General features: G+C 41.6%; 61 protein-coding genes and 1 pseudogene (1 of these 62 running past the window's edge). 50 read left to right on the top strand and 12 right to left on the bottom strand.

Features of this window, described 5'->3' with window-relative positions; translation table 11 throughout:
* Nucleotides 1-201, bottom strand: a 201-nt coding sequence (locus tag ciss_RS05665) for an SSO2105 N-terminal domain-containing protein (protein ID WP_501161885.1), incomplete at its 3' end; no start/stop codon positions are given.
* Between the two features lie 192 nt (nt 202-393).
* On the opposite strand from ciss_RS05665, the pseudogene ciss_RS05670 reads away from it, so the two are divergent.
* Nucleotides 394-1265: pseudogene (locus ciss_RS05670) on the top strand (IS110 family RNA-guided transposase); the annotation flags it as partial.
* A gap of 193 nt (nt 1266-1458) precedes the next feature.
* Here ciss_RS05670 and ciss_RS05675 read toward each other — a convergent pair.
* From ciss_RS05675 to cooS, 3 genes are all read right to left on the bottom strand, one after another.
* Complete coding sequence (locus ciss_RS05675; protein WP_075865323.1) at nt 1459-1659, bottom strand: DUF951 domain-containing protein; 201 nt, start codon at nt 1657-1659, stop codon at nt 1459-1461.
* Nucleotides 1652-2506 carry a mechanosensitive ion channel family protein gene (locus ciss_RS05680; protein WP_075865324.1) on the bottom strand — a complete coding sequence of 285 codons (855 nt, stop codon included), beginning with the start codon at nt 2504-2506 and terminating at the stop codon, nt 1652-1654. Before ciss_RS05680 ends, ciss_RS05675 begins: the two co-directional genes overlap by 8 nt.
* 153 nt (nt 2507-2659) lie before the next feature.
* Nucleotides 2660-4549, bottom strand: a complete 1890-nt coding sequence (cooS, locus tag ciss_RS05685) for an anaerobic carbon-monoxide dehydrogenase catalytic subunit (protein ID WP_075865325.1) — start codon at nt 4547-4549, stop codon at nt 2660-2662.
* Between the two features lie 170 nt (nt 4550-4719).
* Here cooS and rpsF point away from each other — a divergent pair, with 170 nt between their 5' ends.
* The 13 genes from rpsF to ciss_RS05750 all read left to right on the top strand — a co-directional run bounded on the left by rpsF (nt 4720) and on the right by ciss_RS05750 (nt 14907).
* Nucleotides 4720-5010 (top strand): 30S ribosomal protein S6, encoded by a 291-nt coding sequence (gene rpsF, locus ciss_RS05690; protein WP_201787772.1) that lies wholly within the window; start codon nt 4720-4722, stop codon nt 5008-5010.
* Nucleotides 5011-5028: 18 nt separating this feature from the next.
* Complete coding sequence (locus ciss_RS05695; protein ID WP_075865326.1) at nt 5029-5460, top strand: single-stranded DNA-binding protein; 432 nt, start codon at nt 5029-5031, stop codon at nt 5458-5460.
* Between the two features lie 18 nt (nt 5461-5478).
* The gene (gene rpsR, locus ciss_RS05700; RefSeq protein WP_011342985.1) at nt 5479-5709 is read left to right on the top strand and encodes a 30S ribosomal protein S18; all 231 of its coding nucleotides are present in this window, start codon (nt 5479-5481) and stop codon (nt 5707-5709) included.
* 124 nt (nt 5710-5833) lie between these two features.
* Nucleotides 5834-6823 (top strand): YybS family protein, encoded by a 990-nt coding sequence (locus ciss_RS05705; RefSeq protein ID WP_075865327.1) that lies wholly within the window; start codon nt 5834-5836, stop codon nt 6821-6823.
* Nucleotides 6795-7250, top strand: coding sequence for a 50S ribosomal protein L9 (gene rplI, locus ciss_RS05710; RefSeq protein WP_075865328.1), 456 nt, complete (start codon nt 6795-6797; stop codon nt 7248-7250). Before ciss_RS05705 ends, rplI begins: the two co-directional genes overlap by 29 nt.
* Nucleotides 7251-7252: 2 nt before the next feature.
* Nucleotides 7253-9151, top strand: a complete 1899-nt coding sequence (gene lonC, locus ciss_RS05715) for a Lon family ATP-dependent protease (protein WP_075865329.1) — start codon at nt 7253-7255, stop codon at nt 9149-9151.
* A gap of 12 nt (nt 9152-9163) precedes the next feature.
* The gene (gene dnaB / locus ciss_RS05720; RefSeq protein WP_075865330.1) at nt 9164-10495 is read left to right on the top strand and encodes a replicative DNA helicase; all 1332 of its coding nucleotides are present in this window, start codon (nt 9164-9166) and stop codon (nt 10493-10495) included.
* 167 nt (nt 10496-10662) lie between these two features.
* Nucleotides 10663-11325: a hypothetical protein gene (locus ciss_RS05725; RefSeq protein WP_075865331.1), complete on the top strand. Its 663-nt coding sequence runs from the start codon at nt 10663-10665 to the stop codon at nt 11323-11325.
* A 21-nt stretch (nt 11326-11346) separates the two neighbouring features.
* On the top strand, nt 11347-12435 hold the full coding sequence (locus tag ciss_RS05730; protein WP_075865332.1) for a ferredoxin oxidoreductase: 1089 nt from the start codon (nt 11347-11349) through the stop codon (nt 12433-12435).
* Nucleotides 12436-12448: 13 nt separating this feature from the next.
* Complete coding sequence (locus tag ciss_RS05735) at nt 12449-13192, top strand: thiamine pyrophosphate-dependent enzyme (protein ID WP_088775862.1); 744 nt, start codon at nt 12449-12451, stop codon at nt 13190-13192.
* Nucleotides 13193-13194: 2 nt separating this feature from the next.
* Nucleotides 13195-13758, top strand: a complete 564-nt coding sequence (locus tag ciss_RS05740) for a 2-oxoacid:ferredoxin oxidoreductase subunit gamma family protein (RefSeq protein ID WP_075865333.1) — start codon at nt 13195-13197, stop codon at nt 13756-13758.
* Between the two features lie 15 nt (nt 13759-13773).
* The gene (locus tag ciss_RS05745) at nt 13774-14010 is read left to right on the top strand and encodes a 4Fe-4S binding protein (RefSeq protein ID WP_011342994.1); all 237 of its coding nucleotides are present in this window, start codon (nt 13774-13776) and stop codon (nt 14008-14010) included.
* Between the two features lie 87 nt (nt 14011-14097).
* Nucleotides 14098-14907, top strand: a complete 810-nt coding sequence (locus tag ciss_RS05750) for a transposase (RefSeq protein WP_075865334.1) — start codon at nt 14098-14100, stop codon at nt 14905-14907.
* Nucleotides 14908-14954: 47 nt separating this feature from the next.
* Here ciss_RS05750 and ciss_RS05755 read toward each other — a convergent pair whose 3' ends face one another.
* The gene (locus ciss_RS05755) at nt 14955-16469 is read right to left on the bottom strand and encodes a S8 family peptidase (RefSeq protein ID WP_075865335.1); all 1515 of its coding nucleotides are present in this window, start codon (nt 16467-16469) and stop codon (nt 14955-14957) included.
* Between the two features lie 106 nt (nt 16470-16575).
* Here ciss_RS05755 and ciss_RS13825 point away from each other — a divergent pair, with 106 nt between their 5' ends.
* Genes ciss_RS13825 through rsmI form a run of 8 tightly spaced genes read left to right on the top strand, consistent with a single transcriptional unit; the run spans nt 16576 to nt 22285 of the window.
* Nucleotides 16576-16749 (top strand): sigma factor G inhibitor Gin, encoded by a 174-nt coding sequence (locus tag ciss_RS13825; protein WP_077177471.1) that lies wholly within the window; start codon nt 16576-16578, stop codon nt 16747-16749.
* Between the two features lie 35 nt (nt 16750-16784).
* Nucleotides 16785-18113: an aminotransferase class I/II-fold pyridoxal phosphate-dependent enzyme gene (locus tag ciss_RS05765; protein ID WP_075865336.1), complete on the top strand. Its 1329-nt coding sequence runs from the start codon at nt 16785-16787 to the stop codon at nt 18111-18113.
* On the top strand, nt 18113-18724 hold the full coding sequence (gene tmk, locus ciss_RS05770; protein WP_075865337.1) for a dTMP kinase: 612 nt from the start codon (nt 18113-18115) through the stop codon (nt 18722-18724). Before ciss_RS05765 ends, tmk begins: the two co-directional genes overlap by 1 nt.
* Nucleotides 18717-19520 carry a DNA polymerase III delta subunit-related protein gene (locus tag ciss_RS05775; RefSeq protein ID WP_075865338.1) on the top strand — a complete coding sequence of 268 codons (804 nt, stop codon included), beginning with the start codon at nt 18717-18719 and terminating at the stop codon, nt 19518-19520. Before tmk ends, ciss_RS05775 begins: the two co-directional genes overlap by 8 nt.
* 55 nt (nt 19521-19575) lie before the next feature.
* Nucleotides 19576-20424 carry a PSP1 domain-containing protein gene (locus ciss_RS05780; protein WP_075865339.1) on the top strand — a complete coding sequence of 283 codons (849 nt, stop codon included), beginning with the start codon at nt 19576-19578 and terminating at the stop codon, nt 20422-20424.
* Nucleotides 20399-20755, top strand: coding sequence for an initiation-control protein YabA (locus tag ciss_RS05785; protein ID WP_075865340.1), 357 nt, complete (start codon nt 20399-20401; stop codon nt 20753-20755). Before ciss_RS05780 ends, ciss_RS05785 begins: the two co-directional genes overlap by 26 nt.
* Nucleotides 20724-21473, top strand: a complete 750-nt coding sequence (locus ciss_RS05790; RefSeq protein WP_075865341.1) for a tRNA1(Val) (adenine(37)-N6)-methyltransferase — start codon at nt 20724-20726, stop codon at nt 21471-21473. Before ciss_RS05785 ends, ciss_RS05790 begins: the two co-directional genes overlap by 32 nt.
* Nucleotides 21473-22285, top strand: coding sequence for a 16S rRNA (cytidine(1402)-2'-O)-methyltransferase (rsmI, locus tag ciss_RS05795; RefSeq protein WP_075865342.1), 813 nt, complete (start codon nt 21473-21475; stop codon nt 22283-22285). The genes ciss_RS05790 and rsmI overlap by 1 nt, the downstream gene beginning before the upstream one ends.
* Before the next feature lie 34 nt (nt 22286-22319).
* Here the strand turns inward: rsmI and ciss_RS05800 are convergent, their stop codons facing one another.
* Genes ciss_RS05800 through ciss_RS05815 form a run of 4 tightly spaced genes read right to left on the bottom strand, consistent with a single transcriptional unit; the run spans nt 22320 to nt 26091 of the window.
* Complete coding sequence (locus ciss_RS05800) at nt 22320-22712, bottom strand: hypothetical protein (protein ID WP_075865343.1); 393 nt, start codon at nt 22710-22712, stop codon at nt 22320-22322.
* Between the two features lie 14 nt (nt 22713-22726).
* Nucleotides 22727-24259 (bottom strand): cytochrome c3 family protein, encoded by a 1533-nt coding sequence (locus tag ciss_RS05805; protein WP_075865344.1) that lies wholly within the window; start codon nt 24257-24259, stop codon nt 22727-22729.
* Nucleotides 24259-24771 carry a hypothetical protein gene (locus ciss_RS05810; RefSeq protein ID WP_075865345.1) on the bottom strand — a complete coding sequence of 171 codons (513 nt, stop codon included), beginning with the start codon at nt 24769-24771 and terminating at the stop codon, nt 24259-24261. Before ciss_RS05810 ends, ciss_RS05805 begins: the two co-directional genes overlap by 1 nt.
* 12 nt (nt 24772-24783) lie before the next feature.
* Nucleotides 24784-26091 (bottom strand): HlyD family efflux transporter periplasmic adaptor subunit, encoded by a 1308-nt coding sequence (locus ciss_RS05815; protein WP_075865346.1) that lies wholly within the window; start codon nt 26089-26091, stop codon nt 24784-24786.
* A 137-nt stretch (nt 26092-26228) separates the two neighbouring features.
* On the opposite strand from ciss_RS05815, the gene ciss_RS05820 reads away from it, so the two are divergent.
* From ciss_RS05820 to ciss_RS05855, 8 genes are all read left to right on the top strand, one after another.
* Nucleotides 26229-26939: a FlgD immunoglobulin-like domain containing protein gene (locus tag ciss_RS05820; protein ID WP_077177473.1), complete on the top strand. Its 711-nt coding sequence runs from the start codon at nt 26229-26231 to the stop codon at nt 26937-26939.
* 18 nt (nt 26940-26957) lie between these two features.
* Nucleotides 26958-28040, top strand: coding sequence for a FlgD immunoglobulin-like domain containing protein (locus tag ciss_RS05825; protein WP_075865348.1), 1083 nt, complete (start codon nt 26958-26960; stop codon nt 28038-28040).
* A 218-nt stretch (nt 28041-28258) separates the two neighbouring features.
* On the top strand, nt 28259-29269 hold the full coding sequence (locus tag ciss_RS05830; RefSeq protein ID WP_075865349.1) for a hypothetical protein: 1011 nt from the start codon (nt 28259-28261) through the stop codon (nt 29267-29269).
* Between the two features lie 126 nt (nt 29270-29395).
* Entirely contained in the window at nt 29396-30271 is an 876-nt protein-coding gene (locus ciss_RS05835) for a BON domain-containing protein (protein ID WP_075865350.1), read from the top strand.
* Nucleotides 30272-30387: 116 nt separating this feature from the next.
* Complete coding sequence (locus tag ciss_RS05840; RefSeq protein ID WP_075865351.1) at nt 30388-31500, top strand: S1C family serine protease; 1113 nt, start codon at nt 30388-30390, stop codon at nt 31498-31500.
* Nucleotides 31501-31560: 60 nt separating this feature from the next.
* Nucleotides 31561-32040, top strand: coding sequence for a 23S rRNA (pseudouridine(1915)-N(3))-methyltransferase RlmH (gene rlmH, locus ciss_RS05845; protein WP_075865352.1), 480 nt, complete (start codon nt 31561-31563; stop codon nt 32038-32040).
* A 120-nt stretch (nt 32041-32160) separates the two neighbouring features.
* Complete coding sequence (dsdA, locus tag ciss_RS05850; RefSeq protein ID WP_075865450.1) at nt 32161-33435, top strand: D-serine ammonia-lyase; 1275 nt, start codon at nt 32161-32163, stop codon at nt 33433-33435.
* Nucleotides 33436-33535: 100 nt separating this feature from the next.
* Nucleotides 33536-34897: a sodium-dependent transporter gene (locus tag ciss_RS05855; protein ID WP_075865353.1), complete on the top strand. Its 1362-nt coding sequence runs from the start codon at nt 33536-33538 to the stop codon at nt 34895-34897.
* A 120-nt stretch (nt 34898-35017) separates the two neighbouring features.
* On the opposite strand, the gene ciss_RS05860 is transcribed toward ciss_RS05855, so the two are convergent.
* Nucleotides 35018-38155, bottom strand: coding sequence for a hypothetical protein (locus tag ciss_RS05860; protein WP_075865354.1), 3138 nt, complete (start codon nt 38153-38155; stop codon nt 35018-35020).
* Between the two features lie 214 nt (nt 38156-38369).
* On the opposite strand from ciss_RS05860, the gene ciss_RS05865 reads away from it, so the two are divergent.
* From ciss_RS05865 to ciss_RS05875, 3 genes are read left to right on the top strand one after another with little or no spacing between them, the layout of a single operon-like run.
* Nucleotides 38370-40631 carry a DEAD/DEAH box helicase gene (locus ciss_RS05865; RefSeq protein WP_075865355.1) on the top strand — a complete coding sequence of 754 codons (2262 nt, stop codon included), beginning with the start codon at nt 38370-38372 and terminating at the stop codon, nt 40629-40631.
* A 2-nt stretch (nt 40632-40633) separates the two neighbouring features.
* On the top strand, nt 40634-41011 hold the full coding sequence (locus ciss_RS05870; RefSeq protein ID WP_235837262.1) for an HIT family protein: 378 nt from the start codon (nt 40634-40636) through the stop codon (nt 41009-41011).
* A 13-nt stretch (nt 41012-41024) separates the two neighbouring features.
* Nucleotides 41025-41306 (top strand): DUF4236 domain-containing protein, encoded by a 282-nt coding sequence (locus tag ciss_RS05875; protein WP_075865357.1) that lies wholly within the window; start codon nt 41025-41027, stop codon nt 41304-41306.
* 53 nt (nt 41307-41359) lie between these two features.
* Here ciss_RS05875 and ciss_RS05880 read toward each other — a convergent pair whose 3' ends face one another.
* Complete coding sequence (locus tag ciss_RS05880; RefSeq protein WP_075865358.1) at nt 41360-42604, bottom strand: VWA domain-containing protein; 1245 nt, start codon at nt 42602-42604, stop codon at nt 41360-41362.
* A 134-nt stretch (nt 42605-42738) separates the two neighbouring features.
* Here ciss_RS05880 and ciss_RS05885 point away from each other — a divergent pair, with 134 nt between their 5' ends.
* The 17 genes from ciss_RS05885 to ciss_RS05965 all read left to right on the top strand — a co-directional run bounded on the left by ciss_RS05885 (nt 42739) and on the right by ciss_RS05965 (nt 56321).
* Entirely contained in the window at nt 42739-43215 is a 477-nt protein-coding gene (locus tag ciss_RS05885) for a helix-turn-helix domain-containing protein (RefSeq protein ID WP_075865359.1), read from the top strand.
* Nucleotides 43216-43281: 66 nt separating this feature from the next.
* Nucleotides 43282-43632: a nucleotidyltransferase domain-containing protein gene (locus ciss_RS05890; RefSeq protein WP_075865360.1), complete on the top strand. Its 351-nt coding sequence runs from the start codon at nt 43282-43284 to the stop codon at nt 43630-43632.
* Nucleotides 43625-44035, top strand: coding sequence for a HEPN domain-containing protein (locus tag ciss_RS05895; RefSeq protein ID WP_075865361.1), 411 nt, complete (start codon nt 43625-43627; stop codon nt 44033-44035). Before ciss_RS05890 ends, ciss_RS05895 begins: the two co-directional genes overlap by 8 nt.
* A gap of 114 nt (nt 44036-44149) precedes the next feature.
* On the top strand, nt 44150-44602 hold the full coding sequence (gene mntA / locus ciss_RS05900; protein WP_075865362.1) for a type VII toxin-antitoxin system MntA family adenylyltransferase antitoxin: 453 nt from the start codon (nt 44150-44152) through the stop codon (nt 44600-44602).
* The gene (gene hepT / locus ciss_RS05905; protein ID WP_075865363.1) at nt 44595-45026 is read left to right on the top strand and encodes a type VII toxin-antitoxin system HepT family RNase toxin; all 432 of its coding nucleotides are present in this window, start codon (nt 44595-44597) and stop codon (nt 45024-45026) included. Before mntA ends, hepT begins: the two co-directional genes overlap by 8 nt.
* A gap of 11 nt (nt 45027-45037) precedes the next feature.
* A complete protein-coding gene (locus tag ciss_RS05910) occupies nt 45038-45721 on the top strand; it encodes a DUF1638 domain-containing protein (RefSeq protein WP_075865364.1) in 684 nt (227 codons plus the stop codon).
* A gap of 62 nt (nt 45722-45783) precedes the next feature.
* Entirely contained in the window at nt 45784-46563 is a 780-nt protein-coding gene (locus ciss_RS05915) for a GntR family transcriptional regulator (RefSeq protein WP_075865365.1), read from the top strand.
* A 20-nt stretch (nt 46564-46583) separates the two neighbouring features.
* On the top strand, nt 46584-47216 hold the full coding sequence (locus ciss_RS05920; protein ID WP_075865366.1) for a cobalamin B12-binding domain-containing protein: 633 nt from the start codon (nt 46584-46586) through the stop codon (nt 47214-47216).
* A gap of 152 nt (nt 47217-47368) precedes the next feature.
* Nucleotides 47369-48547: a uroporphyrinogen decarboxylase family protein gene (locus tag ciss_RS05925; protein ID WP_075865367.1), complete on the top strand. Its 1179-nt coding sequence runs from the start codon at nt 47369-47371 to the stop codon at nt 48545-48547.
* 18 nt (nt 48548-48565) lie between these two features.
* Nucleotides 48566-48748 (top strand): hypothetical protein, encoded by a 183-nt coding sequence (locus tag ciss_RS05930; RefSeq protein ID WP_075865368.1) that lies wholly within the window; start codon nt 48566-48568, stop codon nt 48746-48748.
* A 26-nt stretch (nt 48749-48774) separates the two neighbouring features.
* Nucleotides 48775-49407, top strand: a complete 633-nt coding sequence (locus ciss_RS05935; protein ID WP_075865369.1) for a cobalamin B12-binding domain-containing protein — start codon at nt 48775-48777, stop codon at nt 49405-49407.
* A 62-nt stretch (nt 49408-49469) separates the two neighbouring features.
* Nucleotides 49470-50258, top strand: a complete 789-nt coding sequence (locus ciss_RS05940) for a dihydropteroate synthase (RefSeq protein ID WP_075865370.1) — start codon at nt 49470-49472, stop codon at nt 50256-50258.
* Nucleotides 50259-50393: 135 nt separating this feature from the next.
* Entirely contained in the window at nt 50394-52166 is a 1773-nt protein-coding gene (locus ciss_RS05945) for an ASKHA domain-containing protein (RefSeq protein ID WP_075865371.1), read from the top strand.
* Nucleotides 52167-52176: 10 nt separating this feature from the next.
* Nucleotides 52177-53064, top strand: coding sequence for a uroporphyrinogen decarboxylase family protein (locus ciss_RS05950; protein WP_075865372.1), 888 nt, complete (start codon nt 52177-52179; stop codon nt 53062-53064).
* A gap of 68 nt (nt 53065-53132) precedes the next feature.
* A complete protein-coding gene (locus ciss_RS05955; RefSeq protein WP_201787773.1) occupies nt 53133-54359 on the top strand; it encodes a multidrug effflux MFS transporter in 1227 nt (408 codons plus the stop codon).
* A 286-nt stretch (nt 54360-54645) separates the two neighbouring features.
* A complete protein-coding gene (locus ciss_RS05960; RefSeq protein ID WP_075865374.1) occupies nt 54646-55008 on the top strand; it encodes a P-II family nitrogen regulator in 363 nt (120 codons plus the stop codon).
* The gene (locus ciss_RS05965) at nt 55005-56321 is read left to right on the top strand and encodes an ammonium transporter (protein ID WP_075865375.1); all 1317 of its coding nucleotides are present in this window, start codon (nt 55005-55007) and stop codon (nt 56319-56321) included. Before ciss_RS05960 ends, ciss_RS05965 begins: the two co-directional genes overlap by 4 nt.
* Before the next feature lie 108 nt (nt 56322-56429).
* On the opposite strand, the gene ciss_RS05970 is transcribed toward ciss_RS05965, so the two are convergent.
* Nucleotides 56430-57671, bottom strand: partial view of an alanine/glycine:cation symporter family protein gene (locus ciss_RS05970; protein WP_075865376.1) — the 3' portion only. Its footprint extends 213 nt past the window's final position; only the last 1242 of its 1455 coding nucleotides appear in the window; the start codon falls outside the window, past its right edge; it ends in the stop codon at nt 56430-56432.

Here is a 57671-nt window from a genome sequence, read left to right on the forward strand (position 1 = left end):
TATAGCATCGTCTACATATCTGGAATTCAATTTAAAGAAACTTTGCAGTTCTTTCTTAAGTTCTTTTCGGGTTTTTCCTTCAAGCAGGCGGTTATAGGCATATCTTTTGCAGGAGTTCCATTTTTGCATCAGGTTGTCTAAACATTCTTTTTCTTCTTTCTTTGGAAATAACCTTGCCTGTATTGTTATGATTTGCTTCATTACCATCGCTGCCTTTCAATTTTGAGCAGTTAGATTTATTTATTGCAAAACAGTTGTTATTGCACTATTTTGCATTGTTTAGCTCAACTGCTTAAACCTCCTCGTATAATTTGACTTGGAAGTTATCATAGAACCCGAGTTGAAAATTAAGTTGAGGGTTCTTGATAACTTGGCGTGCCTTTGCAAAGATTAAAACGGGTGCGCTTCGGCCATCTTACCCCTTGTAGCCGGGAAACTATAGTGACTGAGCCTTTGCGCCAGCTCACCCGCCTGCGCCTACACCTCGTGGAAATGGTGACCGCCGAACAGAACCGAGCCTTAAATCTCCTCTTCCTTAAGTTTTCTAATTATCACCAGGACAAGCTTTTTAGTCAAACTTTTGGTAAGGCCTCCCTGGCAGTATTACAGGAATTTACACCAGATGAACTTATAGAAATGCCATTGGAAGAGCTGGCAGAGTTCATCCAGTCCCATGGTAACAACAAATTAGTCTCACCTGAGAATATGGCTAAGGCCCTCAAACAGGCTGCCCGCCGCGCCTACCGCCTTAATCCTAAAATGCTCGCAGCTTGTGAGGTTGCTCTTTCTCTTACTCTCCAGGATATTGACCACCTCAAAAGGCAGCTTAAACAACTGGATAAAGTCATTTGCCGGGAGTTAGAAGCCATACCTCAAACTCTGACCAGCGTAAAAGGCCTCGGTCCCATCTCGGCTGCTGGTATTATAGCCGAAATTGGCGATATCAAACGCGTTTCAAAGATCAAGCCGCTCTGGCTCAATACGCCGGCCTTACCTGGATCCGCTACCAATCAGGTGATTTTTACGCCGAAGAACGCCGCCTGACAAAGAGTGGCAACAGGTACCTCCGCTACTACCTGGTCCAGGCAGCCAACTCGTTGCGGGTGCACAACGAGGAGTATAAGGCCTACTACCAAAGTAAGTATCACGAAGCTACCAAGCATCAACATAAGCGAGCGCTGGTTCTAACTGCCCGCAAATTAGTAAGGCTGGTCTTTGCCCTGCTGAGCAAAGGCCAAATCTACAAAGGTACGGTGATGAAATAGTTCTTGAATAAAACCTTTTCTTTCCTCTGTTATTTTCCAACTATTACCATATAGTTGGAGAGGGTTGTTATTGCCTTTTTTAGCCCCTACTTTCTAATTTCCATTTCTTGGTCCTTGACTTTTTACCGTGAGTCTTAATGTATTATTTTATTTTTTATGGTTTTTTATATTTCCAACCTCTAACTTCTAACATCTAATTTCCAGTAGTTTTGCGTACCGCCCGGATTTTTCTAATTATTTTTTCCCGGGGAACTAAAATAATATGGGCACAGCCGGTGCATTTTAAGCGAAAATCAATACCTATTTTTAATACTTCCCACTCGTAACTTCCGCAGGGGTGGGGCTTTTTTAGTTTAATTATATCGCCTATCTGAATTTCGCGCGGATCAACCATTATCCATCTCCCTTTCCTCCCGGGTAATGTAGACCCGTCGGGGATATGGAATTTCTATTCCTTCGGCGTCAAAAGCTTCTTTAATGGCTTTTCTAAGCTCCCACTCGATATTCCACTGTTCCATGGGTTTTACCTTGGCAATTACCCGAAAAACCATTTCCGAGGGTCCGAAATTAACAATTCCCAGAACTTTGGGGCCTTCATAGATAAGTTCCCCGTATTTTTCTTTTATTTGCTGGCAGACCTTTTCTAAAACCTGATGTACCTTTTCCACATCCTCTTCGTATGCTACCCCTACGTCCACTAAAGCCCGCTGCGGCCCCCGGGTTTTGTTGGTGACCATTGTTATACTGCCGTTAGGGATGATATGAAGCTCTCCGGTAAAATCCCGGAGTTTGGTAACTCTAAGTCCTAATTCTTCGACAATGCCGGAGGTTTGCCCGATGGTAACGTAATCCCCCACCGCAAACTGGTCTTCCATTAAAATAAAAAAGCCGCTTATTACATCTTTAACCAAACTCTGGGCGCCAAAGCTGACGGCTAAACCTAAAATACCGGCTCCGGTTAAAAGGGTTTTGGCAAAACCGGTATTTTCAAAGACCTGGGCAATAATTGTCAGAAAAGCGGTAATGTAAATAAAGTAACTCCAGAGACTTTTTAAAATAGTTCTTAAAGTTTCTACCCGGCTTTCTTTTAACTTTAACTTTTTGCCGTAGGGAACAATAAAACGGTTGATAAAGGAGTGACCAAGTTTAAGTAGTACTACTGAACTTACCAGAATAATTAAAAGAATTAAGGATTTATCGAGAATTTTATCCCAGTTTAAGTTTAAAACACCAAAATTCATAAATATCCCCCCGGCAATTAATCTAATACAATATTATATTTAATTTCTTCCAAAAAAACAAATGGTACCGGAAGGGACGGTTCTTACAGTGACCATTTTCCCTTAGTTAAGACAAAAAACTGCCAGCGAATAGCTCGCTGGCAGAACCGTCCCTTAAATACCAAGTTTGGCGCGGCGGTCGTTGATGTGGGCAAGGATATCGTCGGCAACTTTAACCGGGTCGCTCCCCACGGCTATCCTTCCGCCGGTGATGTTGGGGAGGTCCCGGGTTAAAAGTTTTACCAGGTTAGGGGCACCCATTACCGGTGGGTCCGGAGCTACATGGGTAAACAAGCCGTAAGCTAAAGCAAAGAGAGCGTCAATGGTAGCTTTTTGCTCCATGTACATGGGGGCGGTAACCGCTACCGGCAAATCGGCGGTATCGACGTTTAAAGTATTGGCCAGGGCTGTTACCACCAGGGAAATTCTACCGGTGTCGGTGCAGGTACCAAAAGACAGTACCGGTGGAATGTTTAAACTCCGGCATACTTCGGAAAGCCCGGGTCCGGCTAAGCTTATCGCATCCAAATTACAGAGTCCGGCAACTTCAAGGGCATGGTTGCCGCAGCCCCCGGATAAGATCAGGATATCCCGCTTAATTAACTCTTTTGCCAGGTTTACGGTGACGTAATCCTGGGGCCCGTTTTTTAAGGTGGTGCAGTTGACAAGCCCGACAGCACCTTTAATCTTTCCGGCTTTAATCACTTCAATTAAAGGATGTATGCTACCGCCCAAAGTTTTTAAAATAGCTTCCGGGGTGAAACCGGTGATGGCTTTTTGGATGTTGGCAGGAATTTTGGGGGTAATTTTTCCGTGACGCTTATTTTTAAAGTTGTCAACGGCGATATCAATGATTTTTTGCGCGATTTCCCGAACTTCACTGGGTTTATAGTCAAGGAAATGGTGAATACCCGGGAACCGAACCAGCCGGGATACCGAGATTAATGTTGCTCCATATTTTTCCGCTAAAGGCCCTAAATGGGGCGGTGAGCAATTCATATCCATCGCTAAGACATCAACGGCGCCCGTGGCTAACATCGGTTCAATAGTTAGCCAGTTGCCGGTCAGCCCCCGGAAAACTTCATCCTTTTGGAAGCGCTGAATCACCTCCTGCCCGCTTTCAATGCTGCCGTAAATTCTAAGGCCTTTGGCTCCGGCGGTTCTGGCTTTATCCTGATTTACCGCATCTTTAGCCGCTAAGATTAAAGCCACCCCGACAAATGGCTCGTGACCGTTAAAGACGATGTTGACGTAATCCGCATCAAAGATGCCCAGGTCCACATCCATTTCATGGGGCATACCGGTACCAAATAAAATATCCTGCACTAACTCAAGACCTATCTGGGCACCGTAAATACAGGAAAGTCCGAGCCTAAGTCCTTTAGTTGCGAGGGATACATAATCCCCGTCGACGTTGGTAAGGCAGCTGGCAGCGGCATCTTTTAGCTCGTGCAGGGGACCGGCCGGATAAATCCCAAGCTTACGCCAGACTTCTTTTCGTTTTAAAGGAGCGTAGACCTCAATCATTTTCCCCGGTTCGTCATAATCCCGGTATAACTCCCAGATTAAAAAGTCGGAAAGACGTACTGCCACATCTTCCGGTTTGCCTTCGGTGTTTAGCTCTAAATCTCTGGCCATCTGGTAAAGTTTATCTTTATCGGTAATGGTAAAGGGGGTGTTACCGAGAGCGGTCATTTTTAAAGTTTTATAAGCTTCATAGGCATGGTAAGTATAGGTTGAAGTACCCATTACGTTTCTTAAAAGCAGGTAGCGCATTGCCATGCCATCGGCGTTAATTCCGCAGACCCCTAAAGTTGCTCCAACTTTTTCGTTTATCCGGCAGGGACCGTTACTGCAGAGCTGACAGGAAACCCCCAGTTCACAGTAATTGCAGCGGATCTTTTCCTGGGGGTCAAAACGGTCAAAACAGTTGGAAAGCTGGTCTGCGGCTAATCGCTGATATAGCTCGTTAACCGATGGGTGAATGGACGTTTTTGTAGCCATTAACTTACCTCCTTTGAAAAATTTCTTTTCATAGATTGGTATTTTAAATAAAAAAATATACATAAGGTTGCCAAAAAGCTTTAGGAGTGTTATAATTTTTGCGGCAAACTATACTACCCTGCTCTATCCAGCGAGGTAGGGCCATAGTCCAGAGGGAGGAGGTGTAAGTAATGCTGCGCCAGTACGAAGTAATGTACATTTTGCATCCGGAGCTTGATGCGGAAAAAACCGAAAGCATTATTGAGAGATTTAAAGGGATGATTGAACAGGACGGCGGCGAAGTGACCAATATCGACCGCTGGGGGAAACGGCGTTTTGCCTATGAAATTAAAAAGCTCCGGGAAGGCTATTATGTGGTGATGAACTTTAAGGCTAAGGCAGAAACCGTGCAAGAGCTTGACCGGGTTTTAAGAATTTCCGATGATGTTGTGCGGCATATCGTAATCCGGGAAGACAAGTAACCTTTTGGGGTGAATTTTATGTTTAATAAAGTTATTTTAATAGGGAGGCTGACCCGGGATCCGGAGCTTAGACATACACCCCAGGGAACGCCGGTAGCATCGATCACCGTTGCGGTAGACCGCCCTTTCACTACCAGAGAAGGGCAACGGGAAACCGACTTTATCGATGTGGTAGTTTGGCAGAAGCTTGCCGAAACTGTTGCCCGCGTCTTAACCAAAGGGCGGCTTATTATGGTGGAGGGAAGACTGCAAATTAGAAACTATACCGATAAAGAAGGCCAGAAACGGCGGGTTTATGAAGTAGTGGGGGAAAACGTGAGGTTTTTAGATAAACCTAAAACTGCTGGACTGGCTTCAGGCAGCTTACCTGACGAGTTTCCTGCGGTGGACTTTGACCCGTCGGATTTTGGTACGGAAATCGAGATTAGCGATGAAGATATCCCATTTTAACGTAAGGGAGGTTGGACCGTGAAAAAAGAAAAAGGTAGCCGCCGCAAAAAGCGGGTATGTGCTTTTTGCGTGGATAAAATAGTAGATGTAGATTACAAAGACGTCAACCGTCTGAAAAAATATATTACCGAACGGGGTAAAATTCTTCCCCGACGGATTTCCGGTAATTGCGCCCGGCACCAGCGGCGTCTTACTACCGCCATCAAGCGGGCTCGAATTATGGCTTTACTGCCGTTTACCGTAGAATAAGCGCTAAAAAAGGAGCTTTTTATGGCTCCTTTTTTTAGTTTATTGCAAGTTCCAGTGATTTACTCTATAATAATTGGCAACTTACGATTATAATTAAAGTTAAACAAGAGAATGAGGTGGTTTTTTGAACAACACCAGGCAGTTAGTGGAAAGTGCTTTTTTAGCGGCGATTACAGCGGTTTTGGTCATATTAAGTGTGTATTTTCCACCGTTAGCAATAGTTGTAGACTTTGTTACCCCCATACCCATTGCCGTGTTAGTAGTAAGGCATTCGACCAAAGCTGGTATTTTGGCAATCGGAGTGGCGGCAATTCTTCCCCTTTTAACTATGGCTGACCCTATATCGGTTTTTACGGTTTTATTTAAAACGGGGCCTCTTGGGCTTGTTTATGGTTATTTTATCAAAAGAAACTTAAAACCAACCTTAACGGTTGCTGCTGGGATGGTAGCGGGAACTTTAGGAACGGTAATTACGTGGGGGATTACCTTTTTCCTTACTAAAATTAATCCTTTTGCCATCGGACGGAATATGGAAGAAGCGGGAAAACAGGTATTGGAGTTTTACTATAAAACGGGACTTATTAAGCCCGGTACCGAACAGGCGAAAATGCTGGCCGATACTTTTGCCCAGATGCCTAAAATAGCCGAGCTATTATTCCCCGGCGCGATCCTAATTTCTTCGCTAATTTTTGCTTATCTTACCTTTATTCTAACGAAAAAGCTTTTGAGCCGCTTAGGATATAGTTATCCCGACTTGCCTCCTTTTCGGTTTTGGCGGATGCCCTTATGGCTTTTATTGGTAATGGCAGTGGGAGTATTAATGTTTTCGGGCTTTCCAAAATATCCGGTAATAAGTAGAATTGGCTTTAATCTCATGTATATAACCGGCTTTTTGTTTTTTATAAGTGGGCTTAGCATTACCGTTTTTGCCTTTAAAAACCAGATTTTACCGCCCCTTTGGCGAACATTTTTAATAGTATTTGGGATATTATATCCCCCGATGGCCATGTGGTTTATCCTGGTTTTAGGCATATCCGATACACTGTTTGATTTTCGTAAAAAGTGGGAATCCGGGAGGGTTAATGATGAAAGTAATACTACTGACAGAAGTTAAAAAGCTTGGAAAAAAGGGAGATGTAGTGGAGGTTGCCGAAGGTTACGGACGTAACTACCTGATTGCTAAAGGTCTTGCGGTAGAGGCTACCGAAGGTAGATTAAAGGAATTACAACAACAAAAAGAAGCGGCAAACCGGAGGAAAGAAAAAGAATTACAGGAGGCAAGAAGCTTGGCGGAAAAGCTTAAAAATATTGAATTGGTCTTATACGGAAAATGCGGGGAAAATGGTAAGCTTTTTGGAGCGATAACCAGTAAAGATATTGCCGAAGCTTTAGAAAAAAATTACCAAATTAAAATTGATAAAAGAAAATTGGATTTAAAAGAAAACATTAAAGCCCTTGGAGTGTATACGGTAGAAGTAAAGCTTCATCCGGAGGTTACAGCAAAACTCAAGGTAGCGGTTAAAGAAGAAGGAAGGGGTTAAAGGTGAAATTTTTTATCTTACCCAAAGAGCGGCGCGAATTAGAAAAAAAAGTCGAACTAATCGGAAATGTATTAACCAATTTATACGGTCCGGATAAACTTATTTTAAAAGCTGCCAAGGTGGAAGCCTTAAATCTCATTCAATCGGAGAAGTTAGAAGAGAAGGTATTGGGCTATCAGAAAATCGTCTTAGAGGATCCCTCCCTGACCCGGGTACCGGCGGCAGGTGAACTTGCCGAAATTTTAGCTACCATTGAAGACCATATCGCGGATATTTTAGCCCGCCGGACGGTAGAGGAAGACCTGGAGCGCAAAGTAGAGAGGAAGATGCAGGAACGGCATGAGGAGTATTTAGAGGAAATCCGGCGGCAGGTTTTAAAAGAATCCGGTAACGTTGAAAACGCTCAAACGCTAAAAAAACTTGCCCGCCTGGAAAAATTAGAAGAAACCAAAATCGCTGCCACGGCTATGTCTTTTCTCCGTCCCCGGAGTTTTTCCGAAATCGTCGGGCAGGAGCGGGCTATTCGGGCACTTTTAGCAAAACTTTCATCACCTTTTCCTCAGCACATAATTTTGTATGGTCCGCCGGGGGTGGGGAAAACCACCGCTGCCCGTTTGTGTTTGGAAGAGGCCAAAAAGCGTAAAGGTTCCCCTTTTGCTCCGGATGCTCCCTTTGTGGAAGTGGATGGAACTACATTGCGCTGGGACCCCCGGGAAGTTACCAATCCCCTTTTGGGTTCGGTGCATGACCCCATTTATCAGGGAGCCCGGCGAGATTTAGCGGAAACAGGAGTTCCGGAGCCAAAACTCGGCCTTGTTACCGAAGCCCACGGCGGGATATTGTTTATCGATGAAATTGGTGAGTTGGATCCTTTACTCCAGAATAAGCTTTTGAAAGTTTTGGAAGATAAAAGGGTATATTTTGATTCGGCCTATTACGACCCCGATGACCCCAATGTTCCCAAGTACATTAAAAAAATCTTTGAGGAAGGGGCGCCGGCGGACTTTATTTTAATCGGGGCCACCACCCGTTCGCCGGAAGAAATAAATCCGGCCTTAAGGTCACGCTGTGCGGAAATCTTTTTTGAGCCGCTGGGGCCGGCGGAAATAAAGGAAATAGTTTTAAAAGCGGCGCAAAAGTTAAATGTCAAACTTGCTCCGGATGTACCGGAACTAATTGCCGGCTATACGGTGGAAGGACGGAAGGCCGTTAATATTTTAGCCGATGGATATGCTATAGCCCGGTTTAAAAATCCCGAAGGGGATGGTTTAACCATTACCGCCGATGATATATTAGAAGTGGTCAATGTCAGCCGGATTTCTCCCAATAACCTGGTTAAGGGTAGCGATACTTATGAAATTGGCAAAGTGTTTGGCTTGGGGGTTTATCAATATTTGGGGTCGGTATTAGAAATTGAGGGAATAGCCTTTGATGCCAAAACTCCCGGTCAGGGGACGGTACGTTTTAACGATACTGCCGGCTCCATGGCTAAAGATTCGGTGTTTAACGCTTTGTCATCTATCCGAAAAATTACCGGCATCGATCCCCATAACTATGACCTGCATGTAAACGTCGTAGGCGGAGGCAATATTGATGGTCCTTCCGCCGGGGCAGCGCTGTTTTTGGTGATGTACTCGGCAATTACCAGGACCCCTTTGCGCCAGGACATTGCTATTACCGGTGAGATTTCCGTGCACGGACGGATTAAGGCCGTAGGCGGAATTCCGGAGAAAATTTACGGTGCGAAACAGGCGGGAATTTCTACGGTACTGATTCCCTTTGATAATTTAAAAGATGTACCCAGGGGTCTTTTGGGGATAAAAGTTGTGCCGGTAAAGACGGTGGAAGAAGTAGTGGAAATTGCCACCCAAAAACCCCTTTTAACCACCCGGGCGGTATAGGAGGATTTCTTTATGAACGAGCTTTTAATGCTACCGCCACATAATATTGATGCCGAGCAAGCGGTTTTGGGGACTATTTTAACTAACGGGGAAAATCTCTATAAAGTAATTGAAATCTTAAAACCCGAGGATTTTTACCGGGAATCCCATAAACTCCTTTACCAGGTAATGCTCGAATTAAATGAAAAGGGCGAACCGATTACCCTTTTAACGGTAACCGAGGCCTTAAAGCAAAAAGGTGACCTGGAGCGGGCTGGCGGCGTTTCGTATATTGCCTCCCTTTTGGCCATGGCGGTGCCGGAAGCTACTTTGGAAAGCCATGCCGAGATAATTGAAGAAAAAGCAGTTTTACGGCATTTAATCGACCTTTCGGAGAAAATAAAAAGGCTTAGTTATACTGAAAGAGATGCGGAAAGCATTTTAGAAGAAGCGGAACGACTGGTGTTAGAGGTAGGAATGAAACGGAATCAGCAGTCGTATACCGCGGTTCGAGAAATTGTTTACGACGCCATTGAACGAATTGAGTTTTTGTACCAGAACCGGGGCAATATTACCGGGATTCCAACTCATTTTTACGATTTAGACCGAATGTTAAATGGCTTGCAGAAAAGCGACCTGATTATTGTGGCCGCCCGGCCGGCGATGGGAAAAACCAGTTTTTGTCTTAATGTTGCCCAGAATGCTGCGATAAAAAGCGGAGTGCCGGTGGCGGTTTTCAGCCTGGAAATGTCCAAAGAGCAGCTGGTGACCAGGATGCTGACCTCCGAAGCTATGGTAGACCAGCACCGGGTAAGAGCCGGGGAGCTTTCCGATGAAGATTGGCTGCGGCTAACCGAAGTGGCGGGAATATTAGCTAAAGCCCCGATTTACATTGACGATACTCCCGGTTTAACGATCCGCGAGCTTCGGGCCAGAGCCAGGAGGCTTAAGCAGGAAAAAAACATTGGGTTAATAATAATTGACTACCTGCAACTTTTAAATGGTAGCCGCCGGGCTGAAAGCCGGCAGCAGGAAATTTCCGAAATATCCCGGGCCTTAAAAGGGCTGGCGAAAGAGTTAGACTTACCGGTGGTGGCGTTATCCCAGCTTTCCCGGGCGGTGGAGGCGCGGCAGGATAAAAGGCCTATTATGTCGGATTTAAGGGAATCCGGTTCTTTAGAACAGGATGCCGATATTGTCATGTTTATCTACCGGGAGGAGTATTATAAACCCGATACGGACAAAAAAAGCATAGCGGAAATTATCATTGCCAAGCAAAGAAACGGCCCAACGGGAATTGTGGAGCTGGGATTTTTAAAAGAATTCACCAAATTTGTTAATTTGGCTAAAAAGTATACGGAATAATTTTTTGGCAAAACTTGACGTTTTAAAGAAATTAGAGGTATACTAATTTAAAACGCAGCATTAGACGGGACAAAGGTACTTTGTCCCGCTTTTGCGTTTTTAGGGGGATATTATACAAAAAGAAAGTTTTTTTGAAAAAAATTATATAACAGTTTAGGATGATAAAAATGCGCATAGTGGAAGCATTTATTGGCGAATATGCCAGCGGAAAGAGTGAAAATGCCGTAAACCGGGCATTGGAACTAAAAAATCTAGGCCGAACGGTAAACTTAGTGGACTTGGATACGGTAGAACCCTTTTATACCCTGACTCCCATTAAAAAAGAGTTGGAAGCTTTGGGACTTAAAGTATTGGCCTGGGAGCGAAATGAAGTTTTGGGTTTTGGGGAAACGGGAGTCCTTTTGAAGCCGGAAATTCGCTGGGCCCTGAAAAATCCCGGGGATGTAATTTTTGATGTGGGCTACGGTGTGCATGGTTCACGGAGTTTAAACTTAATTGAAGGAATCTGGCAGGAACCAAATTTAAAAGTTTATGCAGTTATCAATGCTTCCCGTCCCATGACCCGGGAAGTTGATGATATTGTGGAGCATGTAAAAAGTCTTGACCGGGTGGATGGTTTAATCAACAATACCCACCTGGGGGATGAAACCACCTGGGAAGTAATTTATGACGGCGAGGAAAAAGTGTTAAGGGCTGCAAAAATTTTGGGCTTACCGGTATTGTGGACCGCCGTTGACCAAAAACTAATTAATGGTAATGAGGAAATGCTTCAAAAGCTTAAAACCCCGGTTAAGGGGTTAGTAAGATATATGCCAAAAACTTTTTGGTAATACTACGAGGAGGTGCGAAAAATGGCAAATAAGCCAATTACCGGGGAGCAAAGAGTGTTTATGACCGGGAACGAAGTTATCGCTTATGCGGCGGTGATGGCCGAAGCGGATATTATGTACGGTTACCCGATTACTCCCCAAAACGAAATCATGCACTACTGGACCAGGCTTGCGCCCAAATACGGCAAAAAGTTTTTACAAACCGAGGACGAGCTCTCGGCTGGTTTTACTACCATAGGAGGGGTCCTGGCGGGAAGAAAGGCTTTTACTGCCACTGCCGGTCCAGGCAACACCTTGATGCAGGAGCCTATGTCTATGGCGGAAATGATGCGGATACCCACCCTCTTGATAGTACAACAGCGGGGTGGTCCATCAACGGCTACCGTTATCTATTCCCAGCAGGAAGTGACGATGACCACCTATGGTGGCAACGGTGAAGGCTTTAGAATTGTCTACTCTACCTCAAGCCACCAGGACCTTTATGATTATGTAATTAAAGGCTTTAATACCGCCTGGAAATACCGTTTCCCCACCTTTATCTTGGGTGATGGTTATCAAGCCAAAATGCGGGAAGCCTGTGTTATGTACGATCCTGCCGAAAGAGGGATCGAACTTGTGAAGCCTACTCCCTACATGGGTGCTCCCGGCACTCCCGGGGTAGACCGCAAACCAAGTCATATGCGGAACACCTACAACACCGAGGAAGAACTGTATGAAGTGGTCATGAACCTTGCCAAAGCGTACGAAGCCATAATACCGGAAGTGGTAGAATTTGAGGAACTAAATGCCTTTGAAGCGGATACCGTTATCATTGCCCACGGTGTCGTTTCCCGGGCAGCTAAAGGAGCGGTAAAAGAGCTTCTTGCCGAAGGTGAGAAAAAAGTGGGCTATTTCCGGCCAATTACCTTGAGACCTCTTGCGGTAAACGAACTACGGGAAATTGCTCAAAGAGCCAAGAAACTAATTATAGCTGAATCTTCCTATGGTCAGCTTTTAAAGCAAATTAAAGAGGCAATTTACGGTACCGATGTTGAAATACACACCATCTTAAAGCCGGGTGTGGGCATTACCCAGGAAGAAATCGTGGCCAAGTACCACGAGGTCAAATAAGGGAGGGATAAAGGTGAACTATCCGCAAATACCAAAAAGCTGGAATATAGAATCAAAACCCCATAAGTTTTGCCCCGGCTGCGGCCACGGGATAGCTTTGAAAGCTTTGGGTATGGTCATTGATGAGCTGGGCATTCAGGATAAAACGGTTTTTGGAGTAGATATTGGTTGTTCCCTTTTGGCCTGGGACTTTTTCAATGTGGATACCATCCAAACCCACCACGGTCGTACCACACCGGTCATAACCGGGATAAAGAGGGCTAACCCGGAATTAATAACCATTGCTTACATGGGGGACGGTGGCGGTTACGCTATTGGCTCGCAGCATCTGGTTAATGCTGCGGCAAGAAACGAAAAGATCACCGTTATCCTGGTTAACAACACCAACTACGGAATGACCGGTGGGCAAATGGCGCCAACCACTCTACCGGGACAAAAAACCGAGACCACTCCATATGGACGGGATGTTGATGAAACCGGATATCCGACCTTAGGTCCGGAAATGGTAGCGGCAATAGCCCGGGAAGGAGCTTATGTGGCCCGGGGAACGGTGGCCAATCTCCGCCAGTTAAAAGGATTCATCAAGAAAGCCATTGAAAACCAGATGGCCGGCAACGGTTTTTCCTTTGTGGAAGTGCTTTCCGGCTGTCCTACCAACTGGAGGACCAATGCCAAAGAAACCTGGGACTTCATTGAAAACACCATGACCCAATACTTTAAAGTAGGGGAATTAAAAGTACCCGGGAAGGGGGAATAAAAATGGCGAAGGTCGTTAAAATTGCTCTGGCCGGCGAAGGTGGACAGGGAGTTCAGTCGGTAGCGGAAATTATTGCCGAAGCGGCCAATGAAGAGGGGAAAGAGGCAATCTATATACCTAACTTTGGCGTTGAGCAGCGAGGCGGAGTTTCCATTGCCTTTATCCAAATTAGCGATGAGCCTATCGGCAGTCCCAAGTTTGAAAAAGGGGATATCGTGGTAGCCCTTTCCGACCGGGCAGTACGGCGGACCCGGCAGTACGTAGGAGAAAACACTGTTTTTGTTTACGACAGCAGTATTGAAGGGATAGAAAAGGACCTGCCTACCAACGCTAAAAAAATCCTGGCGATTCCGGCTTTGGAAGTTTCCAAAAAAGAACTCCACCCCCGGGTATTTAACGTGTTGATCATGGGAGCGGTGCTGGAAGCTACGGGTGTAGTTACAATAGAGCAGGCGAAAAAAGCTATTGAAAAGAAATTAGGCTATAAATTTGAAAAAGATCCGAGTCTTCGGGAATTAAACTATAAAGCCATTGACCGGGGTGCTTCCCTGGTCCGGGAACAGTAGAAGGGGGGAAGACCGGTGGAATTTAAAGCAAGAGTCTTAGAGCATACCAAAGGTACCTGGACGATTTATCCGGGCCTTTGCAAAGGTTGCGGCCTCTGCATGGCAAAATGCCCCAAAGGAGCGATTAGCTGGTCGGAAGTATTAGGTGTTTACGGCACCCCGGCGGTGGAATCCGATGATAAATGTATCGCCTGCGGCATCTGCCAGATGGTCTGCCCCGACTGCGCCATCTACGTCGAAAAGAAAAAGTAGTAATCCAGGGACGGTTCTTTTCTTTATACTTAAAGTATAAAGATAGGGACTGTCCCTATCTTTATACTTGAGGGGAGGGTATAGCCGTTGCCAAGGGCCAGCCGTTATTTTGAGCCGGAAGGAATTTATCACATCATTGTCCGGGGTAATAAAAAAGAGGCAATCTTTTGCCGGGAGCAAGATTACCTCATTTTCTTTAACCTTTTCCAGAAAAAATGGGAAGAACATCCCCTTAAAGTTTATGCTTTTGCTTTAATGGGAAATCATTTTCACCTGTTGGTAGAAGCTTTTGATGAGCCTTTAGCTAACTTTTTTCAACCTTTTTTAACTTCGTATGCTATTTATTTTAACAAAACTTATGAGCAAGTTGGACATGTTTTTCAGGACAGGTATAAATCGTTTTTGGTAGGTACGGAAAAATATCTAAAAGAAGTATTTCGCTACATAAACTTAAATCCGTTACGTGCAGGCATCGTAAAAAATCTTTCCGATTATAAATGGTGCAGCCATTACTATTTTCTGCATCCCAAAGAGGCACCGGTTTTTTTGGATACTTTTATTTTTAACTTATTCGGACGTACTCACCAGGAAAGAGTAAGGTACTATACCCTATATTTAGAGGAAGTATATGGCGAAATGGAAGCAGAAAATTTGGAGCCAGAGGATAGTATAAATTTGTTTAACTTAAATTATCTGGCCAGGGAAGTTTGCCAAGAATATGGTATTTCGTTTAATGAACTAAAGAATGGTAAAAGAAATTTTAATGTTATTGCAGCTCAAATGGAATTTGCCAAAAGAGCTAAAGAACAGTTTAGTATTAACTATACTGAAATCGCAAAGTATTTAGGTAAAAGTTATGCCGGTCTAATCAAAAATTTAGGGCAAGTACGAAAATAAAGTGTGTCCCAAAAACTATACTTAAAGTATAATTTTAGGGACTGTCCCTAAACTACTACTTCTTTGGTGGTGGTAGAGGCTGGAGTGGTGAGTTCAACGGTTTTTACCTTGCCCTGGGGTTGGGCCACCGTAAATTTTACCACGGTGTTGGCCGGCGCCGGGAGGGTTAACCTACCGGTTACCGGGTGGATGTAGCCCACATCTATAAAATCCTGGCCTTTGGCACTAAACGAGACTATTCCCTCGAGGGGTTTTCCAATGGAATTTTGATTTATTATTTTTAGATAGGAGGCTTCTTCGAGATAGTTTAAAATTTTCCCGGCATCAGGAATTCCCCAGCCATAACCAAAGGTTGGTTTACCGGCAAAGCTTCCCGAAATTTTTAAAAGGCTAAAAAGCGTCTCTGGAGCTAACTTATATTTTTCAGTGATTGCGGCAAGCATGCCAGAAATTATCGGTGCTGCAGCGGAACTTCCGCTTTGGGAGGCGTATCCTTTGCTCCAGGTAGATACGACACTAACTCCCGGAGCTAAAAGGTCTGGCTTTAAATAATAGGGAAAACGAAAAGTAGCAGTTCGGGGAGTTACAAATTCAGTGTTGCTAAAGGTGGCCGGGTAAAGAAATTTATAATTTGTGGTTTTGGGATAAAAGTCCAATGCTCCAACGCCCAAAACTCCGGGGATGTTTCCGGGGCTTGAGGACGTTCCGGGGCCATCATTGCCAATGGCTGCTACCGGCAGGATGCCTAAAAGCAGAAGATTGACCATAGGTTGAATGAGGAGAGATAAAAATCCTTCAACCCCCCACGACATATTAACTATGCTAATATTTTTTTGTAAAGCTATATACTGAAGGCCGGCGATTACTTGCTCTAAGCTACCGGAACCATCACGGTCTAGAACTTTTACCGAAAAAAGTTTTGCTGCGGGGGCAATTCCCAGGGGGTTATCTTTTGTACCGGCAACAATTAAACCTCCGGTAAAAGTACCGTGACCATTATCATCAAAAGCTTCGCTTGGTTTACCCGGAATCACCTTACCGTCTTGCTTCACCTTTGCCCAGCCTACGATTTTCCCCAAGAGATTGGGATGCCTGGGATTTATTCCGGTATCCAAATGGCCTACCACTATTCCATTTCCAAACAATCCCTTATCCCAAAGGGCATAGGCATTTACCGGTTTATATTGCCAGAGGCTTTCCTTAAAAGGAGCCCGGGGAGGGTGGTAGATTTTTCGACGGGTAACGGGGATTTTCATTCTTTGCTCCGCTAAATCAATGCTTCTTACTTCGGGATTTTCTAAAAGCTTTTGAATAGTATCCGCATCAAGCTCGGCAATAAACCCCGGTAAAAGCCAGAAACTTTTTGCCTTATCAGCTCGAACTCCTAAAAGTTTTTTAACCTTTTCCTCAAGATGTTTTTCCAATGTTGAAATTACTTCTTCCCGCTCAAGGCTCCGGTAAAAAGGCGCTTCGAAAATTACCGCAACCTTAACCGTTTCTCCTATCTTTAGGGTAGAAAGTTTTTCTTTTAAAACTTTTCCCACTTTATTCTTACCTGCCATTTTTGTCACCTCTTTCCAGTTCTCTTAATAAAATATGAAATTGCTAATGCCAAGGTAACTTTTTATTTTGTGCGTCTTTGGTAACAATACCATAGGGGTGAATTTTATGTACTGTACTTTTTGTAACTCGTTTAGGAAAAAGGGTATTTGGCTTTTAGGCCGTTTTTTATGCCGGGAATGCGAAAAGGAGCTAACCAGTATCCGGCCGGTTAATCCTGCCTATCCGTTTATCGTCAAAAGGTTTCGAAACTTTTTCTTAAAACAAAGGCAGTTATGGTAAAATTATTGTAAAAGGTTAAATCTTAAGGAGAAGTTATGTCGGGTTTAATAGATAAAATCCAAAAACATATCCGAAAAAAACCTATCTCCTTCCACATGCCCGGTCATAAAAATGGCCGGTTTATACCGAAAAAAGTAAAAAATCTTTTAGGGGAGAAATATTTCAAAGCAGATCTAACCGAGCTTCCGGGGCTCGATAACCTTTATGCGCCGGAAGAGGCCATACTTAAATTAGAGGAGAAACTTTCCCGCTACTTTGGTTTACCCCGGGCTCATCTTTCGGTTAACGGTTCTACTGCTGCAGTAATAGCCTTAATGCTTTCGTTTTTTTGGCCGGGTGAAAAAATAGCGGTTGACCGGATGTCTCACGTATCTCTGTATCACGGAATGGTTTTAGGGGATTTAATTCCGGAATTTATCTATCCTCTTTGGGATGAGGAGTACGGACTTCCGGTAAATAAAACTCCTGAAGCTCACAACAAAAGTTATTTTCTGACTAACCCCGACTACCAGGGGTTAATCCGGGATTTAACGGAGCTTAAAACCGATAAGCTTCTTTTGGATGCGGCCCACGGGGGTTTAATCCCTCTGTGGCGACCGGATTTTTTTAAAAACATTGCTGGATTTGCGGTAAGCCTGCATAAAACCGGGCCCTTTCCCAACCCTCTGGCGGCGGTGGTTTTTCGGGATAAAGGGGTAGAAGTGAAACGGGCGCTAAACTTAGTCCAAACCACCAGCCCTTCGTACCCTTTGATGGCTGCGGCCGAGGGTGGGGTTGACATGCTATTAAAGGTTGGTGGTCGTGCCTTTCAAAAAGCCAAGGAGTTTTCGGACCATTTTAAGGAGTACTTGAAAAAACGGGGAATCGGGTTTTTTCAGGATAAATACCCGGCGGATCCTTTAAAAGTTACCATAAAAGCGGCGGATTTGGGTGTTTCCGGAGAAAAAATTGCCGGGAAACTAAGGAAAAAGGGAATTTACCCGGAGGCTTACGGCCCGGGTTATGTGCTTTTTATGTTTTCCCCGGGTAATACCGAAAAAGATGTCAAAAAGCTTATAAACATTATTGAAACAATAAAAGGGAAAGAGAAAAAAATCATTATCCCGAAAAATCCTTTTAGTTTTCAGCCGGAAATAAAATTAACCCCGCGGGAAGTGTATTATGCCCGAGAAAAGCTTGTGGATTTAAAAGCTTCTGTGGGTTATACTGCCCGGGATGGGGTTACGATCTATCCCCCGGGAGCACCGGTTCTTTATCCGGGGGAAGAAATTACCAAAGAAGCAGTGGAGTATTTACAGTATCATTTACAATTGGGAGTAAAGGTAACCGGGATATATGATGGCAGGATAAAGGTGGTAAGGTAATGCGCGGTAAATTTATAACCATTGAAGGGGTGGAAGGGTCGGGGAAAACCACCCAGATCCAATATATTGCCAGGTATCTTACAGAAAAAAATATCCCCCACATTATCACCCGGGAGCCCGGGGGTACTGCTTTGGGGAGAAAAATCCGGGAGCTTTTATTAAACCCCACCTACCCGGTGGTACCGGAGGCAGAAATTCTTTTATACCTTGCTGACCGGGCCCAGCACGTGGGGGAAAAGATAATTCCCCATTTGGATAAAGGGGTATGGGTGATTTCCGACCGGTATTTTGATTCCACGTTGGCTTATCAGGGTTATGGCCGGGGATTTGACCTGAACCTTCTAAAAAGTTTCATAGCTTTTGCTACCAAAGGTTTAATTCCTGATTTAACAATCTTAATTGACCTTCCTCCGGCAGTAGGATTGTCCCGGGTTAAAAGCCGGGGGGAATACGACCGCTTGGAGCGGGAAACTGTGGAATTTCACCAAAGGGTAAGGGAAGGCTTTTTACAACTGGCCAAAGATCAGCGGTTTCGGGTGGTGGATGGCCGGAAAAATCCCGAGGAAATTTTTTTGGAAATCAAAGGCTTTTTGGAGGGGCTAAATGGATAACCTAATTATAGAAGCTTTAAATCAGGATAAGCTCAGTCATGCGTATTTAATAACTTCACCGGTGCTTGAGGCGGTAGTGGATTTTGCCCGAAGGACCGCCCGGGAAATCTTAATAAAATCGGCCAATGACCCCGTGGAGGCAGCAAACCTTTTTGAGGCGGGAACTCATCCGGATTTTCTCTGGCTTGCACCCGATGGGAGCTCCTTTAAAATCTGGCAGGTCAATGAAGTGTTGATCCCCAAAGTTTACCTTACTCCCCAAAAGGGCAGCCGCAAGGTAGTAGTTTTAGAAGAAGTAGATAAAATGACCCTTGATGCCGCCAATGCTTTTTTAAAAACGCTGGAGGAACCGCCGGCAGGGGTTACTTACCTTTTAATTGCTACCATGCCGGAAAAGGTGCTTCCGACTATTCATTCCCGCTGCCAAAAAGTTAAGGTTTCCGCCGAAGATTTTACAGGCCAGTATAAAGGGGATGCGGAAAAGTTTTATGAGCTTTTAACTTTGTCCTGGGAGGAGTTTTATAAGAAGACGGAAAAGATTACCCGGGAAGAGCTAAATAATCTTTTGCTGGCAGGAGAATTAATTCTCCGGGATGCGCTGATTGTTGATAAGGGCTCGGATAAATTGTTTTATCCGGATCTTTTCGATAAAGCACGGGAGTTAAACCGTTTAGGTGAAGAGGAAATTTACCGTTTACTTAATCGTTTGGAAGAGTTTTTGGCCAAAGCCCGTTTAAATTTAAATCCCAGGCTTGTGTTAGAAAACCTTTATCTTAGCTTTAGCTTTCACAAGTAGTAAACTTTGAAAAAATAATTTATAATAAAAACAATTATAAATTTGGAGGAGTAATATGCCAAAAGTAGTTGGGATTCGCTTTAAAAAAGCGGGGAAGATTTATTATTTTGACCCGTTAGACATAGATTTTCAATACGGTGATGGTGCTATAGTTGAAACCATCCGGGGGGTAGAATACGGCGAAGTAATGATTCCACCCAAAGAAGTTCCTGAAGAGGAATTGGTTTTACCGCTAAAACCGGTAATTCGCAAAGCTACCCCGGAGGACTTAGAAATTGTGCGGGAAAATAAAAAAAGGGAAAAGAAAGCCTTTGCTATTTGCCTGGAGAAAATTGCCCAGCACGGACTTCCCATGAAACTTGTAGGAGTAGAGTATACCTTTGACCGCAATAAAGTAATTTTTTACTTTACCGCTGACGGACGGATTGACTTCAGGGAACTGGTCCGGGATTTAGCAGCGGTGTTTAAAACCAGGATTGAGCTTCGGCAAATTGGTGTTAGGGATGAAGCGAAAATGATCGGCGGCCTCGGTTGTTGCGGGCGGGAACTTTGCTGTGCTTCCTGGCTTTCGGAATTTGCGCCGGTTTCAATTAAAATGGCCAAAGAGCAAAACCTCACTTTAAACCCCACCAAGATTTCCGGTATTTGCGGTCGCCTGATGTGCTGCCTCAAATTTGAAAGCGATACTTACGAGCAGGTCAAAGACGATTATCCGGAAGTTGGCGAAACGGTGCTTACTCCCATGGGAGAAGGTAAGGTTACCGGCGTAAATATCTTCAGGAAAACCGTGTATGTGGAGTTAAAGGAACAAAAGCATGTCAAGGAGTTCCCGGCGGAAGAGGTAGTGGCTAAAGAGGAAGTAGAGGAGGGTGAGGTATTTGAACAATCTTTCGACCCTTCTTAACCAGTTTGAGGAAAATATAAAAAAGCTTTTAGAAGAATATTTAGAAATTAAAGCCTATGTTTCCCAGCTTGAAGAGGAGAATCAAAAGCTACGCCAGGAGGTTATCAAGTTTTACAAGCCACTGCAGGAAGAAGCCAAAAAAGAAAAAAAGCCCGGGCCCGGATTTCAAAACTTAGCCCGCCTTTACCAGGAGGGGTTTCATGTTTGCCATGCGCATTTTGGCGAAGCCCGGGACGATGAAGACTGCCTCTGGTGTATAACTTTTATCAAAGGAAGAAACAACGAGCGAGGGGAAGGAATTGACGAGGAAATTAGAAAAACTGCCCCCTGATCGGGTGGACGATTTAAAAAGAGCCGGGCTGAAGATTTACCAGAATCCGGCGCTTTTTTGTTTTGCGATTGATAGTGTCCTCCTGGCCTGGTTTGCCAAAACTGCTCCCAACGACCGGATAGTGGACCTGGGAACGGGCAACGGGGTTGTTCCCCTGCTTTTGTATGGAAGAAACCGGGAAATCGGGAAAATATACGGCATTGAAATCCAGGAAAAGCTGTACCGGTTGGCGGTAAAATCTGTAGCTTTAAACAAGCTTGAAGAAAAAATCGAAATAATCCTGGGGGATTTAAAAGATGCACCCGCTATCCTCGGGAAGGGTTTTGATGTGGTAACCGCCAATCCACCTTATCGCAAAAAGGGAGAGGGGCGCTTAAATCCCGTGCCGGAAGTAGCGATAGCCCGGCATGAGCTTTTAACTACCTTAGAAGACGTGGTGGCAACAGCGACTAAACTTTTAAAGCCCCGGGGGAGTTTTTATTTAGTGCATCTACCCGAAAGGCTTCCGGAAATCTTTACCCATTTTACCCGGTATAAACTAAATCCCGAAGTGTTACTGCCGGTGCAGCCCAAGCCCGGAGAGAATGTAAACCTTGTTTTAATAAAAGCGGTTAAGGGGAGCCGGCGCAAATTAGAGTTTTTAGCTCCTCTGTGGGTTTATGAAAAAGACGGTCAATATTCCGAACAGGTGCGCCGGATATTTGAGGGGGAAGAATAATGGGAACCTTATATTTGGTACCAACACCCCTTGGCAACTTAAAAGATATTACCTTAAGGGCATTAGATACCTTAAAAGAAGTAGATATCATAGCCGCCGAAGACACCCGGCATACTTTAAAGCTCTTAAACCATTATGAAATAAAAAAACCCCTTCTATCATACCACGAACACAACCGCCGGGAAGCGGGGGAAAAAATCCTTGAACTTTTAGCCCAGGGGAAAAAAGTAGCTCTGGTAACCGATGCCGGAACTCCTGGGATATCCGACCCGGGGGAGGATATTGTTCGGGAAGCTTTAAAGGAGGGATATAAAGTCGAAGCTCTGCCGGGAGCTTCGGCTTTAATTGTGGCTCTGGCGGCCAGCGGCCTTAGCACTTCCCGCTTCTGCTTTGAAGGATTTTTACCCCGAAAAGCCGGGGAGCGGGAGAAATGGTTACGGGAACTTTCCCGGGAAAAAAGGACCCTGGTTTTTTACGAAGCTCCCCACCGGCTTCTTAAAACTTTGGAAGATTTAGCCAGGCATTTTGGAGAAAAGCGCCAAATGGTGGCAGCCCGGGAGCTTACCAAAATCCATGAAGAGTATATCCGGGGAAGCATCGCCGAGGTTTTCTCTCATTTTAGAAAAAATGAACCAAAGGGAGAGTTTGTCTTGGTGGTAGAAGGTGCACCTCCGGAAGAAAAAAACGTGGAGGAATTTGTGCGGGAATGCATAGAAAAAGGTTTATCCCAGAAAGAGGCAGTTTTACTTGGCCGCGAACTTGGCTTTAAGAAAAATGAAATTTATAAATTGTATCTTTTGCAGAAAAAATGAAGGCAAGTCTTAATGCTAAGACTTGCCTTTTTTGTTACTGGGCTTGGGTGTCACCCAGAATAATGGTGTTTTCTACGGGTGTATCATCTCCTAAAATTGTAGTAGTTATTGAACTATGGTTAGAAACATTAGTTGAATCAATTGGATTAGAGTCTATTTTTTTGTCCTTTTTATTTTTACCAGGCTTTTCACCATCACTGGCTAAAACTGGTTTAGTGTTAGGAACGGGTTTTTTCAGGGCTTGATTTTGCTGGTATTGCTGGATTGCTTGGTAACGGGAGCTTTTCATTATTACTGTTTCAAGTTCCTTTGTTTTTTTAAAGGAAATATCAACTTTGTTTGTAAAAGGATTAATCAAAGTCAAGATAACTAAGGCGCTTACTACTATACCCAAAATCCAGTAGTAAAACTTAATATTTTTTTCCATTTAAACTACCTCCTTTAAGGAACATGGCAATTGGTACATTTGGTACCAGCACCTGGTGGAAGAGGCATAAATTGTATATGGTCAAAAAGGGCTGGTTTCCATGACACTGTATTATGGCAAAGTTCACACCGGTTGCTTAGATTTTTATGATACGAGAAATCTGGAGGATAATGGCATTCAACGCATTTTTTCTTGGTTGTTTGATGGCTAAAGTTTGTTTTTTTCCAATCGGTTTCTTTATGACACTCTGCACAATTAATTTTCCTTAAATAATCCAAACGATGATTGATAAAAGATGCCATGTGGCAGTTATAACATTCGTTTTTATAATTTTTATTCGTTAAGAGCGCATGTTTAAACTTTACCTGGTACCAGCTTTTACCAGAAGATGTATGGCATTGTTGACATTCTAATTTAACGTCATTATGACTGCGACTTGGGGGAGCCTGATGGCATTTTTGGCAGTTCTGCGTATACTTTGTATGGTTAAATAATTGTTTGCCCCAGGAAGAAGTGTTATGACATTTAGCGCAATCCTGTCCATAATTTTGACGGTGAATAACACTTTTGTCATAATGACAGGTCGAACAGTTTTTCTGCAAAACCTCTTTGCTCAGTAATTCGTGCTTAAAGGTTGTTTGGTACCAGCTTTTCGGATTGTGACAGTTTTTACAATCTATTGTAATAGGTTGGTGAAGAGTGGTTTCCGGCTTTTTATGACAAACGGAACAGTTTTTTAAGTCTGCTTTAGTGTGTTGATAGTTTAAAACTTTCCAGTGGAGCTGGCTATGGCAACGATTGCAGTTAGTTCCATAATCTTTTGCGTGCTTACTATTTACCGTTTGGGAGTGACAGATAGTACAGGCTTTCTGGTCGTAACGGACGATTATCTTAACATCTCCTTGAGGTTTCCAGGTGGTAGTGGTATGACAGTAAAGACAGCCGTTTTGGGTACCGGGTAAAATACCGTGTTTAACATTTTTTATATCATGGCAATTTAAACAGTTTACTAAAGCTGTAAAGGTTAAACGGTCATGGTTGAAGGTAACTTCTTTCCAGGAGGAAAGGGTATGGCAACTGCTGCAGTCTTTACCAAAGTACTCTTTTTTTTCTTTTAGGTGATAGTTTTCCTCGGTTTTATGGCATTGGGAGCAGTTTTTTAACTCTTCTTTTGTAAATAAATGGTGGGGACTAATTGCAGTTTTTTTGGTAACTTGGCTTCCTTTATGTTCCTGATGGCAAATAAGACAGTTGGTTCTTTTTAAATTTACCTGCAGGTGGAAGAGGGAACTGGTTTTTGTCCCTTTGTCTTTAAAATACTTAGTATCATGACAGTTAATACAGCTTTTTACGACATTAATTTGAAAGGGCTTGTGGCAGGCGCTGCAATTGTTTTGTTTTTTATTCAGGACAAAATGAGCTTTGGAAAGAGGACCAGGAGAAGCCAAGCGAGCTTTAATACTGCCCGGGCCATAAAAGAATAGCAATAATAAAAGAATTGATAATGTAAGCCCCACAACTCCCCAGGTTTTTATCCCCAGACGCATTAGATAATCCCCCCAAAATATATTGCCAACCCAATATGGACAAGGCTTAAAAACAAAACTACATAGCTTAGTTTTATATGAATATCATACCATTTCTTAAAAATTTTTAATAAAAGATTTTCTTTTTTATTTAGTGCTTTTTTTAATTCTCCATAAAAATAACGACCGCAAAAACCACTGAACAGTACAATACCCATTAAAATAAGGGCAATATTTGGATAAATCGAAAAAAACCGTCCTCCGGCGTGCAAAAAAATTAACAGGGTACCAACGTAACAGGTTATTTCATGATACAAAAGCCAGGATGGTACTTTTCCAAATTTTATTATCCCTCGTTTGCGTAAGGAATATAGAAAGCTAATTAAGATGAAGAAAACCCCGAGATAACCCGTTATGGTTAAAAGATATGTTTTTTTATAAAGTAAGAAGTATTTACCTACAAACCAAGCTCCCAATAAGTTTAAAAACAATATCACAAAATAGTAACTTAACCGTAAATAAACTTTTTTCACCGCTGCCAACCTCTAACTTTTAGGATTAAAGATAACCTCGGTAACTTTAATACCGGTTTTTAGTAAACCTGTTGTATCTTCGCCGCTGATTCTTACTCGATAAAAACCTTTTAAGCTTTTAAATAATAGGCCTTGAGCGGAAAAATCGGTATCAATACTTAAAACGGTACCGGCAAAGTCACTATCATTATGTCCTTCAATGCGGAACATTACTTTATCTCCCCGCTGGATAGAATCAATTTTGTCTACCGGTACGGTAAGGTCAAAATAAAACTCATATGGCTTTTCTAAAATCCCAAGAAGCTTGCCTTCAGTAATAAATTCCCCTTCAGCCACGTTGATTTTCTTTAAGGTTCCGGTAGCCGGTGCTTTTACATAACCTGCATTAAGGTTTGCTTTAGCAATTTCCAATTCCACTTTAGCTTTTTCTACAAGGGCGTGCTTTAAATTTACTTCTTCTTTATCCGGTTTAGATAATAAATTAAGGTACTGTAGCTCTTTAAGTTTAACTTGTATTTCAGCAATTTTAACTTCTTTTTGCAATTCTTCAAGATTACGTTTTAATTCGTTCATTTGCTTTTTAAAATCAAGGGAAGTTTTTAAAGTTTGATTTTTGTCATTAAGAAGAATACTTTCTTCAATTCCGGTAAGTAAGTTATAAATCTTAACTAAATATTCGCTTTGTGCTGCGTGGTGTTGCATCATTCCGGAGCCTTCACTACCGCTTTGCTGGGCATTATCTCCAATACCCCGGTTGTTATTATCCGGGTTTGAATTAACATTCTGGTTATCCGGAGGGGTTACGGTTTTCTGAAAATTGTCAATAAGGATTTTTAAACGATTGGTGGTTTGCGATAAATCCTTTAAGAATTCTTTTTCATTGTTCTTATACTCCTCAACAAGACTTTTTACCAAAGAGACTGAATTCTTTAACTTCTCCAGCCGGTACTTTTCTAAAGTTAATTCATTTTTGGCAATTTCTTTCTCATAATTGTTTGGACCCATCCGGGCTTTAGCCAGTTCGGCTTGGGCTACGGCTAAAGCGGCTTGAGCTTTATACACTTTGCTAATTAAATCGAGATTTTCAATTTCTATTATTACTTCACCCGCCCGTAATGCAGTTCGCTCGGGGTAAACAATTTTTTTTACGGTTCCGCTTACCGGGGAAACGATTGGAACTTCGCTGTTTTGCAGGGGAACCGAAGTTTTAATAATTATTGGTTCTTGAGTTGTGGAAGTTGCCAGGTTATAAGAAAAAAAGGAAATAACTACCAAAATTAGCGATGCAAAAGCAAGGACTATTTTTTTGCTTTTAATCACTGCAAACACCCTCCGTTTTATAATGTCATTTTTAATTATAACTACATAGCGTAATATAAATGTTACAAAAATGTGAAAGTAGTTTTACAGAACTGAAAAAGCCCTTGAAACTGTCTTCTAACTACTATAAAGTGTAGTTGAAAGGAGGTGAAATTATCAATAGGAAGTTTAATTTTCTAATTTATTTGCTGGTGCTTCTAATTTTTACCAGCAATATTGCCTTTGCCGCAACCGTACCTTTAATAAAAGATTTTAAGGTGAATAAAGGGGTAAGTTTTGACCAAAGTAAAGTTGAATTTCAGTTTAACTTGACAAAGAAGGCAAAAATTACCATTAACATTTTATCTGGAAATAAAATAATTAGAGTATTAACCAATAAAAAGACTGTACCGGCGGGGAAGGTTGTTGTTTACTGGGCAAAAACGAACAGTAAAGGGGTTAAAGTAGCCCCTGGAACCTATGGTATCCAAATAATTGCTGAGGCTTCGGGAAAAAAAGAGATAAAAAAATATTCACTTAAACTTTACGGACCTGCAAAACCTCCGGTAATACTGGACTATACTTTATCACCCCAGGAATTTACCGCCGAGGAACCGCTGATTCTTTATTTCAACTTAAATCAGGCGGCAAAAGTCGAGTTTTTAGTATTAAATGACCAGGGTACAGTTGTTCACCGTTACACAACTCCTTCGGTACTAAGTAAAGGTTTAAACTACTTTATCTGGGACGGTACCGGTAATGTAAGCGGTAAAGAACTGCCAGCGGGTGAATATACTTTGAAAGTTACACCCATTGACCAATCCGGTTTAAAAGGGGCGACCCTATCAATTTTAATTAAGAAAAAATAACGTGGGGGTGTTGTATGTATGGGTAAGTTTACCAAGTTTTTGGCGGTCTTTACGATATCAACTATCTTATTTACCTATCCTGCCTTTGCGATGGGTAAAGGGATGATGAAGGGTGGAAGTCAGGGAAGTCAGACTTCTACAACCCAAACTTCTTCTTCAAGTTCAAGTCATGATCATTCGTCCAGCAGTAGCTCGAACAGCACCAGCAGCTCTTCCGGTTCAACTTCATCGGGCACATCCTCAAGCACCCATGACCATTCTTCTACCAGTACCAGTCAAACCGGTACTAACCAAACTGCAAGTCAAGCCAAAAAAATGGCTATGACGATGACCAAGGCTATGAGCAAAAAGGCTCCGGCGGGAAGTGCCAGCACTTTACAAAGCATGATGAAACAAATAGCAATGCAAATGAGAAATTCCCAGCAAAATTCTTCAACCCAGCTCCCCAGGATAGATGGACTAACAATTAATCCTACTGCTGTAAATTTTGAAAATGGACAAACGCTGGAAATATCTTTTAACTTAAATCAAATGGCAGTAGTAACGGCTGCAATTTATAACAGTGCCGGAAATAAAGTTAAAACCCTGCTCAACGGGATCCATTTAAATGCGGGAGTAAATAAAATAACCTGGACCGGAACCGATGACAGCGGCAATAAAGTAGCTGCTGGGAACTACGTGATCCAAATCACCCCTGCGGATATGATTTCCGGGAAGACCGGCGAAACTGTTTCGGCACAGTTTTCCGTAGGAAGTGTTAACAATACTGCCGATACCACAGCACCTCAAATTACCGGGCTTACGGTAACGCCTTCTACTATACCTTTGACAGGTGCAAATGTGACGATCAGCTTTGAAATCTCAGAAAACGCAAAAGTAACAGTTCAAGTGTTAAACAGCTCAAATCAGGTTATAGCTACTCCATTAAATAACGCTGACAAGAGCGCAGGAACAGTAACCGCAACCTGGGATGGTAAGGATTACTCCATGTATCCAACCATGATCATGAACCTGCAGGCAGGTACCTATACAATTAAAGTTACTGCAGTAGATGCCAGCGGCAATAGCAACACTGCTACCTTCCAAATTACTGCAGCGTAAAGACTGACGATAATGTATTAATGACCTAAAATAGGGTCGCCCCTTTAAACAGGTGCGGCACATAACAAACTCGCCTCGCGATAAGAGCTTAACAGGAACAGTCTGGGATGTACTCCTGAGCTGTTGACCTCTGCTATCTTAGCGCTTGTGTAAAAAATGTGTGCCGCACCTCATATTTTGCTTATTATTACAAGACCTAATAGAAGAGGAGGAAAAAAATGAAAAAAAGGTTTATTGCATTAATATTAAGTGGTCTACTATTACTCATGAACGCATTTCCGGTTTTAGCACATGCAGGGCAAACTACTACCTTTAAAGCAAAGTACGTTATAACCAAAGGAAGTAAAGTAAAATTTCAGTATAAAATGAGCAAAGCTGGTTCGTTTACCATTGAGCTGTATAATCCCCAAGGAAAATTAATAAAGCAACTTGCAAAAGGTAAGGTCAAAAAAGCCGGAACATACACCTATATTTGGCAAGGAACTTCTCCAGGAAATTATATTCTTAGAGCTTATTATATTTACGGTAAAAAGAAAGTTTTATTAAGTAGTTTAAACGTTACCGTAAACGATATTAACTTAAAGGTTTCTGCCTACCACGCTGTTTATGAAGCGGGTAAAGGAGTGCATATAGGTTTTGTTATCAATAAAAAGGCTACGGTATCTATAAGCGTTTATGATCATGATAACAAGCTTATAGCGACCTTACTGAACAAAAAGAGCTTTAATCCCGGTGAAGTAATGACCTACTGGGATCTTAAGGATTATTCCATGGCGCCTCAAATGGTAATGGACATTATGCCGGGAACCTATCATGTAAAAATTGAAATAGTAGAGGATAATGGTAGAAAGACTGTATTAATGCAACCGTTTACCGTAACAGAAGAAATGCTTAAGATGACCGAGATGATAACCGATTACCATGCAAATTATGAAAGCGGTAAGGGCGTTCATATAGGGTTTATGCTCCACAAAAAAGCTACCGTAACGGTAAATGTTTACGATCACAACAATAATTTTGTAGCTGGTCTAATCCAGCAAAAAGTATTTGAACCAGGAGATGTTATGACTTACTGGGACCTGAAAGATTACTCTATGGCTCCGGCAATGATAATGGATATTCAGCCCGGTACTTATCACATTAAAATTGAAGCTGTAGATGAAATGGGAATGAAAACTACTTTCGAACAACCCTTTACTGTAACGGCTGAAATGCTTACAGTAAAGTAGTAATTTCGGGACAGTCCCTCTTTTTATACTTAAAGTATAATTTTAGGGACTGTCCCTTTTTTTATACTTTTTTATAAAATCGGCCTTTTTGGCAAACGCTAAAAAAAATGAAAGGAGGCCGAGATTATGCGGGATGTGGATTTTGACCGGGGACTTCGGGAACGGAGTGAAGAAGCGCTTTTAATTAAATTAAAAGAAAGCGCCGTTGGCATGAATATCGATGTGAAAGACGGGGTGGTCAAGCTTCACGGGACGGTGGATGTGCTTTCTGAGAAAAAAGCGGCGGAAGAAATTATCCACCGCATTCCCGGGGTCAAAAGGGTAGAAAACGAGCTCACTGTAGCGCTGGATAACGGCAACTTTAGCGACCGGGAAATAGAAGAAGAATTAAACGATAAGCTTGCCAATGACCCGCGGATTGAGGGGGAGATAGGAGCTAAAGTTTCTAATGGCATAGTCACTTTACAGGGCAGAGTAGATGCTGCAATTAAAGAATTCTGGGCCCGGCAGGTAGCGGAAAGGACCCGGGGAGTTGTGGAAGTACGAAGTCAGGTAGAAGTATTGCCGGAAATGGAGGTAGATGACAGCAAACTTGCCAATGAAATCTCGCGGCAGCTCAATAATTCCCTGCACGTTAACCGCCGGGATATAGTCGTAGAAGTGGTAAACGGCGAGGTAACGTTAAAGGGAGTGGTGGACACTCCCGAACAGGCTCTCCAGGCGGAGCTGATTGCCTTAGGAGTCAAAGGTGTAAAACGGGTGGAAAAAGAGTTAGAGTTTCGCCACGGAGAAGATGAAGGCGATAAAAAGCTAACCAACGAGTTAAGAGAAGCTCTCGGTAAAGCCGGTCTTGCCATGGTCCGGGCAGTAGTGGTAGATGGAATTGCGTTTTTACACGGTAAAGTTGGTACCCCAGACCAACGTCACCGGGCCGAAGAAGTGGCGGCTAAAATTGAAGGAATCCGGGAAGTGCATAATGCCATTTACATAACGGTTCATTAATTAAAAACCAAAAAATCTTAAAAACTTCTCCACAAATCCTTAACAAATTTAAGCAGGAAATACCCCGCTTGAAGGCGAATTTATACACCAAAATAAAAAAAGCGGGGTTGTGCGGTATGTACTATTATTACAGCAATCAGGATAAAAAACCATCCTTTTTGAGCTATGTCTTGGTTTCCCTAATTTCAGCTATTATCGGTGGCCTTTTGGTGGTAATGTTTGTACCAGGCCTGGTGAAAGGAAATGCATCAACTACCGGGACTATAGAGAAAAGGGTTATTTATGAGGATAAAAGCCCGGTAGTTACGGTAGCCGAAGAAGTAGGACCGGCGGTGGTGGGGATTTCCAACAAAGTAACTTTCCGAGCCGGAGATGTACCACATAATAATGTAGAACAGGCTACCGGTTCAGGAGTTATTATTGATGCCAGAGGTTACATTGTTACCAATGAGCATGTAATTCGCAATGCTACTGATTTAACGGTAACCCTGGCAAACGGAAAACAATTCCCGGCCAAAGTAGTGGGCAAGGATCCCCGGACGGACCTGGCGGTAATAAAAATTGACCCCGGCAGCGAAAAACTCACGGTTGCCCGCTGGGGGGATTCGGATAAAATAAAAGTAGGGGAGCTGGCGGTAGCCATTGGAAACCCTTTAAGCCTTGATTTTGCAAGAACCGTTACTGCCGGTATAATTTCGGCGAAAAACCGAACTTTAAACATGGACGGCCAGCAGTATGAATTAATTCAAACCGATGCAGCTATAAACCCCGGAAACTCCGGCGGAGCCTTAGTAAATGCTGCTGGTGAGGTAATAGGCATAAACTCCATTAAAATCTCTCTCTCGGGGGTCGAAGGTTTGGGCTTTGCCATTCCGAGCAATATTGCCAAACCTATTGTGGAGGAGCTCATTAAAAACGGTAAAGTCGTTCGCCCCTGGATGGGGATTGAAGGACAAACTATTGACGAAGAATTTGCTGAATATAAGGGCTTAAAGCAGAAAAGCGGTGTATATGTAGTCCGGGTAGTAAAAGACGGACCATCGGCGAAAGCAGGCTTAAAAGATAACGATATCATCATCGAATTTGACGGAGTAAAAATCGAGAAGTTTGAAGATTTAAGGAATGCCGTTTTAAAACACAAAGTCGGTGACGAAGTAAAAGTGAAAGTACTGCGGGGCGATAAAGAGATGACCTTTAAAGTTAAACTTGGCGAAATGCCGGCGGAGTAAGGGATGGTACCGGCATCCTGTGACTTTTGCGACCGCATGCTCATATCTCTGGTGGTGTAAATGGAGATAACTATTGTTGCGGTAGGAAGGATCAAAGAAAAATATTTAAAAGAGGGGATAGCCGAGTATTTAAAACGGCTATCCCCTTATGCCCGTTTAGCGGTAATTGAGGTGGACGATGAAAATGCCCCGGAAAACCTATCGCCGACGGAAGCCGAAAAGGTAGTAAAAAAGGAAGGGGAGCGAATTTTAGCTAAGATCACCCCTTCTTCTTTTGTTATAGCTTTAGACCTCAAAGGCAAAAACCTTTCGTCGGAAGAGTTGGCGGATTTAATTGCCGAAAAACAGCTTGGGGGCCAAAGTAAAATGACCTTTATCATCGGCGGCTCCCTTGGCCTTTCCCAAGAGGTCTTGGAACGGGCGGACTTTAAGCTTTCTTTTGGCAGGATGACCTATCCCCACCAGTTGATGCGCTTAATCCTACTGGAACAAATTTACCGGGCGTTTAAGATAATCCGGGGGGAGCCGTATCATAAGTAGTGGGAACCCTGAGGAGTCAGAAGTAGCTTTTTGGATTATAAAAAGGAGGAAAAAGAAGGCAAGTTAAAACACAAGTTTACCAAAGATAGAGGAAAATGGGAAAGTTTCGAGGTGAAAAAAATGGCAGATATGTTAACAGACATCAAAAACTTTAAACCGGTATTCTGGCAAAATCCCAATAAACTTTCGGCCAATAAGGCTTTGGCCAGGATTGATTTTAGTTTTGATGATATCCTTGATGCTCAAAAGAGACTTCAGAGATTTGCCCCTCTTATAAAAAAACTTTTCCCCGAGACGGAAGACGGGATTATCGAATCGCCGTTAGTAGAAATTCCCCGGATGAAACAGGAAATTGAAAAGCTTTATGGCGGAAAAGTTAACGGAAGGCTTTTCTTAAAATGCGACAACTACTTAAAAGTAGCCGGTTCTATCAAAGCCCGGGGCGGTATATATGAAGTGTTAAAGCATGCCGAAACCCTTTTATTAGAAAATGGACTCATTACCCTGGAGGATGATTACTCCAAAATTTCTGAGGAGCGGTTTAAAAAATTTTTCAGTAATTACAAAGTAGCGGTGGGTTCTACCGGAAATTTGGGGCTTTCTATTGGAATTATGGCCGCAGCTTTAGGCTTTAAGGTAGATGTCCACATGTCCCATGATGCTAAGGAGTGGAAGAAAAAAATCTTAAGAGATCGCGGCGTAAATGTGATCGAATACCGGGAGGATTACTCCAAAGCGGTGGAGGAAGGCCGAAAAAAAGCGGCGGCGGAGAAAAACACTTATTTTGTTGATGATGAAAACTCCCGGGATTTGTTTTTGGGCTATTCTGTTGCGGCTTTACGGCTAAAAGAGCAGTTAGCGGAGCTTGGCATTGAAGTTAATAAACAAAACCCGCTTTATGTTTATCTGCCCTGCGGTGTAGGCGGGGCCCCGGGAGGCATTTCCTTTGGGCTAAAAACCATCTTTAAAGACGATGTTTACTGTTATTTTGTGGAGCCCACCCATTCACCCTGCATGCTTTTGGGGTTGATTACCCAGAAATTTTCCGCTATCCATGTAAGGGATTTTGGCCTCGATAACATTACCGAAGCGGATGGACTGGCGGTGGGGTCTCCTTCCAGGCTCGTAGCGGAAATAGCCAATATTTTAATTGACGGGATCTACACCATCGAAGATGAGGAACTTTTTAAGTTGTTAGCACTATTACAAGACAGCGAAAACATTAAAGTTGAGCCGTCGGCAGCAGCCTCGCTAAAAGGGCCGCTTTTAGTCAATAGTAGTACAAATGCGATCCATATTTCCTGGGCAACCGGAGGGATATTTATTCCAGAAGAGATTTACCGGGAAATGTATAAGAGGGGCAAAAGTTACCTTAAAGATACTGCCTTGTATTGACAAATTATAAGGTTTTATGTAGAATTATGCACGGTTTGACCGCCCAAATATTAATGGGCGTTTTCTTTTTTATTAAATTTATGGTAGCAGGAGGAGCAGTATGGAAGCAAAAAAACGGGAAACCTTTTCTTCTAGCCTTGCGGTCTTTTTTGCAACATTGGGTTCTGCCATAGGCCTTGGGAACATCTGGAGATTTCCCTACGTTACCGGCATGAACGGTGGCGGCGGTTTTCTTTTAATCTACTTTTTATGCATTTTGTTTGTGGGCATACCCATAATGATCAGTGAATTTTATATCGGAAGAAAAACCCGCAGTAACGCTGTAGGAGCTTTTAGAAAGTTAAACCATTCCAACTTTAAATTTATAGGGCTGATGGGTGTTGGAGCTGCGTTTTTAATTATGTTTTTTTACAGCTCCGTAGCAGGATGGGTTTATTCTTACGTTTTTAAAAGCATTATCGGAGAGTTTAACAATATAACCGTTGAAAAATCAAAAGAACTTTTTAACCTAACAATTTCTCATCCTTTTTATCCGATCCTCTGGCAGTTTATTGTTCTTTTGGTTGTAGCCACAATCTTGATTTTTGGTGTGAAAAAAGGAATAGAACGGGTTACCAAAACCTTGATGCCGGTCTTATTTCTTTTAATCTTAATCATTGACATCCGGGCATTAACTTTAGAAGGCGCCCGGGAAGGGGTAAACTTTTTAATTAACGTGGATTTTTCTAAAATAACCCGGGACAGTATTCTCATCGCCTTAGGCCTTGCTTTCTTTAAATTATCCATAGGTATGGGCACGATGATCACTTACGGCAGTTACTTTACCAGGGAAAACAACATGCCCGCCACAGCGGTAAAAGTGGCCTTTTCCGACACCCTGGTATCCCTTTTAGCCGGTTTGGCTATCTTTCCGGTAGTATTTACCTTTAATATGGAGCCGACAGCCGGACCGGGACTTTTATTTATCACCATTCCTTTGGTCTTTACTAAATTACCTTTGGGAACTGTTCTTTTAACTCTATTCTTTATCCTAACCTCAATCGCAGCCACTACGGCGATGATTTCCTTAGTAGAAGTACCGGTAGCTTATTTTACCGAAGAAAAAGGTATGGAGAGAAAGAAAGCGGTGCTTTTAACAACCACAATAATCTTTGTTTTTGGGGTATTTGCTACCTTATCAATGGGGGGAAGCCCGGTAATAAGCAACTTTAAATTATTTGGTAAAAACATTTTTGATTTATTTGATTATGTATCTTCAAATATCCTTTTACCTCTGGGGGGCTTATTTATTGCGATTTTTGTTGGCTACTTTGTAAAAAAAGAAGATTTATACCAGGAACTCGGCAACTTTGGTTTAATAAACAACCAGCGGATTATCGATTTCTTCTATCTTATTGTAAGATACGTAACCCCAATCCTGGTTATTGTAATCTTTTTAAATTCCCTGGGGCTTTTGGGGTAGGGTAGTATTGTAGCTAAAGCGGTGGAGAAAAGTTTAGACATTTACTTATATGCGTTAGGAGTAAAAGAAAACTAAACCAAAAAGGAGAATGCCCTTAGGAGGGTATTCTCCTTTAATTTTTTAATTTAACGTTTTAAAATACTCCTTGATTATTTCGTAGCTCTTTTTAAGCCTTACGGTATATTTTGGTTCTTCCCAACCTTCGTAGCTGTATTTTAAAAGCTTAAAGTTATTTTCTCCCGGGAAGAGGTCTACTACTTTTCCTCCCTCTTTTAAAATTAAAGTTACCACAATCCCATTGGTAGTGGTGGTCTTTAATTGATCCCGGCTAAGGATGTTATATTTTCCAGGGTCGTGCAGTACTCTTTTGCTTGAAGGGTCGGTAAAGTTAAGCTTGTTCCAGGGAAGCCTGATATAAAGCATGTTACCCTCCACATACCAGGCGTGACTGGAGTCCGTAAAGTCCCCAAAGTTTAAGGTACTTCCATCCTGGTAAATGGGTTTTATATGCCTTCCATCTTTAGTTACCCGCTCCTTATTGATAAGCGGCCGGATTTCCGTAAAGACACCTTTATAGCTTTTCTGGGAGGCAAACTTAAAATCACCGATATTGTAACTGGGGTGAGCCAGGATTTTTAATTTACCCTTTTGAAGTTTTAGTAAAAACTCCATGCCTGACGGAGCGGTTAGATTTAAGCCCGGTTCATACTTATATTCGCCCAAATTCCGGTCATAAGTATCGAGACCGATTAACAGCTCATCCTTTGCTAAGTCTATCTTTTGGGCAAATTCAATATCTAAGTAAAGATATGTTTCATCATTGGTAATGTTTAAAGATTTAATATTGCCCGAATCGGAAATAGTAAGCCCCGTTTCGGGTTTTAGCGTTTCGAAAGCTAAAATCCCATAATTTTGCTCGGGGTCAATGGCGTTATGCCACAGAACATGGCGTTCATAAGGTATCATAAACGGTTCGGTCAGCCAGGTCTTTTTTGCCCACTCGTCAATCCATTCAAAGATACTTCCACCAATATACCCTTCCCGTTTAATGGCTTCCATCATCCGTACAATACCTTTACCCTGGGTTATTTCATCAAGCCCCCCGTGATTGTAGCCATCGGGGTTAGTATGGGCATTGCCCATACCGGTAGAAAGGCCAAACTCTGCTACCAGCGCCGGGAATTTTCGGTGGACTGCTATGAATTCCTTTAAATATCCACCGTACATAAACCGGCCCTGTTCATCGTAATATTTCATATATTTTTCTTCATTGTTCATAAAGTCCGGGTAGTTGGGGTAGATATGGTAAGCTCCGAAAAAGCCTGCCTTGTTTTTGGGAGCTGTGTCAAAGTTATTAATGTTTACGGATACTTTGTCATTGTATTCTAAGTCTTTGCGTCCGGCGACATTGTATTCCGAGTCGTGCTCTATTGGGTCTAAGGTTGGCCAGCTCACGATAGCGACCGGATGCTGCATTTTATATTTATTATCTTCATATTTTAGGACATAATCGCAGCTTTCCGCCAGCCAGCTTTCCGTAGGTGAACCGTGGCTTAAAAGGTACTCTCCGGTGAACTTGTAGTCTTTATTTTTTTCATTTGTACTGATAACTTCTTCCGGCTCAAGCTCCCGACCAACCAGGTAAGCAATGGTCCAGTATGACACATCGGCATCATACTTACCATAAGCCCGACCCTTTCGCTCCGGGATGTCGGCTTTTCCGTGGATGGCGTTTATTACATTTTCAATTTCCTTTTTAAAGCTACTAAAATACTCTTTATTTAGATAGTTTTGTTCCGGGGGGTTTTCTTCTGGCCAGATTTCCTGCATGAGATATAAAGGCTTATCCGGCTGCGTTTCGTTAAAATACTTTAAGGCCCGGTAAAAAGCAGGTGGAGCTAAGGTATATAACCTCACGGTATTGGCGTTTATTCCGGATATTAAAGTAAACCAGTCCAGGTAAGTACCTTCATCCTGCGGCATTTCGGTAAACCATTTTCCGGGAAGGGCTAATCCAAGGTTTACCCCTTTAATATAAAAATCCTGCCACTTGCCCTTGTGATAAACTTTAAATTTTTGCCCTTCGATTTTAGCTATAAGTTTTGTTCCGCGGTCTTCAAAATACTCGGGTTTTACCGGTGTTACGGCATAATGCTTGGTTTCATTAATGATCGTCTTCATTACAGGTAAATAAACCTGCCAGAAAAAGGCTTCATTATTACCTTCAGTAGCGAATTTAAAGTGTTTGTTATAAAAGGGAATAAGGCTGTATTTATAAAAAGACGGAATATTGTTGGTATCCGCAAAATCTCCGGCAAAATAATAGGCAGTATAATCGCCGGTACTCTTTTTTAAAATTGCCGGGAAAGTTGCAGGTAAATTGTATTTTTTAAGTTTTTCGGCGCCTTTGCTGGTTAGATGTAAATTAAAATCGGCGATGACAGTAGAGTCAGTACTGCTGAGTATTTCAAACCAGTAGTAATAGTTAACGTTGGCTTTAGCACCGTACTTTTGGGCAAAGTTTTTTCGAAACTTTATTTGGAGTTTATCACTTGTAAAATCTTTTTTATCTTCTAAAACCAACACAGTGTTATCCTGATAAATAAACACAAAGCCGCCGCCTTCAAAATTCCAGTCTTGATGGTACTGATTTTCATAAGCTTTTATCACCCAGGTAGGGACTTCCATACCTTTTTTTAAATCCACATAATACCGACCAATCCAGCCACTCCACTTAAAGCCAAAGATTTTTTGGAGCTCCTGACTTACCTTTTCCGAAGTAGGGTATTCAATCGTATTAAATTCTGAAACAATGGTAGTCCCTTTTTGCAGATTGGCTTTTATTTTAAAAAGCTCGGTTTCGGTTAGACCGCCGTAAATAAGCTTTGACCGGGTACCTTCTTTATTTTCTTTATTTAAATCGTCGGTATATACTCCGTAAGTATCGGCAAGATAGATAAGATCCGGTTTGAGGCCACTTATTTCTTTTATTTCATAAGTATCACCTTTGGGGAAAAAGCCAAAATAATCGGTTTTAAAGTTGTAATCCTGCCCGTCCTGATTTCTTACTTTAAAAAAATTTAAGATCCAGAAAAGCCCTTTGTGTTCCCGAAATTCAGTGGTAGGTACGGTTTTATCCACGACCCAGATATTCAAAGTTTTTATAGGCTGCAGGTGCCAGAGAAAATAGGGGATAAAAAAAATAAACACCACAGCGAAAATAAACAATATTCTTGGCAATTGTTTTTTAAGTGACATAACACCACTCCCTGGATTAATCTTAACAAAAAATCAGTGAATTGAGAATTATCTGTATTTTAAAATTTACAAAAAATTACCAAAGATATATAATGAAATAAAAAAATAAGGATTTAGCAGCAAAAGATATTAATTTAATTCTGAAAAAAGACGATGAAAAAATGTATGAATATAAAAGACGGGTGAAGGACAGAGGAGCTTAGCGGGTGAAATTATGGGAGCTAAGAAAGATTCTTTTTACCTTCAAAGTGTTGCTGAGGACTTATTTATTGAAATTTTTTCTGAAGTTTTTGGAGTTGAGAAAACAAAATATTTATTTTACCAGTATCCGGTGGTAGATATTTACGGACGAAGCCGATTTATTGATTTTGCCCTGGAATGTGGTTTTGAAAAAATAGCAATTGAAATTGATGGAGAAAGGTTTCATAGCCCCTATAAAATTAATGAAAGTAAGTATTTTGATGATCTTACCAAGCAAAATAGCCTTATCTACCAGAACTGGAAAGTTTATCGCTGGGCCTATAAACAATTAAAGGACCAAAGAGAAAAAGTTAAAGATGAGCTTTTGACTTTTCTGGGGGAGTTACCTTACTTTAGAGAATTTGAGGAATTTTTACCGAAACAAAAAGGTAAGGTATTCGAACTTAAAACTCACCAGCAAGAAGCACTTAAAAATCTTGAAGAAATGCGCCGAAGAGGTGAAACTATTGCCCTTTTATACCATGCGACCGGAACGGGAAAAACCGTTACTGCAATTACCGATGCGAAAAATCTGGGATTAAGGACGTTATTTCTTGCCCATACAAAAGAATTAGTTTATCAGGCTAAAAACAAATTCCTTGAGTTATGGCCAGGAAAAACGGTGGGACTTTTTCTTGAAGATAAGCGGGAAAAAGATAGTTATATAGTTTGTGGAAGTGTGCAAAGTGTTAGCCAGAACCTTGAATATTTCTATCCCGAAGATTTTGGTTATTTAATAATTGATGAAGCTCATCATTCGGCGGCGGACACTTACCGAAAAATTCTTGGCTATTTTAAGCCTAAATTTACTTTGGGCCTTACTGCCACTCCGGAACGGATGGACGGGGAAAATATCCTGGAGATGTTTAAAAATGTGGCCCATAAACTTGATTTGAAAACAGCGGTGGAGATAGGAGAGCTTGTTCCAATTCGCTGTATTAGGGTGAAAACCAATGTGGATATTTCGGATGTAAGGTTTAACGGTATAAAGTACAACTCTCAGGATTTAGAAAGTAAAATTTTTATACCAGAAAGAAACAAAATCATTGTTGAAACATATTTAAACTATGTAAAAAACAAAAAAACAGTTATTTTTTGTGCTTCAGTAAAACATGCTGAAGAAATAGCGAAATTGCTTCAGGAAAAGGGAGTAAATGCTAAAGCGGTATCGGGCAAGATGTCTTCAACAGAAAGAAATAATATTTTAAAAGAATATGAATATGGCAGTGTGGATGTGTTATGTGCCTGTGACCTTTTAAATGAGGGATGGGATAGTCCGAGGACCGAAGTTTTGTTTATGGCTCGGCCGACAATGTCCAAAACAATTTACCTGCAGCAGCTGGGGCGGGGAACCCGGAAAGCACCGGGGAAAGAATATCTTTTGGTGTTTGATTTTATTGATAATGCCAATCTTTTTAACATGCCGTTATCGTTACATCGCTTGTTTAAAATTGATAAATACCGTCCCTTAGAGTATGTCCTTGCGCCGGAGGATTTAAAGAAACAAGAAGATAAAATGCTGATGGTAGGCGAAAAACCCGCAGTTTACTTGGATTTTCCGGTGGAAGTTACCGATTATGAGTATGTTGAACTTTTTAACTGGCAGGATAAAGTAAGCAACATGGTATCCCAGTTAGAGTTTGTGCGTATGGTGGATGTTCAGAGTGAAACAATTGCCCGTTACATCCGGGAAGGGAAGATAATACCGGACTTTCAGGTACCGGTAGGGTCAAAAACTTTTAACTATTTCGAAAAAGAGACTGTCCATCGTTATGCCAGACAATACGGCTGGAAAATAATTACCCAGGAGAACTTAAAGGAAATATTCCTGGAAATGGTTAAAAAAATGGATATGTCTTATTCTTATAAACCTGTGCTTTTAAAGGCAATGCTAACCCATGCCGATGAGCAGGGACGGGTTCTGCTGGAAGATGTGGTAAACTATTTTCTTAAATTTTATGAAGATAGAAGGCAGAAAGGATTGGTAGTTGAAAAGAAAAACAGTATTTACTGCCAGGAAAATCCGCCAAGAAATGAGGTATTAAGAAATATTTTAGCCAATCCCTTTAAAAGATTTGAAGATATGCGGATAATGAGAAAGGCTAAGGATTTGGAGTATATTGAATTTAATCCGCATATCTGGCGCAAGTTGACGGTGGATGAAAAGGACTGGATTTTATCCTGGTGCGATCAAAAATTAGAAGAATATTTTAGTAAACTAAAGGATGAGGGATGAACATGTGTGTCTTTTGTGAAATTTACCAGAAAGAAAAAGAAAAAATTATAGCCGAAAATAATCTGGCTTTTGCTATTTTTGATGCTTACCCGGTTAATCCCGGCCATTCTTTAATAATCCCTAAAAGGCATTATCCAGACTTTTTTCAGTCTACGGTAGAAGAAATATCCGCTATTTATGATTTGCTTCAGAAAGTAAAAAAGATACTGGATGAGAAATATCATCCTGACGGATACAATGTTGGGGTAAACATTGGCGAAACTGCAGGGCAGACGGTTTTTCACCTGCACGTTCATTTAATCCCGCGCTTTAAAGGGGATGTAGAAAATCCCCGGGGAGGGGTGAGGAACTTTAAGAATCCTTTAGTGGAATATAAATAAGGGGGCATGTTCCATGGGCTTTCGCTTTCGTAAATCTGTAAGCCTTGGCAAGCTTTTTCGGGTGAACTTCTCCAAAAGGGGCGTGGGCTTTTCCGTTGGGGTGCCGGGGTTCAGGATATCTCTTGGTGCGGATAAAAAAATTAGAAGGACCGTAGGCATACCAGGAACCGGTATTTCTTATACTGAAACTATTGGCGATCTTGGTGGTAAAAAAGAAGTTAGGACCTGTCCGGCCTGCGGCAAAAGGGTTGGTAAAACGAGTAATTACTGCGATCGGTGCGGGACAAAGTTGTAATGATAAAAGCCATCCTTCCTTTGGGGGAAGATGGCTTTAATTTTTCGTCAAGCTTAGCGTTTTCTTCGCTTTTTGTTGTAGATATCATAGGTGGACTGCTTTCTTAAGCCGGGGTCGTCTCGATTTAAAATAAAGCTTGGAATTTCCATGTTCATAAATTTTACGTATTCTTCTTTGATTTCGGCGTTTAAAGAGACGAAATGTTTTTCTTTAGCCTGTAATTCTTGCTGGAGGCGTTTTAGGCTTTCTACATCACCCCGGTCGGCGTAGAAGATGGTTTTTTCCCGGGCTTCAAGGATTTCCCGGTAGGCTATTTCCTCGACAACTTCCCTGTTGATTTTTTCCCAGAGGGACTGGTCGGCCGAGAATTTTAAGGGGAAGGTAAAGGTTTTGGTAACGGTTTCGAGGGTGTTGGCATCAAAATATTGAAGTTCGATATTTACCGGGAGCTCCTGAGGTACAGAGACGTTTTCCACCTGGATTGAAAGCAAAAGGCGCTGACTTTGGCCGGCATACAGTTCGTCGAGGTCGATGGTGAGGCTGGTTTTACTGTGAAATTTTGCTTTTATGTCGTAAATTCTTACCGGGACGATAAGTTCCGGGAAGTTTAAGGTAAGTTTGATGTTTTGGGCAGAGATTTTGGATAGTCCGTTTAATTCCTGTTCAAAAAAAGCCGGGATGCGGTTGGGGGTGTTGATATAATAGTAGTTGCCTTTACCGGCGTCCACTAACGACATTAAAAGATCTTCGTCAAAATCTATTCCTACTCCAAGGCAGGTCAGGGTTTTATTTTTTAGGGTATTATTTGCGACGATTGCGATAAGATCCTGGGGGTTGGTAATACCTACATTGGCCAGACCATCGGTTAGGAGGATTACCCGGTTTATAGCCTGGTCGGAGAAGAAGCGGTCAAGTTCGCTGTAACCCTGGAGAAGGCCGCCGCTTAAATTGGTCATTCCGGTGGCATAGATTTTAGAAACTTCCTGAATAAGTTCCCGGGAGTTTACTACTCTGGTACCGGGGAATATAGTGTAGACGTTGCTATTAAAAGTAGTCAGGGAGGCTGCATCGTCGGCGGTAAGCTGCTTTAAAGCAAAGATTACAGCTTCTTTGACGTATTCAACTTTGCTTCCGGACATGGAGCCGCTGCTGTCTAAAACAAAGGCTAAGTTTAACGGGGTATTGCGCTTGTAATCTTTGGCCAGAGGGGCGTTTAGTTCAAAAAGTAAGTGAAAAGTAGTAGCGCGATTTAAAGGTAAGTACTCTTTTTCGGTGAGAAAATTTAAAGTTAAAGACATTTCCACCACTCCCTTGACTTAAAGTCAATTTTAATATAACACACCAAGTAAATAAGCGTCAAGATAAAAATTGACATTAAGTTAAAATTTTTATATATTAGGGTTGAAAACACGATGATCTGGGAGGCAATTTTATGGGCAGCAAAGGGGAAAAGTTTATTCTGTGGCTTCGGGAAGTTACCGGACTTACGCAAAACGAGATTGCCGAAAAGCTTGGGGTGTCTCCAAGCCTTATCTCCAAAATTGCTAAAGGAGAGCGGGGGACTTCGGTCGAGTTTTTAAAAAAAGTAGCGGCTAAGTTTCAATTGCCGTTAGAGACGGTTTACGAAAAGGCAGGGCTTTTGGATGAAAGGGATGAGTATTCTTATTACAATCCTTTTTTACAGGAAAGAAAAACTCATAAGAGTTATGAACCGGCCGTTTTATATTCCAAAAGTTACAGTGAGGAAATGGATTATCCGCGGAAAATAAAAGAACTGGAAGAAAAGCTTTATAAGCTTCGAAATCCCCGGTATGCTTTGGAATACAGTCTTCAGGGAAAGCTTCCGCCCAAGGTGATTGAGAAGTTAATTAAAATTGTGGAACTGGAGATAAGGTATCATGAGAAATAAATATAATTGCTTGGTTTTCTAAAGTAAGGTAAAATAAGGAAAAGGATATTTTTGGTGGTGGGGTTTATGAATGATTATATCGAAAACAAGAAGATTGACAGTTTATTAAATGAACTTGTTATGGAGCTGCAAAAAGTATATGGGACAAAATTAAAAGATGTAATCCTTTTTGGTTCATACGGTAGAGGAGAACAAGACAAGGAATCAGATATAGATATTGCGGTAATTGTGGATATGGATGATGAAGAATTAAAAAAGTATGAAGAGAAACTTAATGATATTGCTGGGGAATATGGATATAGATATCTTAAAGTTATATCGCTTATAGATATTAGTTATAATAAATTTAAAAAATATAAAGATGTTGTACCTTTTTATAGGACTATAGAAAATGAAGGGGTTACATTATATGGATGAAAAAATAATAACACTTTCAAAATATAGGCTTCAAAAAGCAAAAGAAGACTTAGAGGCTGCAAAGTTAAACTTTGAAAATAAGTTATTTAAAGCATCTATTAATAGGTCATATTATGCAATATTTCATGGGATTAGGGCTGTCAATGCAATAAAACAATTTGATTCAAAAAAGCACTCGGGAGTTATATCTTATTTTAATCAAAATTTTATTCACACTGGAATATTTGATAAAAATGTTTATAAATTAATAACTTCGGCTTATAAAATTAGAGAAAAGTCTGATTATGATGATTTTTATATTGCCACAAAAGAAGAAGCTGAAAAACAGTTAAAAAATGCAGAGAAGTTTTTATTAATTATCGAGGAATATTTAAATAAAAAAGTGTATTATGACACTTTATAGAATTAAAGTTGGAAGGGAATTCATAAATTTTAACGAAGCATTATATGAGTTGGTAGTTAAAAATAAAAAAGGAAAATAATAAATAGCCAGAAACTCGGGCTAGGGTGTGAAATTATGATTAAGTATAAAAAAATTGATTTTGAAAAAGTAAATAAAGTTTTCCCGGATATTGATAAAATCTTTGCCAGGTATGGCTCTAAAATTGTAGTAGCTTATGTTTTTGGCTCGTTTAAGCGGGGAGAGATTAGGCCATTAAGCGATATTGATCTGGCAGTACTGCTGGATAGAAATCTTTCTAAGACTGAGCGGTTGGAAATACAAATCGAACTTTTAGATGATTTAATTGAATTTCTTGGGACGGATGAGATTGATTTAGTTATTTTGAATGATGTTCCTCTCAGTATCCAGTACGGGGTTTTAAAGGATAAAAAGATTGTATATTATTCCGATAAACAAAAATTAGTTGATTTTGAAGCGGATGTGGTTTTAAAGTACTTAGATATTAAACCTCTGCGGGATGAATTTAACCGGGAGTTTATCAAAAGAGCGGGTGAATATCTTGGATGAAAAATTATTAACCCAGATAAGGTTTCTAAAAAAGTATTTAAATCTTTTGAAAGATATGGCCCAGAAGAGTAAAAAGGAATATTTAGAAGATTTTATATATAAAGGAGCTGTTGAAAGATATCTGCAGATGGCCATTGAAACCTGTATAAATATTGGCAACAGAATTATTTCTCTTGAGCAGTTTAAATATGATTTAACGCCGCCGGAAACTTATGCGGAAGTATTTGAAAAGCTTCAAAAAATCGGGTTAATAGAGGAAAACTTAAGCACAAAACTTAAAAAGATGACTCAGTTTCGTAATAAACTTGTTCATGTTTACTGGGAAATTGATGATGCTGTGGTTTATGATATTTTGCAGAATAATTTAAAGGATATCGAAGAATTTTTAAGAATAGCATTAAATTATATTACCAAGGAAAAATAAGGAGAAAGCCTATGAATGTCATTATTGCCTGCCAAACCCTGCGGGATGAAGTGGAAAAAGCTTTAAAAGATACAGGGGTAAAGTATCCGGTGCTTTGGATTGATTCGGGACTCCATAATTATCCCGATAAACTTAAAACCAAACTTCAAGAGCAGATTGACCGAATTTCAAACACTGAAAACCTTATTCTTGTTTTTGGCAATTGCGGTAATGCCTTAAATGGCATTAGAGCTACCACGGGAAGGCTGGTACTGCCCAAAATTGACGACTGCATTTCTCTACTTTTGGGTTCGGTGCAAAAAAGGATGGAGATATCCCGGGAAGCCCACAGCTACTTTCTTACCTGTGGCTGGCTTGCTCATGAAAGTAACATTGTAAAAGAACATAAGCGCTGTTTGGAAAAGTATGGGGAAGTGCGGGGACAAAAAATTTTTAAGGCAATTTTAGCTCATTACCGGAAGGTTATTTTACTGGATACCAATGCTTATCCCTTACACGAAATCGAGGCTAACGTTAAAAGATTTGCAGGAGATGTGGGTCTTGACTTCCAGGTAGTACCTGGGACACTTTCGTATTTAAAAAAGCTTTTTACCGGACCCTGGGATGAAGATTTTATTGTGGTTGAACGAGGAGAAAAAATTACCTTTGAAATGTTTGGTTTTATAAATCAAAATTTTTTGCAAATTTCCGGTTGACGGGGTTTAAATTTTCATGTTACTATAAAAAAAACTAAAGATGTATATACAGGTTGAGGGCGATGAATATAAACTTTACAGGAGATAATAACCAAATAGATAAAAATTCTGTTATACCAGTGTACTACCAGCTGGCGCGGATAATTGAAAGGGATATCTTTGAAGGTCGTTTAAAGCCTGGAGATGCGATACCGCCGGAGAATGAGCTGGTGCGCCGTTATGGCATTAGCCGGATGACGGTACGAAGGGCGATTGCCGAGCTTATTAATTCGGGACTTGTTTACACACAGAAAGGGAAGGGCACATTTGTTGCTAAACCCCAACTGGAAAATATGGTGTTTGAGCTGGGGGATTTTCACGAGGAAATCAAAAAGCGGGGGATGAAACCCGGGATTAAACTTTTAGGGACCAAAATTGTTCGGGCAGATGAGCTTTTAGCTAAGAAACTTGAAATACCGCTGAATACTACCTGCCTTTATTTACGCCTCCTTATTTCAGCAAACGACGAGCCGTTAATTTTTGAAAATAAATACATGGTTTACACCAAGAAAAAGCCAATCCTGGAATTAGAGCTCAAAGACCCATCTCTGGCTAATTTTTCCAATCTGGTGGCAGCTCATGGAGAAAGCTTTCCGGTAGTGAGTAAAATGGTGCTTCATGCTTCCGTGGTTACCGAAGAAGAAGCGGAAGTCCTTGGAGTTAAGTTAAATACTCCGGTTTTTGTAGTTGAACAGACTCTTTATGATAGTATGAGAAGACCGGTTGGCTGGGGAAAATCGGTATTTCGCGGCGACCGTTTTAAATTTACAAGCTATGTTGGCTGGACGAAATACGGGGAATAGGGAAGAAGGGGTATTTGTAAATGGATAAAGAGTTAATTAATGCGGTAGCAGAGCTTGATGAGGAAAAAACTTTAATGCTGGTCAGGGAAAGGATTAAAGCGGGAGTAACTCCACTGGAAATTATGGAGGATTGCCGGCGGGGTGTCGAAATAGTAGGAAAAAGATATAATGACGGAACTTATTACCTATCCGATTTAATTATGTCCGAAGAAATTCTCCGGGGCGTAATGGAAATTTTAAAGCCCTACTTTCCACCTAAAAATGAAAGTAAGGGGACCAAAATTATCATGGGAACCGTAGAAGGGGACATTCACGATCTGGGAAAAAATATTGTCAGTTACATGCTGCAATCGGCGGGTTTTGAGGTTATTGACTTGGGGGTGGATGTAGAACCAAAAGCTTTTGTTGACAGCATTATAAAAACCGGAGCCCGGATCGTTGGGATATCGGTTTTGCTTACTTTTTGTATTGGTTCGGTAAAGAAAACGGTCGATTTAATTAAAAAGGCTGGACTGCGAGATAAAGTAAAAATTGTAATTGGCGGTTATCCGGTAAATGAAAAAGTTTTAGAGTATACCGGGGCGGACTATTTTGAAAATGATGTGGTTAAGGCAGTAGAGTTAATTAAAAAGATTGCTGAGAGGGAATTATGAAGTAAAAAGAATAAATTTTAAATAATTTTTTTACATATCATGTATAGACATTATTATATCATAATATAAGGAGGTGAATATTGGGAAAATTTTTAAAAAATTATACAATTAGTGCGGGTTTAAAGGTTTTAAAAATTTAAGGGGGGTTTTGGATGAGCACTGATAAGTTAAAACTTTATGAAGAACGGAAAAAAAGATATTTAACTGCTCTTGAATGTGGAAAGCCAGATAGGGTTCCAGTAGTTATAACTGGCAATGAATTTATTATCAAATATGCAGGTTTTACTTTGCAAGATTTTTATTACAATCCTGAAATTAACTACATTAAAGCGATGGATGCTTTTTTGCAAAGGTATGATGTTGATGCTCATTTTGGAGCGCCAATGCTTTGGTGGGGTGGTTTGCACGATGCAGTAGGAGCAGTATACCTTAAGTTTGCAGGAAGAGAGCTGGATGTCAATACTCAATTTCAATACATCGAAGGCGAATACATGCAGCCGGAAGATTACGATGCCTTTATAGAAAATCCTACCGAATGGATTGTTACTACTTTTTTGCCACGGATTCATAAGGAGTTTGCTGAGCCGGGGTCTTATCGAGCAAGCATTGCATTAATGAAAGGGGCAATTGCAAGGACTTTGGAACTTGGAATGCTTGCTAAAGCAGCCGAGAGGTGGGCCAAGGAATACGGTTCTTTCACTGCAATTACCGGTATTTCAAAAGCACCCTTTGACACCTTAGGTGATACTTTACGGGGATTAAAGGGAATAATGATGGATATTCGGCGGATACCCGATAAGGTTAAAGCTGCAATGGAAGTACTGGTTGAGCATAACATCTTTTATGGTTTGGCTACTGCAGGTGGAGATACGGAGTTTCCCGTATTTATACCACTTCACCGGGGAGCCTATCCCTTCTTAAATCCCAAGCAGTGGGACGAGTTTTACTGGCCAACCTTAAAGAAAGTTATCGAAGGACTTTGGGCTAAAGGGAAGCGTACGCTCTTTTATGCTGAAGGAGACTGGACTCCTTATTTAGAGAAGATTGCTGAACTTCCGGAGAAAAGTATTGTCTTCCATGTGGATCAGACCGACATAGATAAAGCAAAGAAAATTTTGGGTGGTCGTTTCTGCTTAAAAGGAAACGTTCCAAATTCGTTGCTGGCAATAGGAAAACCGGATGAAGTAAAAGATTATGTCAAACGCTTAATAGATACCTACGCGGCTGATGGGGGCTTTATAGTTGATGCAGCAGCGGTAATCCAGGCGGATGCCGATCCGAGAAATGTTGAAGCTATGGTTGAAGCGGTCCATCTGTATGGCAAGTATTAAAAAAGGGGGGGTTACGTGATGACCGAGAACAATTCCGTGAAAAATACTTTCAAAAACTTACCCCCGGGAGTTTGCATTCCCTGGGAAGAAAAACTTAAGGATTTGGGAGAAATAAAAGGTGATGTAAACACCATTAAAAACGAATGGGATAAGCTCGAAGTATTTACTTACTTATACATCTGGTACTGGGTACATCGGTAAGAAAATAAAAATTAGGGGTGAGGAAAATGGTAACTTTATCTGATGAACTGGCTCAAGCGGTAGTTGATCTCGATCAAGATAAGGTAGTGGAGCTGGTGAAAAAACGCTTAGATTCAGGGGTGCCAGCATTAGAAATAGTAGCAAAGCTTCAAGAAGGGATGACCGAAGTAGGGAAGTTATTTGAAACCGGTGAGTATTATTTAAGCGAGTTAATTATGGCAGGAGAAATCATGAAAGAAGTTATGGTAGATTTAGAACCTCACTTAGCAGGCGATACTGGTGAACACCGCGGTAATATAGTAATTGGTACGGTAAAAGGGGACGTACATGATTTAGGGAAAAATATTGTCGTTATGCTTTTAAAAGGTGCAGGCTTTAATGTAATTGACCTTGGAGTAGATGTACCGAAGGAGAAGTTTGTTGAGGCGATTAAAGAGTATAATGCGCCATTGGTAGGAATGAGTGTGCTTCTTACTGCAGCGCTGGAGTCGATGAAAGAAACGGTAGCGGCGGTGAAAGCAGCAGGGTTAGGTACGAAAGTAATCATTGGTGGTCCATTTATGGATGAAAAGGTAAAAGAATATTGCGGTGCAGATTTTTATGCTACAAATGCCAGTGACGGTGTGAAAGCTGCGGAAGAAGTATTTGGGAAAAATTAATTCCGGGGGCCTGTAAGGCCCCCTAATACTGAGAAGTAAAAATAAATGGGGGAGGAAAAACTATGCTAATTATCGGGGAAAAATTAAACAGCAGTATTCCCAAGGTTAGAGAAGCCATTCATAATAAAGATAAAGCTTTTATACAAGATTTAGCAATAAAGCAGGTTCAAGCGGGGGCCGATTATCTGGATGTCAATACGGCTTTAGAAGATGAAGTTAACGACATGGAGTGGGTTATTAAAGCAATAAAAGAAGTAGTGGATGTTCCAATTTGCATTGATAGCACCAATCCGGAAGCAGTAAAAAAAGCTTTAGAACTAACTGAAGGGAAAGCAATGATTAACTCCATAAATATGGAATCGGCGCGAATCCGGGATATTTTACCGATAGTAATTGATTCTGGTTGTCCGGTAATTGCTCTCACAATTGATGATAACGGGATTCCTAAAACTGTAGAAGATAGGATGCGGATTTTAGACCGGATGGTAGAAATCTTGCAAAAGCATAATTATGATTTAGACAAAGTTTATGTTGATCCCCTGGTACTGCCGGTAGCAACCGATACCAATAATGCCGTGATTTTTTTTGAAAGCTTAACCCAAATTAAAGAAAAATACGGCTTAAAAACCGTATCCGGTTTAAGTAATGTTTCCCACTCTCTGCCCAAGCGGAAAATAATTAATCGTCACTTTTTAACGGTTTGCATAAGCCGGGGGATGGATGCAGCGATCTTAGACCCGCTGGATAAGAAAATAATTACTGCTATCTTAACAACTGAACTTTTAATGGGTAAAGATAGATTTGCCCGGAAATATTTAAAAGCCCACCGGGATGGAGTGCTCGAGGAGTAAAGTTAGGCAGGAAAGTAGGCGGCCGGACCCTTTGCTTTTTAAGGTCCGGTCGGATTACTTTTAGGGGCATGTATTTTTCGGTACAAGTAAATAAAGATGATTTGGCGAAATAGCATAAATTGGGGCGGTGAAAATATGAAAAAATTTTCCATTAAAATTTATCCCGAAAATGTTGAGCTACAAGCGGAAGAAAATGCTACGCTAAAAGATATTTTTTTTGAAAATGGAATAAAGTTTGACTTTCCCTGTGGCGGAGTGGGGAAATGTAAAAAATGCAAGGTAAAAATTTTAAAGAATAACGGTTTCGAAGAAGAGGTTTTGGCCTGTCAAACAAAGGTAGAAAGTGACTTAGTAATTGACCTTCAACAGCGGGAACAAAAACACCATATTTTAAACGAAGGGGTTAACCGTCAAATTGAGTTAAAACCTTTGGTAAGGAAAATTTACGTTGAATTACCTAAACCAACATTAGAAGATAATCGCCCTGATTGGACCCGCATCAAAGAGGCCCTGGGAAGAGCAGATTTAAAAACCAAGGTTAGTTTGCTGCAAGAGCTGCCGGAAAAGCTCCGACAAAGTGGCTTTAAAGTTACTATAGTCATAACAGAAGATGAAATCTTAGCGGTGGAGGCGGGAGATACCAGGGCAAAACATCTGGGGATGGCATTTGATATTGGCACTACAACTGTGGTGGGATATCTTTTAGATTTAAATACGGGAAAGGAGTTAGCTCATGTTTCCACTTTAAACCCTCAAACCAAATACGGCGCAGATGTTATTTCGAGGATTACTTTTGCTACTCAAGAAATTGATGGTTTATTAAAATTGCACCGGGAAATTATTAATGAAATTAATAATTTAATAGCAAAAGCTACGAAACAAGCTGGACATACCCCTCAAAATATCTATACCATTACTATTGCCGGAAATACAACCATGCATCATTTGTTTTTAAAAATACCTCCAGAAAATTTAGCAAAAGCTCCCTATGTGCCTGTGGTAAGGGATCCGGTAATTGCGGACGCTAAGGACTTAAAAATAGCTATTAATCCAGCGGGTAAGGTTTTTGTCCTTCCTAACATAGCAGGATTTGTAGGAGCCGATACGGTTGCTGCAGCTTTAGCAGCGGAGATGGATAGAGGAGATAAAATACGGCTTTTAATCGATATTGGTACCAATGGGGAAATGGTGTTAGGAAACAAAGAGCGGCTTCTTGCCTGCTCGACGGCTGCTGGTCCTGCCTTTGAAGGTGCCCAGATTGCGTGTGGGATGCGGGGGGCAGAAGGGGCTATTGACCATGTTTTTATTGGTGAGGAATACAAATACACGGTAATCGGGGAAGTTTTTCCCCGGGGGATTTGCGGTTCGGGGCTTTTAGATTTAGTTGCCGGGCTTTTGGAAGTGGGGATTGTTGACCAGACCGGAAGGTTATTACCGCTGGAGCGGATTACCCACGAGGTAGGTCAGAAGTATAAAGATAGGGTAGTGGAAATTGATGGAGTAAGAGCTTTTGTGCTGGAGGAAAATGAAGCTACCGGACAGCGGATATATATTACCCAAAGAGACATTCGGGAGTTACAGCTGGCCAAAGGAGCAATCGCCGCTGGTATAGAAATACTTTTAGAAACCTATGGGGCCAGAGTGGAAGACATTAGCGAAGTTTTGCTGGCAGGAGCCTTTGGTAACTATCTTAATCCGCATAGTGCCTGCCGGATTGGCTTAATTCCTGCAACATTAGAGGATAAGATTAAAGGAATCGATAATGCTGCAGGTGCTGGAGCTAAGTTTGCCCTGTTATCGGTGGAGGAGTATCAAAGGGCGATAGAGTTATCCCAAAAAATTCAGTATATTGAGCTCAGCGCTAAAAACGAATTTACCTCCATATTCGCAAAAAAATTAAAGTTTTAGGTGGGGAAAAATGAGCTTGTCCCGGGAGAGAGTATATAAAGCCATAAAGCAACAACCGCTGGAAGAGTTCGTTAAAGGGGAATTGATTATTGAAGATGAGGTTGTTGCTAAAGTTTTAAACAAACAACCAGTAGGGTTTACTGAAAAGTATGAATTTATAGAATGGCTTGGATTAGATATAGTAACAATTACTCTTTTAGAAAAAGAGTTTGGCAAAGAAGTTCCCCAAGCTTCTGACTTGGTATTTCCGGACTTAGAAAAATGGGCAGCTACGTCTTTATTTATCTTTGCCGTTCTTGATGGGCCCTTTGAATGGGGGCTCAGGCTTTTAGGGTTAAACGATTTTTTTGGTTTATTTAGAAAATCACCGCAACAGGTGCTGGAATTAGTAGAAAAGATAGAAAAAGTAAATCGGGAAAAAATCAGGGAACTGGCCGGTCGAGGCATAAACGGGGTCATTTTAGCCGATGATATAGCTTTTAAACAGGGATTATATATAAGTCCTAAGTTTTTGCGGGAGTATTTTTTCCCGTCCTATACAAGACTGGTTGAAGAAATAAAAAAGCAAAATTTGGTGGCTTTTTTTCATTCTGACGGAAATTACCGGCAAGTTCTTGAAGACATTATTAGAGCTGGATTTGCTGGTTTACATTGTCTTGACCGGGATTCGGGGATGGATATAAAAGCCATAAAAAAAGAAGTTGGAAAAAGTCTTTGTCTTTGGGGCCATTTAACGGGGGAGGATCTAAAAATTGCGAAAGAACCTGAGGGGAGAAAAAAGGTAATAAATTTTGTTAATGAGCTTTCAGCGGTGGGAGGCTTTATCCTTGGAACAACTACCGGTATATATCATGGAATTGATTTAGACGGATTGGTCTTACTTTATCAGGGGAAGTAAGTTTTAAAAAACAGGCAAGGAATATTTTAGGGCATTATAGACCTTCTAAAAAGCTGGTAAGATTTGAGGTGAAAAAAGTAAAGAATATGAATACTTCCACTTTAATTTTATCCAGGGCTCAACGTTTGTGGCTGGCAATTGTCTTAGGAGCTTTAACTTCTTTTGCACCACTATCTATTGATATGTATTTACCTTCATTGCCTTTTTTAGCTAAGGACTTAAATACCAATATCTCCTTTGCCCAGTTAAGTTTAACTGCATGCTTGGTAGGACTGGCCTTGGGACAATTACTTGCTGGTACTCAAAGTGATATTAGAGGACGGCGTACTCCACTTATCGTTGGTTTAATTTTCTATACTTTTTCTTCGCTGTTATGTTCTATTAGTACCTCGATTTTTTCTTTGGTTTTTTTACGTTTTATTCAGGGGTTAACGGGAGCAGCTGGAATTGTTATTGCACGTGCTATAGTTAGGGATTTATATTCGGGTGTAGAAATGATGAGATTTACAGCTCATTTAATGTTGGTTAATGGCTTAGGGCCTATAGTTGCACCTGTTATTGGAGCTCAACTTTTGCATTATACCTCCTGGCGGGGAGTGTTTTTTATCCTTGGGTTGATTGGATTAGTTATGTTTTTGATAGTTTTTTTTAGCTTGCCAGAAACACTGCCTTTTGAACGTCGTTCCCAGGCTGGCCTCAGAAATACTTTAGTTATTTATCGAGGATTAATTCAGGACCGTAATTTTATGAGGTATGCGCTTCCTCAGGGACTTGTTTCAGCAGCAATGTTTGCCTACATTGCAGGTTCGCCTTTTGTTATGCAAAATATTTTTGGAGTTACTCCGCAAATGTTTAGCCTTATTTTTGCTATTAATGGTCTTGGAATTATTTTAGCAGGACAACTAACCGGGAGGCTTGCAGGTCGTATTAGTGGAACAACACTTTTTGTTAGTGGCCTTATTTTAGCTGCTATAGGTGGCGCTTCTTTATTAATTATGGTTGTGATTAAAGCAGGATTTTTTGCTATCTTAATTCCCTTGTTTATTGTGGTTTCTTGCGTAGGGGTAGTAGGCACTGCTGGTTCAGCTTTAGCGTTGGAAAATTACGGTCATTTAGCTGGTAGTGCTTCGGCTTTACTTGGATTGGTTTCTTTTATTTTTGGGGCAATTGTTGCTCCGCTGGTTGGGATAGGGGATAGGAATATAGATATTTCCATGGCTATAGTTATTGCTATTACTGATTTAAGTGCCTTGCTGTTTTATGTTTTATTGAGAAGGCTAAGACATTCTGATTAAGGAGAAAAGGTTAATAAAGGGACCTTTAAGCAAAATTAAAATAGCTCTTCCAGTTAACAGTGCGAAATATTTTATAGAATATTGTATACCTAAAGAATATGAATTGACATTTAAGAAAACTAGTGGGAAAATATAATTAACAACGATGCAGTGCTGCATCGAGAGCGATGAAGCCTTTTGGAAAGTGTTCCAAAAGGCTTTTTTGCGTTTACAGGCAATGAAGCCTCTGGTAAAGGGTCCGGCGCCGCCCTTTATCAGGGGCTAAATTTTTTAGGAGGTGGTTTTCGTGAAGAAAATTGAAGCGTTAATAAGGCCCCAGAAATTAGGGGAAGTAAAAGAGGCTCTTAATAAATTGGGTATTTCGGGTATGACGGTAACGGAAGTGGTGGGCTGCGGGCGGCAAAAAGGGCAGAAGGAAATTTACCGGGGTATTGAGTACGAGATTAATCTTTTGCCCAAGGTGAAGATTGAAATTGTTACTGTTGATGAAAAGGTGGAGGAAATTATTAAGATAATTTCCGAGAGTGCCCGAACGGGTGCAATTGGTGATGGGAAGATTTTTATTAGTGATGTTTTAGATGCGGTCCGAATTAGAACCGGTGAACGGGGAACAGCAGCTATAACGTCACCAAAGGAGGGAGAAAGATGAAGAAGAAATTTTTATCCTTGCTTTTTGGCCTAATCCTTTTACCTAATTTATCTTTAGCCGGAGAGCCAGGGTATAACCCGGGAGATGTTACCTTTGTACTGCTTTCAGCGGCGTTGGTCTTTTTAATGACTCCGGGGCTTGCGCTGTTTTACGGAGGGATGGTGCGGCGGAAAAATGTCTTAAATACGGTGGCGATGAGCTTTATTGCGATAGTGGTGGTTTCACTGCAATGGATTTTAATAGGCTATACCCTGTCTTTTGGGAATGATATAAAAGGAATTATCGGAGATTTTTCTTATCTTGGATTAAAAAACGTAATGGATCTTACCGTTTCTAACCTTCCCGGATACGTGTTTGTTGTTTTCCAATTAATGTTTGCTATAATAACCGCAGCTATTATCTCTGGTTCGGTGGTAGAAAGGATGAGCTTTGCTGCCTGGATTGTATTTATTGCTCTCTGGACGACATTAGTCTATGACCCCCTGGCCCACATGGTCTGGGGCGGAGGGATCCTCTTTAATCTTCCGGCATTGGATTTCGCTGGAGGAACGGTGGTGCATATAAGTTCCGGAGTATCGGGTCTGGTGGCAGCGCTTATTTTAGGTAAAAGAAAAGAGGGGGAGAATGCTCCCTTAATGCCGCATAACTTACCGCTTACCATTTTAGGGGCAGGGCTTCTCTGGTTTGGCTGGTTTGGCTTTAATGCGGGAAGTGCCCTTGCAGCCAATAATCTTGCAGCTTTAGCCTTTATTAATACCAATACTTCGGCGGTAATGGCTGCTCTGGCCTGGGCCTTAGCAGAATGGCTCCATCGCCGGAAGGTTACGGTTTTAGGGATTGCCACCGGGGCAGTAGCTGGGCTAGTGGCGGTTACTCCGGCGGCAGGCTTTGTTACCCCAACTTCTTCCGTTTTTATTGGCTTAGTCGGCGGAGTCCTGGTCTACATCGCGGTTGGCATATTAAAAGCTAAGCTTAATTATGACGATTCTTTGGATGCTTTTGGCTGTCACGGGGTAGGCGGTATATGGGGAGCGATTGCTACCGGCATTTTTGCCACTAAGGCGGTAAACCCGGCGGGAGCTGATGGCGTACTTTACGGAAATTTTGGCCAGTTATTAAATCAGTTAGCTGGAGTAGGATTAGCGATTGTATTAGCGGTAGTTGGAACGGTTATAATTTTAAAGTTAATCGGTATTTTCCTTCCTTTGCGGGTTAAAGATGAAGCGGAAAGCATAGGCCTGGATATTACGGTTCATGGGGAAGATGCTTATAAAGATTTAATTTTTACCGGGAAGTCAGTTCCCTTTTCTTAAAAAAGTCTATTCCTACAATTTCGAGCACAGGAGTGCGTCTTCACTTTTTAATCCTTTGACCAAGGGTCCTGGGGGAAATTAAAAGCGGGGAAGAAAATCCCCGCTTTTTTACTCACTGGCAGCTTGTTTTTTACCGAATTTTTGCACCCAGAGATCAGCATTTTTTATACCAAGCTTTACTGGATCAAATACCGGGTCGATCCCTTTAGCTCTTTGCTCTTTCCAGTCTTCAAAAGCTTTTAAGGCTGGTTTTTGTAGGAGCAGGATGGCGATAACGTTTAACCAGGCCATGATACCAACGCCGAGGTCGCCTAAACCCCAGGCAAAAGTCGCGGTTCGAATGGTGCCGTAGAAGGTGGAGGCTAAGAGGGCAACCCGCAGCACATTGATAAATACCCGGCTGCTTCCTTTCCGGGTAAGGTAGGCGATATTGGATTCAGCGTAATAATAGTAAGCCATCAAGGTGGTAAAGGCAAAGAAGAATAGAGCTAAAGCTACAAAGGCTGCGCCAAAGGATGGGAAAAGGGTTTCTAATGCCCGCTGGGTGTAGCCAGGGCCAATGTCCATTCCCGGCAGGTTTTCTACGATAAAACCGCCTTTGGGATTGTAGACGTTGTATTTACCGGTAATTAACAGCATGAAAGCAGTTGCAGAGCAAACAAACAAAGTGTCAACATATACAGAGAAGGCCTGTACTAACCCTTGTTTTGCCGGATGACTTACTTCTGCAACAGCGGCAGCATGGGGAGCTGTACCTTGGCCTGCTTCGTTAGAGTAAATACCCCTTTTTACCCCCCAGGAAATAGCGTAACCCAGGATTCCACCAAAGGCTGGTTCAAGGCCAAAGGCACTTTTGAAAATAAGGGCGATCACTCCCGGAAGTTTTTCAATGTTAACGGCAATTATGATAAGAGCAAGCAGAATATAACCTATAGCCATGAAAGGAACGATAAATTCTGCAGCCCGGGCAATTCTTTTGACACCGCCAAAGATAATAAGACCTAAGAGTAAAACAAGGCCAATGCCGGTAATAACCGGAGAAATACCAAAAGCGTTGTTTAAACTGGCGGCGATACTGTTAGCCTGAACTCCGGGTAGCAGTAAACCTGTGGCTACGATGGTAGCTACCGAGAAGATAACCGCATACCATTTAAGCCCAAGGCCTTTTTCAATGTAGTAGGAAGGACCACCGCGGTACTCGCCTTCGTGTTCTTCCTTATAAATCTGGGCAAGAACTGCTTCGACAAAGGCAGAACCGGCCCCTAAGAAGGCGATAGCCCACATCCAGAAAACTGCACCGGGACCACCCATGGCGATAGCGGTAGCAACACCTGCGATGTTACCGGTACC

The organism is Carboxydothermus islandicus (genome assembly GCF_001950325.1).
Taxonomy (GTDB): Bacteria; Bacillota; Z-2901; order Carboxydothermales; family Carboxydothermaceae; genus Carboxydothermus; species Carboxydothermus islandicus.

What these genes read in the sequence shown, in the direction of transcription:
- ciss_RS05825 (WP_075865348.1), top strand. Translation starts at nt 26,958, where the DNA reads ATGGGTAAGTTTACCAAGTTTTTGGCGGTCTTTACGATATCAACTATC.
- ciss_RS05945 (WP_075865371.1), top strand. Translation starts at nt 50,394, where the DNA reads ATGAAAAAATTTTCCATTAAAATTTATCCCGAAAATGTTGAGCTACAA.
- ciss_RS05805 (WP_075865344.1), bottom strand. Translation starts at nt 24,259, where the DNA reads ATGCGTCTGGGGATAAAAACCTGGGGAGTTGTGGGGCTTACATTATCA.
- ciss_RS05855 (WP_075865353.1), top strand. Translation starts at nt 33,536, where the DNA reads ATGGAAGCAAAAAAACGGGAAACCTTTTCTTCTAGCCTTGCGGTCTTT.
- rlmH (WP_075865352.1), top strand. Translation starts at nt 31,561, where the DNA reads ATGGAGATAACTATTGTTGCGGTAGGAAGGATCAAAGAAAAATATTTA.
- ciss_RS05800 (WP_075865343.1), bottom strand. Translation starts at nt 22,712, where the DNA reads ATGGAAAAAAATATTAAGTTTTACTACTGGATTTTGGGTATAGTAGTA.
- ciss_RS05860 (WP_075865354.1), bottom strand. Translation starts at nt 38,155, where the DNA reads ATGTCACTTAAAAAACAATTGCCAAGAATATTGTTTATTTTCGCTGTG.
- ciss_RS05780 (WP_075865339.1), top strand. Translation starts at nt 19,576, where the DNA reads ATGCCAAAAGTAGTTGGGATTCGCTTTAAAAAAGCGGGGAAGATTTAT.
- ciss_RS05865 (WP_075865355.1), top strand. Translation starts at nt 38,370, where the DNA reads ATGGGAGCTAAGAAAGATTCTTTTTACCTTCAAAGTGTTGCTGAGGAC.
- ciss_RS05740 (WP_075865333.1), top strand. Translation starts at nt 13,195, where the DNA reads ATGGCGAAGGTCGTTAAAATTGCTCTGGCCGGCGAAGGTGGACAGGGA.
- ciss_RS05765 (WP_075865336.1), top strand. Translation starts at nt 16,785, where the DNA reads ATGTCGGGTTTAATAGATAAAATCCAAAAACATATCCGAAAAAAACCT.
- ciss_RS05910 (WP_075865364.1), top strand. Translation starts at nt 45,038, where the DNA reads ATGAATGTCATTATTGCCTGCCAAACCCTGCGGGATGAAGTGGAAAAA.
- ciss_RS05915 (WP_075865365.1), top strand. Translation starts at nt 45,784, where the DNA reads ATGAATATAAACTTTACAGGAGATAATAACCAAATAGATAAAAATTCT.
- ciss_RS05925 (WP_075865367.1), top strand. Translation starts at nt 47,369, where the DNA reads ATGAGCACTGATAAGTTAAAACTTTATGAAGAACGGAAAAAAAGATAT.
- mntA (WP_075865362.1), top strand. Translation starts at nt 44,150, where the DNA reads ATGATTAAGTATAAAAAAATTGATTTTGAAAAAGTAAATAAAGTTTTC.
- ciss_RS05755 (WP_075865335.1), bottom strand. Translation starts at nt 16,469, where the DNA reads ATGGCAGGTAAGAATAAAGTGGGAAAAGTTTTAAAAGAAAAACTTTCT.
- ciss_RS05870 (WP_235837262.1), top strand. Translation starts at nt 40,634, where the DNA reads ATGTGTGTCTTTTGTGAAATTTACCAGAAAGAAAAAGAAAAAATTATA.
- rsmI (WP_075865342.1), top strand. Translation starts at nt 21,473, where the DNA reads ATGGGAACCTTATATTTGGTACCAACACCCCTTGGCAACTTAAAAGAT.
- ciss_RS05680 (WP_075865324.1), bottom strand. Translation starts at nt 2,506, where the DNA reads ATGAATTTTGGTGTTTTAAACTTAAACTGGGATAAAATTCTCGATAAA.
- rpsF (WP_201787772.1), top strand. Translation starts at nt 4,720, where the DNA reads ATGCTGCGCCAGTACGAAGTAATGTACATTTTGCATCCGGAGCTTGAT.
- rplI (WP_075865328.1), top strand. Translation starts at nt 6,795, where the DNA reads ATGAAAGTAATACTACTGACAGAAGTTAAAAAGCTTGGAAAAAAGGGA.
- ciss_RS05675 (WP_075865323.1), bottom strand. Translation starts at nt 1,659, where the DNA reads ATGGTTGATCCGCGCGAAATTCAGATAGGCGATATAATTAAACTAAAA.
- ciss_RS13825 (WP_077177471.1), top strand. Translation starts at nt 16,576, where the DNA reads ATGTACTGTACTTTTTGTAACTCGTTTAGGAAAAAGGGTATTTGGCTT.
- dsdA (WP_075865450.1), top strand. Translation starts at nt 32,161, where the DNA reads ATGGCAGATATGTTAACAGACATCAAAAACTTTAAACCGGTATTCTGG.
- ciss_RS05940 (WP_075865370.1), top strand. Translation starts at nt 49,470, where the DNA reads ATGCTAATTATCGGGGAAAAATTAAACAGCAGTATTCCCAAGGTTAGA.
- tmk (WP_075865337.1), top strand. Translation starts at nt 18,113, where the DNA reads ATGCGCGGTAAATTTATAACCATTGAAGGGGTGGAAGGGTCGGGGAAA.
- ciss_RS05875 (WP_075865357.1), top strand. Translation starts at nt 41,025, where the DNA reads ATGGGCTTTCGCTTTCGTAAATCTGTAAGCCTTGGCAAGCTTTTTCGG.
- ciss_RS05830 (WP_075865349.1), top strand. Translation starts at nt 28,259, where the DNA reads ATGAAAAAAAGGTTTATTGCATTAATATTAAGTGGTCTACTATTACTC.
- ciss_RS05895 (WP_075865361.1), top strand. Translation starts at nt 43,625, where the DNA reads ATGGATGAAAAAATAATAACACTTTCAAAATATAGGCTTCAAAAAGCA.
- ciss_RS05730 (WP_075865332.1), top strand. Translation starts at nt 11,347, where the DNA reads ATGGCAAATAAGCCAATTACCGGGGAGCAAAGAGTGTTTATGACCGGG.
- ciss_RS05835 (WP_075865350.1), top strand. Translation starts at nt 29,396, where the DNA reads ATGCGGGATGTGGATTTTGACCGGGGACTTCGGGAACGGAGTGAAGAA.
- ciss_RS05890 (WP_075865360.1), top strand. Translation starts at nt 43,282, where the DNA reads ATGAATGATTATATCGAAAACAAGAAGATTGACAGTTTATTAAATGAA.
- ciss_RS05965 (WP_075865375.1), top strand. Translation starts at nt 55,005, where the DNA reads ATGAAGAAGAAATTTTTATCCTTGCTTTTTGGCCTAATCCTTTTACCT.
- ciss_RS05840 (WP_075865351.1), top strand. Translation starts at nt 30,388, where the DNA reads ATGTACTATTATTACAGCAATCAGGATAAAAAACCATCCTTTTTGAGC.
- ciss_RS05920 (WP_075865366.1), top strand. Translation starts at nt 46,584, where the DNA reads ATGGATAAAGAGTTAATTAATGCGGTAGCAGAGCTTGATGAGGAAAAA.
- ciss_RS05695 (WP_075865326.1), top strand. Translation starts at nt 5,029, where the DNA reads ATGTTTAATAAAGTTATTTTAATAGGGAGGCTGACCCGGGATCCGGAG.
- ciss_RS05885 (WP_075865359.1), top strand. Translation starts at nt 42,739, where the DNA reads ATGGGCAGCAAAGGGGAAAAGTTTATTCTGTGGCTTCGGGAAGTTACC.
- ciss_RS05775 (WP_075865338.1), top strand. Translation starts at nt 18,717, where the DNA reads ATGGATAACCTAATTATAGAAGCTTTAAATCAGGATAAGCTCAGTCAT.
- ciss_RS05725 (WP_075865331.1), top strand. Translation starts at nt 10,663, where the DNA reads ATGCGCATAGTGGAAGCATTTATTGGCGAATATGCCAGCGGAAAGAGT.
- ciss_RS05935 (WP_075865369.1), top strand. Translation starts at nt 48,775, where the DNA reads ATGGTAACTTTATCTGATGAACTGGCTCAAGCGGTAGTTGATCTCGAT.
- ciss_RS05930 (WP_075865368.1), top strand. Translation starts at nt 48,566, where the DNA reads ATGACCGAGAACAATTCCGTGAAAAATACTTTCAAAAACTTACCCCCG.
- dnaB (WP_075865330.1), top strand. Translation starts at nt 9,164, where the DNA reads ATGAACGAGCTTTTAATGCTACCGCCACATAATATTGATGCCGAGCAA.
- ciss_RS05950 (WP_075865372.1), top strand. Translation starts at nt 52,177, where the DNA reads ATGAGCTTGTCCCGGGAGAGAGTATATAAAGCCATAAAGCAACAACCG.
- ciss_RS05880 (WP_075865358.1), bottom strand. Translation starts at nt 42,604, where the DNA reads ATGTCTTTAACTTTAAATTTTCTCACCGAAAAAGAGTACTTACCTTTA.
- cooS (WP_075865325.1), bottom strand. Translation starts at nt 4,549, where the DNA reads ATGGCTACAAAAACGTCCATTCACCCATCGGTTAACGAGCTATATCAG.